Source organism: Algoriphagus alkaliphilus (genome assembly GCF_900103735.1).
Taxonomy (GTDB): domain Bacteria; phylum Bacteroidota; class Bacteroidia; order Cytophagales; family Cyclobacteriaceae; genus Algoriphagus; species Algoriphagus alkaliphilus.
Genome location: NZ_FMXE01000011.1, coordinates 54024 through 111156 on the forward strand (window position 1 = coordinate 54024; position 57133 = coordinate 111156).

Annotated in this window: 54 protein-coding genes, 1 tRNA gene and 1 pseudogene (1 of these 56 running past the window's edge); 27 read left to right on the forward strand and 29 right to left on the reverse strand. The window is 42.0% G+C overall.

Going from position 1 to position 57133, the window contains the following annotated elements; translation table 11 throughout:
• Window positions 1-139: 139 nt before the first annotated feature.
• Entirely contained in the window at window positions 140-748 is a 609-nt protein-coding gene (recR, locus tag BLQ81_RS09325) for a recombination mediator RecR (protein WP_092729684.1), read from the reverse strand.
• A gap of 11 nt (window positions 749-759) precedes the next feature.
• Window positions 760-1053 carry an ATP-dependent Clp protease adaptor ClpS gene (locus tag BLQ81_RS09330; RefSeq protein ID WP_092729685.1) on the reverse strand — a complete coding sequence of 98 codons (294 nt, stop codon included), beginning with the start codon at window positions 1051-1053 and terminating at the stop codon, window positions 760-762.
• A gap of 51 nt (window positions 1054-1104) precedes the next feature.
• Between BLQ81_RS09330 and BLQ81_RS09335 the strand changes: the two genes are divergently transcribed.
• The gene (locus tag BLQ81_RS09335) at window positions 1105-2550 is read left to right on the forward strand and encodes a sodium:solute symporter (RefSeq protein WP_092729754.1); all 1446 of its coding nucleotides are present in this window, start codon (window positions 1105-1107) and stop codon (window positions 2548-2550) included.
• Here the strand turns inward: BLQ81_RS09335 and BLQ81_RS09340 are convergent.
• A complete protein-coding gene (locus BLQ81_RS09340; protein WP_092729686.1) occupies window positions 2547-2885 on the reverse strand; it encodes an MGMT family protein in 339 nt (112 codons plus the stop codon). The two genes, BLQ81_RS09335 and BLQ81_RS09340, sit on opposite strands and share 4 nt — an antisense overlap.
• Window positions 2866-3759, reverse strand: a complete 894-nt coding sequence (locus BLQ81_RS09345) for a mechanosensitive ion channel family protein (protein WP_092729687.1) — start codon at window positions 3757-3759, stop codon at window positions 2866-2868. The genes BLQ81_RS09340 and BLQ81_RS09345 overlap by 20 nt, the downstream gene beginning before the upstream one ends.
• Window positions 3760-3818: 59 nt before the next feature.
• On the opposite strand from BLQ81_RS09345, the gene BLQ81_RS09350 reads away from it, so the two are divergent.
• Genes BLQ81_RS09350 through BLQ81_RS09360 form a run of 3 tightly spaced genes read left to right on the forward strand, consistent with a single transcriptional unit; the run spans window position 3819 to window position 5431 of the window.
• A complete protein-coding gene (locus BLQ81_RS09350) occupies window positions 3819-4496 on the forward strand; it encodes an SDR family NAD(P)-dependent oxidoreductase (RefSeq protein ID WP_092729688.1) in 678 nt (225 codons plus the stop codon).
• A 12-nt stretch (window positions 4497-4508) separates the two neighbouring features.
• Window positions 4509-4970: a nuclear transport factor 2 family protein gene (locus BLQ81_RS09355; RefSeq protein WP_092729689.1), complete on the forward strand. Its 462-nt coding sequence runs from the start codon at window positions 4509-4511 to the stop codon at window positions 4968-4970.
• Between the two features lie 5 nt (window positions 4971-4975).
• A complete protein-coding gene (locus BLQ81_RS09360) occupies window positions 4976-5431 on the forward strand; it encodes a hypothetical protein (RefSeq protein WP_092729690.1) in 456 nt (151 codons plus the stop codon).
• 6 nt (window positions 5432-5437) lie between these two features.
• Here BLQ81_RS09360 and BLQ81_RS09365 read toward each other — a convergent pair whose 3' ends face one another.
• Window positions 5438-5857: an META domain-containing protein gene (locus BLQ81_RS09365; RefSeq protein WP_092729691.1), complete on the reverse strand. Its 420-nt coding sequence runs from the start codon at window positions 5855-5857 to the stop codon at window positions 5438-5440.
• A 487-nt stretch (window positions 5858-6344) separates the two neighbouring features.
• On the opposite strand from BLQ81_RS09365, the gene thrA reads away from it, so the two are divergent.
• From thrA to thrC, 3 genes are all read left to right on the forward strand, one after another.
• The gene (gene thrA / locus BLQ81_RS09370; protein ID WP_092729692.1) at window positions 6345-8795 is read left to right on the forward strand and encodes a bifunctional aspartate kinase/homoserine dehydrogenase I; all 2451 of its coding nucleotides are present in this window, start codon (window positions 6345-6347) and stop codon (window positions 8793-8795) included.
• Window positions 8795-9724 (forward strand): homoserine kinase, encoded by a 930-nt coding sequence (locus BLQ81_RS09375; protein ID WP_092729693.1) that lies wholly within the window; start codon window positions 8795-8797, stop codon window positions 9722-9724. The genes thrA and BLQ81_RS09375 overlap by 1 nt, the downstream gene beginning before the upstream one ends.
• A gap of 91 nt (window positions 9725-9815) precedes the next feature.
• Complete coding sequence (gene thrC / locus BLQ81_RS09380) at window positions 9816-11120, forward strand: threonine synthase (protein ID WP_092729694.1); 1305 nt, start codon at window positions 9816-9818, stop codon at window positions 11118-11120.
• Here the strand turns inward: thrC and BLQ81_RS09385 are convergent.
• From BLQ81_RS09385 to BLQ81_RS09405, 4 genes are all read right to left on the reverse strand, one after another.
• The gene (locus BLQ81_RS09385; protein ID WP_092729695.1) at window positions 11086-12066 is read right to left on the reverse strand and encodes a hypothetical protein; all 981 of its coding nucleotides are present in this window, start codon (window positions 12064-12066) and stop codon (window positions 11086-11088) included. The two genes, thrC and BLQ81_RS09385, sit on opposite strands and share 35 nt — an antisense overlap.
• A 415-nt stretch (window positions 12067-12481) precedes the next feature.
• Window positions 12482-13435: a Fic family protein gene (locus BLQ81_RS09395; RefSeq protein ID WP_092729697.1), complete on the reverse strand. Its 954-nt coding sequence runs from the start codon at window positions 13433-13435 to the stop codon at window positions 12482-12484.
• A 73-nt stretch (window positions 13436-13508) separates the two neighbouring features.
• Window positions 13509-13913: a type II toxin-antitoxin system VapC family toxin gene (locus BLQ81_RS09400; RefSeq protein WP_092729698.1), complete on the reverse strand. Its 405-nt coding sequence runs from the start codon at window positions 13911-13913 to the stop codon at window positions 13509-13511.
• Window positions 13910-14161 carry a DUF6364 family protein gene (locus tag BLQ81_RS09405; protein WP_092729699.1) on the reverse strand — a complete coding sequence of 84 codons (252 nt, stop codon included), beginning with the start codon at window positions 14159-14161 and terminating at the stop codon, window positions 13910-13912. The genes BLQ81_RS09400 and BLQ81_RS09405 overlap by 4 nt, the downstream gene beginning before the upstream one ends.
• Before the next feature lie 298 nt (window positions 14162-14459).
• On the opposite strand from BLQ81_RS09405, the pseudogene BLQ81_RS22700 reads away from it, so the two are divergent.
• A pseudogene (locus BLQ81_RS22700) lies at window positions 14460-14591 on the forward strand (alpha-N-arabinofuranosidase); the annotation flags it as partial.
• A gap of 21 nt (window positions 14592-14612) precedes the next feature.
• On the opposite strand, the gene BLQ81_RS09415 reads toward BLQ81_RS22700, so the two are convergent.
• Entirely contained in the window at window positions 14613-15587 is a 975-nt protein-coding gene (locus tag BLQ81_RS09415) for a polyprenyl synthetase family protein (protein ID WP_092729755.1), read from the reverse strand.
• A gap of 157 nt (window positions 15588-15744) precedes the next feature.
• On the opposite strand from BLQ81_RS09415, the gene BLQ81_RS09420 reads away from it, so the two are divergent.
• The 3 genes from BLQ81_RS09420 to BLQ81_RS09430 all read left to right on the forward strand — a co-directional run bounded on the left by BLQ81_RS09420 (window position 15745) and on the right by BLQ81_RS09430 (window position 19038).
• Window positions 15745-16224 (forward strand): DUF4199 domain-containing protein, encoded by a 480-nt coding sequence (locus BLQ81_RS09420; protein ID WP_092729756.1) that lies wholly within the window; start codon window positions 15745-15747, stop codon window positions 16222-16224.
• Window positions 16225-16304: 80 nt separating this feature from the next.
• Window positions 16305-18002, forward strand: coding sequence for a 1-acyl-sn-glycerol-3-phosphate acyltransferase (locus BLQ81_RS09425; RefSeq protein WP_092729701.1), 1698 nt, complete (start codon window positions 16305-16307; stop codon window positions 18000-18002).
• Window positions 17980-19038 (forward strand): NAD(P)H-dependent glycerol-3-phosphate dehydrogenase, encoded by a 1059-nt coding sequence (locus tag BLQ81_RS09430; RefSeq protein WP_092729757.1) that lies wholly within the window; start codon window positions 17980-17982, stop codon window positions 19036-19038. Before BLQ81_RS09425 ends, BLQ81_RS09430 begins: the two co-directional genes overlap by 23 nt.
• A 112-nt stretch (window positions 19039-19150) precedes the next feature.
• Here the strand turns inward: BLQ81_RS09430 and BLQ81_RS09435 are convergent, their stop codons facing one another.
• The 3 genes from BLQ81_RS09435 to fbp all read right to left on the reverse strand — a co-directional run bounded on the left by BLQ81_RS09435 (window position 19151) and on the right by fbp (window position 22780).
• Window positions 19151-20317, reverse strand: a complete 1167-nt coding sequence (locus BLQ81_RS09435; RefSeq protein WP_092729702.1) for a PQQ-dependent sugar dehydrogenase — start codon at window positions 20315-20317, stop codon at window positions 19151-19153.
• 192 nt (window positions 20318-20509) lie between these two features.
• Entirely contained in the window at window positions 20510-21670 is a 1161-nt protein-coding gene (locus tag BLQ81_RS09440) for a PQQ-dependent sugar dehydrogenase (RefSeq protein ID WP_092729703.1), read from the reverse strand.
• Between the two features lie 63 nt (window positions 21671-21733).
• Window positions 21734-22780: a class 1 fructose-bisphosphatase gene (gene fbp, locus BLQ81_RS09445; RefSeq protein ID WP_092729704.1), complete on the reverse strand. Its 1047-nt coding sequence runs from the start codon at window positions 22778-22780 to the stop codon at window positions 21734-21736.
• A 56-nt stretch (window positions 22781-22836) separates the two neighbouring features.
• On the opposite strand from fbp, the gene BLQ81_RS09450 reads away from it, so the two are divergent.
• Together BLQ81_RS09450 and BLQ81_RS09455 are read left to right on the forward strand one after the other, a co-directional pair.
• Window positions 22837-24105 carry an aspartate kinase gene (locus BLQ81_RS09450; RefSeq protein WP_092729758.1) on the forward strand — a complete coding sequence of 423 codons (1269 nt, stop codon included), beginning with the start codon at window positions 22837-22839 and terminating at the stop codon, window positions 24103-24105.
• Window positions 24106-24194: 89 nt separating this feature from the next.
• On the forward strand, window positions 24195-25298 hold the full coding sequence (locus BLQ81_RS09455) for a Gfo/Idh/MocA family protein (RefSeq protein ID WP_092729705.1): 1104 nt from the start codon (window positions 24195-24197) through the stop codon (window positions 25296-25298).
• Here the strand turns inward: BLQ81_RS09455 and BLQ81_RS09460 are convergent.
• From BLQ81_RS09460 to BLQ81_RS09470, 3 genes are read right to left on the reverse strand one after another with little or no spacing between them, the layout of a single operon-like run.
• Window positions 25295-25801 (reverse strand): GNAT family N-acetyltransferase, encoded by a 507-nt coding sequence (locus BLQ81_RS09460; protein WP_092729706.1) that lies wholly within the window; start codon window positions 25799-25801, stop codon window positions 25295-25297. The genes BLQ81_RS09455 and BLQ81_RS09460 overlap by 4 nt on opposite strands.
• Window positions 25801-26673: a fructosamine kinase family protein gene (locus tag BLQ81_RS09465; RefSeq protein ID WP_092729707.1), complete on the reverse strand. Its 873-nt coding sequence runs from the start codon at window positions 26671-26673 to the stop codon at window positions 25801-25803. The genes BLQ81_RS09460 and BLQ81_RS09465 overlap by 1 nt, the downstream gene beginning before the upstream one ends.
• A complete protein-coding gene (locus BLQ81_RS09470; RefSeq protein WP_092729708.1) occupies window positions 26666-27151 on the reverse strand; it encodes a low molecular weight protein-tyrosine-phosphatase in 486 nt (161 codons plus the stop codon). Before BLQ81_RS09470 ends, BLQ81_RS09465 begins: the two co-directional genes overlap by 8 nt.
• Before the next feature lie 185 nt (window positions 27152-27336).
• On the opposite strand from BLQ81_RS09470, the gene BLQ81_RS09475 reads away from it, so the two are divergent.
• The 5 genes from BLQ81_RS09475 to BLQ81_RS09495 all read left to right on the forward strand — a co-directional run bounded on the left by BLQ81_RS09475 (window position 27337) and on the right by BLQ81_RS09495 (window position 32898).
• Entirely contained in the window at window positions 27337-28563 is a 1227-nt protein-coding gene (locus BLQ81_RS09475) for a 3-deoxy-D-manno-octulosonic acid transferase (RefSeq protein WP_092729709.1), read from the forward strand.
• Window positions 28564-28580: 17 nt separating this feature from the next.
• Window positions 28581-29504 (forward strand): ribosome small subunit-dependent GTPase A, encoded by a 924-nt coding sequence (gene rsgA / locus BLQ81_RS09480; protein ID WP_092729710.1) that lies wholly within the window; start codon window positions 28581-28583, stop codon window positions 29502-29504.
• A 54-nt stretch (window positions 29505-29558) separates the two neighbouring features.
• Complete coding sequence (locus BLQ81_RS09485; protein WP_092729711.1) at window positions 29559-30050, forward strand: phosphoribosyltransferase family protein; 492 nt, start codon at window positions 29559-29561, stop codon at window positions 30048-30050.
• A 4-nt stretch (window positions 30051-30054) separates the two neighbouring features.
• On the forward strand, window positions 30055-30876 hold the full coding sequence (gene panB, locus BLQ81_RS09490; protein WP_092729712.1) for a 3-methyl-2-oxobutanoate hydroxymethyltransferase: 822 nt from the start codon (window positions 30055-30057) through the stop codon (window positions 30874-30876).
• Window positions 30877-31002: 126 nt separating this feature from the next.
• On the forward strand, window positions 31003-32898 hold the full coding sequence (locus tag BLQ81_RS09495) for an outer membrane protein assembly factor BamB family protein (RefSeq protein ID WP_092729713.1): 1896 nt from the start codon (window positions 31003-31005) through the stop codon (window positions 32896-32898).
• 273 nt (window positions 32899-33171) lie between these two features.
• Here BLQ81_RS09495 and BLQ81_RS09500 read toward each other — a convergent pair whose 3' ends face one another.
• The 5 genes from BLQ81_RS09500 to BLQ81_RS09520 form a co-directional block, all read right to left on the reverse strand.
• Entirely contained in the window at window positions 33172-34380 is a 1209-nt protein-coding gene (locus BLQ81_RS09500; RefSeq protein ID WP_092729714.1) for a glycoside hydrolase family 57 protein, read from the reverse strand.
• Window positions 34377-35666, reverse strand: coding sequence for a glycosyltransferase family 4 protein (locus BLQ81_RS09505; protein WP_092729715.1), 1290 nt, complete (start codon window positions 35664-35666; stop codon window positions 34377-34379). Before BLQ81_RS09505 ends, BLQ81_RS09500 begins: the two co-directional genes overlap by 4 nt.
• Window positions 35667-35678: 12 nt before the next feature.
• Window positions 35679-37595: an amylo-alpha-1,6-glucosidase gene (locus BLQ81_RS09510; protein ID WP_092729716.1), complete on the reverse strand. Its 1917-nt coding sequence runs from the start codon at window positions 37593-37595 to the stop codon at window positions 35679-35681.
• Window positions 37596-37939: 344 nt separating this feature from the next.
• Window positions 37940-38015, reverse strand: a tRNA-His gene (locus tag BLQ81_RS09515).
• 77 nt (window positions 38016-38092) lie between these two features.
• Entirely contained in the window at window positions 38093-39436 is a 1344-nt protein-coding gene (locus BLQ81_RS09520) for a dihydroorotase (protein ID WP_092729759.1), read from the reverse strand.
• A gap of 47 nt (window positions 39437-39483) precedes the next feature.
• Here BLQ81_RS09520 and BLQ81_RS09525 point away from each other — a divergent pair, with 47 nt between their 5' ends.
• Window positions 39484-40842 carry a DEAD/DEAH box helicase gene (locus BLQ81_RS09525; RefSeq protein ID WP_092729717.1) on the forward strand — a complete coding sequence of 453 codons (1359 nt, stop codon included), beginning with the start codon at window positions 39484-39486 and terminating at the stop codon, window positions 40840-40842.
• Between the two features lie 28 nt (window positions 40843-40870).
• Here BLQ81_RS09525 and BLQ81_RS09530 read toward each other — a convergent pair whose 3' ends face one another.
• A complete protein-coding gene (locus BLQ81_RS09530) occupies window positions 40871-42367 on the reverse strand; it encodes a M28 family metallopeptidase (protein ID WP_092729718.1) in 1497 nt (498 codons plus the stop codon).
• A gap of 190 nt (window positions 42368-42557) precedes the next feature.
• Here BLQ81_RS09530 and gcvP point away from each other — a divergent pair, with 190 nt between their 5' ends.
• Window positions 42558-45452, forward strand: a complete 2895-nt coding sequence (gcvP, locus tag BLQ81_RS09535; protein WP_092729719.1) for an aminomethyl-transferring glycine dehydrogenase — start codon at window positions 42558-42560, stop codon at window positions 45450-45452.
• A 54-nt stretch (window positions 45453-45506) separates the two neighbouring features.
• On the opposite strand, the gene lipA is transcribed toward gcvP, so the two are convergent.
• Both lipA and BLQ81_RS09545 read right to left on the reverse strand, forming a co-directional pair.
• Window positions 45507-46385 (reverse strand): lipoyl synthase, encoded by an 879-nt coding sequence (lipA, locus tag BLQ81_RS09540; protein WP_092729720.1) that lies wholly within the window; start codon window positions 46383-46385, stop codon window positions 45507-45509.
• 55 nt (window positions 46386-46440) lie between these two features.
• Complete coding sequence (locus BLQ81_RS09545; protein WP_092729721.1) at window positions 46441-47169, reverse strand: hypothetical protein; 729 nt, start codon at window positions 47167-47169, stop codon at window positions 46441-46443.
• 70 nt (window positions 47170-47239) lie between these two features.
• On the opposite strand from BLQ81_RS09545, the gene BLQ81_RS09550 reads away from it, so the two are divergent.
• Both BLQ81_RS09550 and sdaAA read left to right on the forward strand, forming a co-directional pair.
• On the forward strand, window positions 47240-47644 hold the full coding sequence (locus BLQ81_RS09550) for an OsmC family protein (protein WP_092729722.1): 405 nt from the start codon (window positions 47240-47242) through the stop codon (window positions 47642-47644).
• Window positions 47645-47695: 51 nt separating this feature from the next.
• Window positions 47696-48604, forward strand: a complete 909-nt coding sequence (gene sdaAA / locus BLQ81_RS09555) for an L-serine ammonia-lyase, iron-sulfur-dependent, subunit alpha (protein WP_092729723.1) — start codon at window positions 47696-47698, stop codon at window positions 48602-48604.
• Here sdaAA and BLQ81_RS09560 read toward each other — a convergent pair.
• The 5 genes from BLQ81_RS09560 to BLQ81_RS09580 all read right to left on the reverse strand — a co-directional run bounded on the left by BLQ81_RS09560 (window position 48593) and on the right by BLQ81_RS09580 (window position 53542).
• Entirely contained in the window at window positions 48593-49051 is a 459-nt protein-coding gene (locus BLQ81_RS09560) for a hypothetical protein (protein ID WP_092729724.1), read from the reverse strand. The two genes, sdaAA and BLQ81_RS09560, sit on opposite strands and share 12 nt — an antisense overlap.
• A complete protein-coding gene (locus tag BLQ81_RS09565; RefSeq protein ID WP_175454203.1) occupies window positions 49048-49986 on the reverse strand; it encodes a calcium/sodium antiporter in 939 nt (312 codons plus the stop codon). Before BLQ81_RS09565 ends, BLQ81_RS09560 begins: the two co-directional genes overlap by 4 nt.
• Window positions 49987-49993: 7 nt before the next feature.
• Window positions 49994-50635 carry a uracil phosphoribosyltransferase gene (gene upp, locus BLQ81_RS09570; protein ID WP_092729725.1) on the reverse strand — a complete coding sequence of 214 codons (642 nt, stop codon included), beginning with the start codon at window positions 50633-50635 and terminating at the stop codon, window positions 49994-49996.
• 54 nt (window positions 50636-50689) lie between these two features.
• Window positions 50690-51985, reverse strand: coding sequence for an OmpA family protein (locus BLQ81_RS09575; protein ID WP_092729726.1), 1296 nt, complete (start codon window positions 51983-51985; stop codon window positions 50690-50692).
• A gap of 276 nt (window positions 51986-52261) precedes the next feature.
• Entirely contained in the window at window positions 52262-53542 is a 1281-nt protein-coding gene (locus tag BLQ81_RS09580) for an OmpA family protein (RefSeq protein ID WP_092729727.1), read from the reverse strand.
• 172 nt (window positions 53543-53714) lie between these two features.
• Between BLQ81_RS09580 and BLQ81_RS09585 the strand changes: the two genes are divergently transcribed.
• The 5 genes from BLQ81_RS09585 to BLQ81_RS09605 all read left to right on the forward strand — a co-directional run.
• Window positions 53715-54623 (forward strand): M20/M25/M40 family metallo-hydrolase, encoded by a 909-nt coding sequence (locus tag BLQ81_RS09585; RefSeq protein WP_092729728.1) that lies wholly within the window; start codon window positions 53715-53717, stop codon window positions 54621-54623.
• Between the two features lie 8 nt (window positions 54624-54631).
• Window positions 54632-55177: a hypoxanthine phosphoribosyltransferase gene (hpt, locus tag BLQ81_RS09590; RefSeq protein ID WP_092729729.1), complete on the forward strand. Its 546-nt coding sequence runs from the start codon at window positions 54632-54634 to the stop codon at window positions 55175-55177.
• Between the two features lie 8 nt (window positions 55178-55185).
• Window positions 55186-55758 (forward strand): adenylate kinase, encoded by a 573-nt coding sequence (locus tag BLQ81_RS09595; RefSeq protein ID WP_092729761.1) that lies wholly within the window; start codon window positions 55186-55188, stop codon window positions 55756-55758.
• Between the two features lie 76 nt (window positions 55759-55834).
• Entirely contained in the window at window positions 55835-56827 is a 993-nt protein-coding gene (gene obgE, locus BLQ81_RS09600; protein WP_092729730.1) for a GTPase ObgE, read from the forward strand.
• A 77-nt stretch (window positions 56828-56904) separates the two neighbouring features.
• A protein-coding gene (locus BLQ81_RS09605) for a nucleotide exchange factor GrpE (RefSeq protein ID WP_092729731.1) crosses the window boundary here: on the forward strand, window positions 56905-57133 show its 5' portion. The gene runs 329 nt beyond the window's last position; only the first 229 of its 558 coding nucleotides appear in the window; the start codon lies at window positions 56905-56907; its stop codon lies beyond the right edge, outside the window.

Sequence of the window (57133 nt, forward strand, 5' to 3'; positions counted from 1 at the left end):
TCTCGTATTCGAACCGCTAGCCTGTCCCGAAGAATTGCGGGAACCCTCCCGATTGCTATCGTGATGCTCTAGCCAACTGAGCTAATCCCCCTAACGGAGTGCAAATATAGAACGGTAATCCTTCCTCGCAAATAAATCTTTACTCGTTTCCGTAATTTATCCGAGTCAGGATACTTCTTCCTAGCGTAACTTCATCGGTAAACTCCAATTCCCCGCCAACAGGTATTCCTCTTGCGATGGTACTAACTTTCACACCGGTTTCTTTTAGCCGCTTACCCAAGTAAAATGAGGTGGTATCTCCCTCCATAGTGGCCGAAAGTGCCAAAATAATTTCTGAAACATCTCCAAGCATGACTCGCTCGATGAGGGTTTCAATTTTAAGTTCTTCCGGTCCGATTCCTTGAATTGGGGAGATCACTCCTCCCAATACATGATAAAGTCCCTGATATTGGTTGGTATTTTCGATGGCTAACACGTCTCGGATATCTTCCACAACGCATATGGTCGTCCGGTCTCTTCGATGGCTTTTGCAGATGCTGCATTCCACATCATCCGAGATATTATGGCAGGTTTTGCAATAGTGGATTTCCGACCTCATTTTGGTGATGGAGAGTGCCAAAGCTTCTGTCACCACTTCGTTTTGCTTGAGAAGATGTAAGGCAAGCCGAAGCGCTGTTTTTTTGCCAATACCGGGCAAGCGAGAGATCTCTGTTACCGCGTCTTCAATTAATTTGGAGGGGAAGTTCAAGGAATTTCAGTTTATGAGATAGCTGCTTGAATCCCAGCATCAAGAATAGCCTCACACATGGGCTTCAATTCTTCTTTCGACCCTTTTTTGACAGCGCACTTTCCTTTATAATGGATCACAAGGGTACATTGCTCAGCTTGCTCATGAGAATGTTTACATACTTTCATCAGAATATTGATGACATGCTCGAATGTATTGACATCATCATTGAAAACTACCAGATCCAATTCCTCCTGATCCAGCAATTCCTCCAATAGAATTTCCGACTCTTGGATGTAGGGAAGGGTGCTGCTTAAATGATTCATTTTGCAAAATTAAGAATAATAGACAACTTAGCGCGATACCTGAATTCCTTTATGAATCCCCATATTGTCCTGTTAGTCATTTCGGCCTATTTCCTTTTACTTTTTTTAATTTCTTGGTACACATCAAGGCAAGTCACAGCTGATTCTTTTTTCACAGGTGACAGACAGTCTCCGTGGTTTTTGGTTGCATTTGGCATGATTGGGGCTTCCCTTTCCGGGGTCACTTTTATATCAGTCCCCGGGGAGGTAGGAAATACTAACTTCTTTTACTTCCAGGTTGTTTTGGGATATACCTTGGGCTATTTCACCATAGCCAAAGTTTTACTCCCGCTTTACTATCGACTCAATCTAATCTCAATCTATTCCTATTTGGAAGAGCGATTCGGATTTTGGTCTTACAAGACTGGTGCCTTTTTCTTTATCCTTTCCAGAGCTTTAGGATCTTCTTTGCGCCTTTATTTGGTCGCAAGCGTCTTGCAGTTAATACTTTTCGATTCACTTGGAATTCCTTTTTGGGTTTCTGTTTTGATTACAGTGGGACTGATCTGGCTTTACACGTACCGTGGAGGAATTAAGACTGTGGTGTGGACTGACACACTACAGACCTTTTTTATGCTTGCGGCTGTGATCATTACCATTTTTTATATCGGGAATGAATTGGGGATAAAAAGCCTTGGAGACTATGTGTCTTCTGTAGCGAAGGATAGCCGTTCGGAGATATTCAACTGGGACTGGAAATCGGGCACCAATTTCTTCAAGCAATTTATTTCCGGTGCTTTCATCACCATCGTGATGACGGGACTCGATCAGGATATGATGCAGAAAAATCTGACTTGCAAGAATATCGGAGATGCACAGAAAAACATGCTTTGGTTTACTGTCATTTTGGTGATTGTCAACCTGCTTTTCCTTTCGCTGGGAGTCATGCTTTACATTTATGCAGAGACTAATGGGATTCCACTTCCTTCAAAGTCAGACGGACTTTTTCCCTTATTGGCAACACAGCATTTCTCGGCTTTCACGGGAATCGTATTTGTACTTGGGATTACTGCGGCGGCCTATTCCAGCGCCGATTCGACACTGACCGCCTTGACGACTTCATTTTGTATTGACTTTCTCCAGATCGACAGAAAATATGCACCCGAAAAAAGAGTCAGTATCCGCAAAAAAGTCCACATCCTTTTTACCGCACTGATGTTTTTTATGATTTTGGGCTTTTACTGGCTAAATGATCAAAGTGTGATCAATTCGGTATTTATCATTGCGGGATATACTTACGGGCCATTGCTCGGGCTGTACTCTTTTGGACTTTTCACCAAGCTGAAAATCAAAGACCGCTTTGTTCCCCACATCGCAGTGGCCGCTCCCATTATTACTTTTATCATCAGTCAAAATTCCGAAAAATGGCTTTGGGGCTACAAGTTTGGTTTTGAAGCGCTGATCTTAAATGGAGCCTTGATGTTTTTGGGACTATTTCTGTTGCGCAAAAAGGATTAAAGTCCAAGTTCCTTTTCAGGATCCCAAAAAACAGTTTCGAAATTTTTGATTTGGTCGTTTTCAACGCTGATCCCATCAGCCTCGAGTAATTCCTGCATCTGGGTGGAGGTTTCAAAATGATGTTTTCCCGTGAGTAATCCCTGTCGGTTGACTACGCGCTGTGCTGGCACATCAGTCATCGTATGCGCGGCATTCATGGCATAACCCACCATTCTCGCCCCACTTTTTAAGCCCAAATAATGCGCGATCGCTCCATAACTCGTGACACGCCCGCGGGGAATTTCCCGAACTACCTGATAGATCAAATCGAAATAGTTAATCTTGTCTGTGCCCATGGTTCCATTGGATCAAAGCCTGATTGATTTCTTTTTTCACAAGAATTTCTGTGGGTTTTTCCCCCGTTTTGATAGGGAATTGAAATCTTACCAGAAAAGTTTCGGCCTTTCTTTCGATCACATTCAATTGAGCACCTTCGGCAAAGACGATATCCGGATATTTTTTAAGCAGTTCGGAAAGACTTTCCTCCAATGCATTCAAATGGATTTCATTTTTTGAGGAGATCTCGATATCAAAAATCACCTGATGCGTATTGTTTTTGGAAAAATTGACCACATCAGTAGTCAAGGCCATGGTATTTGGAATTAGGATAATTTCTCCTGAGTCATTTTTCAAAACCAAATTTATCAGTGTGATGTCTCTTATGAAACCAATATGGCGTCCAATTTGGATTTTATCACCGATTTCCAGCTGATCGGAAAACATCATGATCAGCCCATTGACGATATTGGTAATGTATTCTTTGGTTAATATTGCAATCGCTGCCGCTACGATTGTAATGCTGGTCAAAAACTCCAAAGGCCTGATTCCAAAAACTAACATCAAACAAATCAACAGTGCAAAACTTAGAAGTATTCCTGCAATCCGGTCTATCCCCAGCATGAAATTGGGTTGCACTTTGTTGTCCTCCCGCTGTCGTAAATAAATTCTAAGGGTAATAATTCGCCCAAGGGAAATAATCAAATTGGCACTGAGGAGGAAAATTAGAACACGGATGATCCGGTTAATAATTTCATATTTTTCAAGAAAAGGACTCAAAAAGGTCTCCCCTTCGTAAAAAATTTCCAAAATAATCAGCAAAAGAAGCTTTATGGCAAAGTTTCTTTTCCGGATATTCTCTTTGACTTGGATGCTGCTTTTGAGATGATTCATGTTTCAATCGAAAAATAAAGCCTAATTTTAGCAATTATCGGAATGAAATCAGACCAAATATGAGCAGAAATATATTAATTACCGGTGCAGCGGGAGGTCTTGGTAGGGCTGTTGTAGATAAATTCAAGCGGGAAGGGTATCATGTCATTGCACTGTTGAGACCAGACCATGATGAGTTTGTAGAGGAAGCGGATGATAATTATGAAGTGGATGTCACTGAAGAAGCTGCAGTTTTAGAGTTTGTGAAAGAGTTTCAGATGCAGTATAACGATCTGGATGCGTTGGCGATGATCGTAGGAGGATTCTCAATGGGAGCTATTGATTCGACTTCTGAAAAAGACATTCAGGCTATGTTTCAGTTGAATTTTTTCAGCGCCTACAATATGGTGAGGGGTTTTCTTCCCTTTATGAAAAAACAGCAAAGAGGCACCTTCCTTTTTGTCGGTGCAAGACCGGCCTTGGAATTGCAAAGTGCCAAAGATACCATTGCCTATTCGTTAAGTAAAAAACTGGTATTGACGCTTGCCGAAATTCTTGCTGAGGAAGTGAAAGACACCCAAATCCGTAGCCATGTCTTTGTTCCAAGTATCATTGATACCGAAGCCAATCGTGAGTCCATGCCTGATGCAGATTTTTCGCTGTGGGTGAGTGCCAAAGAAATTGCTGAGGCGATGCACTACGCGGTAAATAATTCAGCGTTGAGAAATATGACTTTCAAACTTTACGGAGGCGGTTAAAGTATACATGCCATGACCAAAAAAATTCTTCTTGCAGGCCTTTTAGGACTGTTTTTCTCTATCCAAGCGTTCTCCCAGACAGAGGAGGAGCAGGTTGAAGCTGTGATAAAAAGTCTTTTTGACGGAATGAGATCAAAAAATGCGGATCAGGTGGCTGCCTCTTTTTCCAAAGATGCGCTGATGCAGACCGTCATCTCAAAACCCGAAGGAACTGAAGTGGGAAGTAATGCTGTAGCTGATTTTGTGAAACGAATCGCTACCACTCCGGCAGAAACCCAACTGGACGAACGAATACTTGACTATCAGATCAAAATTGACGGGGAGATGGCCGCTGCTTGGACTCCCTACCACTTTTACGTCAATGGGAATTTTAGCCATTGCGGCGTAAATTCCTTCCAGCTCGTGAAAATTGCCGGTAGCTGGAAAATTGTTTACATTATCGACACCCGAAGAAAAGAATCCTGCGAAGGCTAAATTTTATGAACGAATTCAAATCAAAAGTCTATCAGACAGCCCTGTCTCAATTGAAGCAAAAAGAAGCATTGCTAAGTCAGGAGCGGAAAAATATTATAGAGAGCATTCTGGAAGAAGAAAAAAACAGCGCTGGAGATAAATACGAGACTAGCCGTGAGACGATCACCCAGGATCTGAACACAATTGAGAAGCAGATAAAGCAGAGCAAAATGGACCTGGATGAGATCTACAGACTCCAGGCAATCAAAGACACACCTGTTTCGGTACAGGAAGGAGCATTAATCAAACTCGGAGCTGATTGGTTTTTGCTGGCTATCAGCATAGGACAGGTGAATGTGGACGATACTAAGGTTTTTTTGATGAGTAAAAACTCACCGCTTGGTGAGCTTTTGATTGGAAAGAAAAAGAAAGAACAGGTAAACTTTCGAGGGAAGTTGATGTCGATCGAGGAATTGGTCTGATCAGATTTAGTCTTTTTTGGGGATAAAGCTCATCAGTTCAATGGTACCGTCCATTAGGATGAGTCTACTCTTTTCTACCGAGAAATTCTTAACATTGTCCATAGCCGAAATAAACGCAGTATCAGTAGTGCCACTGCACGCTTTTTTTGTAATTGCACCGGGATCGAGTAATAGCCCCATCCCTTCCAGGGAGAACGTGCCCGAAAAATTGTTGCAGCCTGCAAATCCTGCCAGTCTTCCTTCTTCCAAAAATGAAATGAAAGGTGATCCCAGACTAAACTTGCTAAGGTCATGGTCTCCTTTGAAACTGGATAACACCCATGTTTTCCCGATGAGCAGATTGGGATTAGCCAGGTTGGAAGATCCGCTACAGCCAATGAATAGCAGGATCAAAATACCGAGTGAAAAGATGCGCACTTGTTTCATGAAACCTTAAAGTAGGAGTAGCCTTTAAGGTACTAAAATCTAGCTGAAATCGAGGCTGCCTGAGGAAGACAGGACCGGGATAGAGTATTTTGCCTCTGAAATACAACTTACAGATCCATTGAATAGGCTCAAATCTGTTATTTTAAATTCAAAAATACCCTTTGGTGAATTATCAAATGGTTAATATTTTGAATTTAATCCTGAGAAAAATTTAAAAAAATCTCCGATCTCTATGAGTTTGTTTGGTCAAACCGTTTTTTCGCTGTAAGATTGTCCAGTCAATCTTCCAGTCATGGTACTTGCAGCAAAATATTTTTCACATCCAAATGCGCTTCCAACCCTGGAAATGCACGCTGCTGTTTTTTTCACAATGAACACCGGAATGACCACCATGATTACGGGGTGACCCGTCGTCATCTTTAATTACTCGCCCTCAGAGGCCTCCTTGGCCAAATTTTAATTTCCAGCATTAATTTCATTATACTTTATGAAAATCATCAAGTTTGGAGGTTCATCCGTAGCGAACCCTGAAAACATCCGAAAGGTATTTGCAATCCTTCAAGACAAGCTCAAACAACATGAGATTGCAGTCGTTTTTTCCGCTTTTGGCGGAGTTACAGAAAGCCTTCTCACCATTGCAAGATTGTCCAGAGAGGGGGATCAGGCTTATAGAGATCTTTTACAAACCCTGGAGGAGAAGCATCTCGACATTGTACGACAGTTGATCGCAGTCCAAAATCAATCTACTGTAATGACGTATGTCAAAGTGCGCTTTAAGGAGTTGGAGGATCTTTTTCACGGGATTTATCTCATCAAGGAAAATTCCGCACGCACGCTGGACTATGTAGCGAGCTTTGGAGAGCGGCTTTCTGCGTTTATTTTGGCGGAAGCTATGGCTGGTAAAGGCATCAAGACGCAGTTTGTAGATGCGCGGGATGTCATCCGGACAAATGATCGTTTTGGTCAGGCCAGAGTCGACTATGAGGTGACCAATGCTCAGATCAAAGATTATTTTTCAAAAAATGACGGGGTAAAGGTCATTACAGGATTCATTGCGTCTACAGCCAAAGGTGAGACTACCACACTTGGAAGATCGGGATCGGATTACACGGCAGCGATTTTTGCTGCGGCCTTGGAAGCGCAGGATCTGGAGATCTGGACGGATGTCTCAGGGGTATTGACTGCCGACCCAAAGTTGGTTTACACCGCCTTCACCATTCCACAATTGAGTTATAATGAGGCGATGGAGCTTTCTCACTTTGGAGCGAAAGTTATTTTCCCTGCGACTATGCAGCCTGCGATGCGGAAAAGCATTCCAATCTATATCAAAAATACGTTTGAGCCTGAGAATGCAGGTACGCTCATCAATGGCGAAATCAGTCATGGTGCCTTGATCAAAGGAATCAGTTCCATGTCCAATATTTCAATCGTGACTGTCCAAGGGGCAGGATTGATGGAGGGTGGAGCTACAGTCAGCCGGGTGTTTAAGGCTCTTGCGGAAGCCAAGGTGAATATTTTATTGATTTCTCAGGCATCTTCCGAACATAGCATTTGTCTGGCGATCAAAACCCATGAAGCCTATCAGGGTAAAGAGGCAATCGAAAAAGAGTTTTTCTACGAAATCAAGTCCGGAGAGATGGATGAAGTATCGCTGCTTCATGGATTGGCAACGATAGCGGTGGTAGGAGAAAACATGAAACAAAATCCCGGTGCCTCCGGACGGATGTTCCGGGCTTTGGGAAGAAACAATATCAATGTGGCCGCAATTGCTCAGGGAAGTTCGGAGCTGAATATCTCTGCTGTCATTCCTCAGCCTGACTTGCAGAAGGCACTCAATGCGCTCCATGAGGCATTTTTTCTGTCAGAAAATAAAGTACTTCACGTCTTTTTGGTTGGGACAGGCCTTATCGGTCAAGCCCTGATTAAGATGATTAAGTCCCAGCAGAACAAATTGCTCCGAGCCAATGAATTGGACATTCAGATACACGGTTTGGCCAATAGCCGTTTTATGGCTTTTAACGAGGATGGATTTGATCTGAAAAATCCACATCAATTGAACGAATCCGATCAAAAAATGAATCTGGATAAGTTCATCCAAACGATGGAAGAAATGAATTTCTCCAACTCGGTATTTGTGGATTGCACGGCTAGTCTGGAAGTAGCTGATACCTATTCCCGAATACTGGAAGCAAAGGTTGGAATCGTCACGCCGAATAAAAAGGCCAATTCCGGTTCAATGGATCAGTATCGCGCATTAAAGCGAATTGCCAAACGGCGGGGAGTGAATTTCTTATACGAAACCAACGTAGCAGCCGGGCTGCCGGTGATCAATACGCTGCAGGATTTGATGCTTTCTGGCGATCGGGTAATTCGGATAGAAGCAGTATTGAGTGGCTCAATGAATTTTATTTTCTCTGAACTGGAAAACGGGGTCCCTTTTTCAGAAGTCGTAAAAATCGCAAAGGAAAAAGGCTATACCGAACCAGATCCCAGAGATGACCTCAGTGGAATGGATGTGGCTCGGAAAATCCTTATCCTCGGTCGTGAAGCAGAACAGGAGTTGGAATTTGATGACATTACCATTCAAAGTATGGTTCCGGCAGATTGTCGGACGAAATCTTCCGTGGATGAATTCTTCGAAAAGCTAAAAGGACACGATGTTGATTTCGCCAAGCTTCTAGCAGATGCCAAGGCAAAGGGAGAAAAGCTCCGCTTTATGGCAACATTGGAAGACGGAAAAGCCAAGGTAGGCTTGAAGTCATTGCCAGAGTCACATCCTTTTTCCAGTCTGAAGGGAAGTGACAACATGATTTTACTGACAACGGAACGCTATCACGATCGACCGATGATCATCCGTGGTCCGGGTGCTGGTGCGGACGTGACTGCCGCAGGTGTATTTGCAGATGTGATCCGAATCGGTAACTATACTCGGGAATAATGCAATCGGTCAAAGCTTTTGCTCCCGCCACTGTGGCCAATGTGTCCTGCGGATTCGATATTCTCGGATTTGCCATTGATGCGATGGGTGATGTAGTTGAAGTCCAACTCAAAGATGGGCCAGGACTGCGTGTTATTTCCATTGAAGGAGACGGAGGCAGGCTACCCTATGAGGTTGAAAAAAATACCTGTACCGTTGCGATTCAAGCGATGTTGGATGAATTGGGGCAGGAAGTGGGGATGAACATCATGCTGAAAAAAGGACTGCCTTTGGGCTCGGGAATGGGTTCCAGTGCAGCGAGTGCTGTTGCGGCTTTGGTGGCAGCAAATCATTTGCTTGGGGAGCCTTTTGAAAAAAAGAACTTGCTTCCTTTTGCGATAGTAGCTGAAAAAGCAGCTTGTGGTGCAGGTCATGCGGATAATGTCGCTCCGAGTTTGCTTGGTGGATTTGTCCTGATCCGGGATTACCATCCTTTGGATGTGATCAAACTACACGTGCCCCAAGGCTTGCACTGCACCTTGCTTCATCCGCATTTTGAATTGAAAACCTCCGATTCCCGGTCGGTTTTGAGAGATTCGGTGTCCTTGAAGCATTCCACAATACAATCGGGCAATGTGGCTGGACTGATTGCAGGATTGTTTCAGGAAGACTTTGACTTAATTGGCAGATCGCTTCGGGATGTAATTGCCGAACCTTATCGCGCTACTTTGATCCCCGGTTTTTACGAAGTGAAGGAAGCTGTGAAAGCTGCCGGAGCATTGGGAATGGGGATTTCGGGTTCGGGTCCCACACTATTCACACTTTCCAAAGGGGCAGAAGCCTCCGAATCCATCATCAAAGCCGCACAGGAAGTCTATGATGTCATCGGTCTTGGTGTCGATGCATATCATTCCGCTGTCAATATCCGGGGAGCTTATGTCCTCGAATAAAAGTAAAAAAGTCAACAGACCACCGTCCACAGTCGACCGCATGAAAAGGTAGAGTTATAAAAGCCGACGACAATGATAAAAGGAACATTCCATGAAGTATTTCAGTACCAATAATCCCAATCATAAAGTATCGCTCCCGGAAGCAGTCATCAAAGGACTTGCGCCTGATAACGGCTTGTACATGCCAGAGCGAATCCCCGTGTTGTCGGAAGAATTGATTGAGAAATTCTCTAAAATGAGTTTTCAGGAAATCGGTTACGCCGTGATTGGAGCTTTATTTTCTGAGGATTTGAGCGAAAGTCAGATCAGGGAATTGGTCGATCATACATTGACCTTTGATGCGCCGCTTGTGGAGGTTGAAGAAGATGTATTCAGTCTGGAGTTGTTTCATGGCCCAACCTTGGCGTTCAAAGACTTTGGGGCACGGTTTTGCTCCAAGTTGATGAGTATGTTGGTGAAGAAAAGTAGTCGCACCTTGCGGGTACTTGTTGCGACTTCTGGGGATACGGGAAGTGCGGTGGCCAATGGTTTTTTGGGAGTGGATGGGGTAGAAGTAATCATTCTATTTCCGAAAGGAAAAGTGAGTCAGCTTCAGGAAAAGCAGTTTACTACGCTAGGCCAAAATATCACGGCTTTGGAAGTGGATGGAGTTTTTGATGATTGTCAAACTCTGGTGAAGCAGGCTTTTTTGGATGCAGAACTGAATGAAAAGTTATTGTTGACCTCTGCCAATTCGATTAATATAGCACGTTGGATTCCGCAGTGTCTCTATTATTTCTATGCTTTTTCCAGGTTACCTAAGACTGGGAAGAAAGTAGTTTTTGCAGTCCCAAGTGGAAATTTTGGGAACTTAGGCGCTGGAATTTTAGCTCAGCGAATGGGTTTACCTATCGATCGCTTTGTGGCAGCTACGAATGTCAATAAGGTGATACCTGATTATTTAAACGGGGCATTTTTTCAGGCTCAGCCTTCGATTGCCACAGTTTCCAATTCCATGGACGTGGGTAATCCTAGCAATTTCCCAAGGTTGGTCTCCTTATACCACGGTGACGAAAAGCTCTTTCGGGAAAATGTCAAAGGGTACTTCTATGATGATGCTGAGACGGTGAAAGCCATCCAAGAAATTCAGGAAAAAGGCTACATCTTAGACCCTCATGGAGCAGTGGGCTATTTGGGTTTGAAAGACTTCATGACCGAAAATTCAGGCTATGTTGGAGTATTTCTTGAAACAGCTCACCCTGGAAAATTCCGGGATGTAGTGGAGGAAGCTTTAGGGGAAAAGCTGGAGCTGCCGGAGCGCTTGGCGGCTTTTCTGGAGGGTGAAAAAAAGGTAATTCCGATGGATAAAAGCTTTGAGGAGTTTAAGTGGTTTTTGGAGGGATTGAATCAGATTTGAATTTGATAGAGTCAAAAAATCTTTCTCCAACTTTTATTAAGGTGCTATCTTGCTCTTCGAAATAAGGGAAAACATATCGTGCTAAATAGAAATTGAATTGTGAATCTACAATAAGATTATTGTGTGTTTCTATTCTATTTATCGTGTCTTTTGAATAACCAAAAAGAATGGAATTGTTGGGTATTGAGTAAAAATCAATATTATTATATTTATTATTTTCCCTAAAAATTCTATTGGCAAAGTAGTCTACTAGGTATGCAGAATCAATTTCACTTGGGTTAAGCTTAAGGATTATGAATTCTAATTGATTTACAATAGCGCTTTTACCATACAAAGTATCATCAGAGAATTGCCAAACTTGAACTTTTGGTGGAGTGGGAAAAAATACAGAGACTTCATCATTAATATTGTAATGCCTTCCAAAATTATTTAAGGAATCAATTTTATATTCCCAATAGGCTTGCATTAATTTGTTTCTGCTGTGATTAGACTCCGAATCATATTTTCCTTGTAAGTAGTTTAGTTTTTCCTGATAAATACCTAGTTTGGTCAGGGATGTATTTCTATCGTAACCATAGAAATTTATTTTTTCATTAAGATCCTTTGCAATTGCTTTTGCTAGTTTAACATGGTACAGTTCATGAATAAATAATGATTTATCTGGGTTATTGAATTTTTCTCTAATCCAAGAGGAATGTCTGTCGATATAGGTCCGAACTTCTGGATCTTGGCTATTGAGCAAAGTTAGTCCAGTTTTTATTCCTGCATCATGTCGCGTCCAGATTTCAGCAACTCTCATAAAGTCTTCAGGTGCTAGATCTGTCGAATCTGTTATGATTTTATATCTGTAAAGAGCTTGCTCTTTTCTATCGTTTTTATATATAGAAAGAATTGATATATAAATTAATAATATTATCGCTGTTATAATTTTTATTTTACTTTTCATTTTTAACCAGTCTTAATAAAAAGTTGATTGAGATGCTGAATACAATCTCTGAGACGAATACACAAATAAATAGAAGAGTAATCAGGTTGTTTGCACTTCCGATTTTATAGAATATGTTATTGATTTTTAATATCGTGAAAAGCAATAAAAAAGTTATTAATATAAAGAGAAGGTCATGTGTAATTCTTCCGAGTGAGTTGTTTTTCTTCTGATGATCCTTCCAATAGATAATGTGCATGATGGAAATTGGAATAAAGAAAGTTAAAAGAATAGTAAAAAACAGATTGCTTTTGGTTACTTCTAGTTGAAGGCTAAAGATTATTGAAATCGAAATCAGACTTGCTATAAATGCACTGAGCATGTCTTTGTAGGAAAAATTTTTAAAATAGTAATTCATTTCCTTTTTATCTGAATTTTAAACTACTGAATACCTCGTCTGATTCCCAACTCCCTCAGCTTTAAGAATTCCATTTTCAACAGCCTTTTTCAAATCCCGACTGGCCGTTGCAGTCGAGATTGTCCAAAAAACTTCCATGTATTCCTTTCGAGTAAACTGATTTTTGCCAAAAGATAAAAAGTAAGTTATCCGATCTTCAGAATTCATTGGCTTACCGTGAATTTTTAACAGATTACACAAGGCCTCATCGATGATTTGTAGCATGTATTCAATAAATACTGTCGATTTGCCTGATTTATCGCTTTCGGCAAGGGCTAGATAGTAATCGTTTTGAGTTTTGCTGATGAGCGTTTCGAACGGCAGGGATTCAAAAATGGGGTATTTTTCTTTAAGGATCACAGTTTGCCAGAGTCTGCCCATCCGGCCATTTCCGTCGAGAAATGGATGGATAAATTCTAACTCGTAATGAAAAACGCAGCTTTTAATCAAATCGAGTTCATTGTTTTCTTTAAGATACCGGAATAGATCTTTCATTAACCCCGGGACATTTTCAGCAGGTGGTGCAAGATGTGCCACTTGAGATCCTTTTACCACCCCAACTCCCCGAGTTCTGTACTTTCCGGGATTTTCCATTAATCCAGTCATCAGGGTTTTATGTGCTGTGAGAAAAGTCTTTTCAGAACCCATTCTAAGCGTATCAATATTCTCATATACTGCAATCGCATTTTTGACCTCGAGAATATCTTTTTCGGGTCCGATCACGCGCCTGTTGTCCACTATGGCTGTGATTTGTTCTTCACTCAGCGTATTTCCTTCAATTTGAAGCGAAGATTGGATGGTTTTGATCTGATTTTGTTTTCGGAGTTGGGGAGAAGGTTTGCTTAGAAAAAGTGCATTTGCCTCGCCAATTCTCTCAGAAATAGAGCTTACCCATCTCAAGATCTCAGGGGTGATATCATAGGGAGGCTTCATTGATAGTATCATTTGATACTATCAAAGGTAGTGTCATGATGTTATTTTTCCCTTAAATCTTATGAAAAAATGGTTAGATCAGTTCCCAGGGCTCAAAAACAGGGATTTGACTTAATCCAAATTCTTTTTTGTTTCTGGTAATAATCCCTTGAATGCCTTCGATACTCGCTGCACAAAAATGCTGGACTCCGTCTTCCAAGTCTTTAAAATCCGAGGCTAAGGCTTGTTGGATATGGTCTTTTATAGTCGGTTGGATTTCTAGAAATTTAATGATCCTACTGATTTTTGAACGGGATTCACTTCCTCCTATTTCTTTGGAGAGAATGTAATAGCTGGTCAAAATTGAGTTGTCTGAAGTCCAAAGAATCCATTCTTTCTGGAGTGATTTATTGAGGATTTGCATAGCAAACTTTCCGAATGGCTCTCGATTGGCTAAAAAGTCAACAAGGATATTTGTATCCAAAAAGTAGTGGTTCATTTCAGGTATTTTTCGCTAAGAATTTTTCTGATTTGTTCCTTTTCATTGAAATCTGAGGGAAGTTTTATAGCTCCAAAAAGTCCTTGGAATTCTTTTGGTATTTCCAATTGCTCATCTTCAGCCTTTTTAATTTTAGTTGAAAGATAGTTTTCTATCATTTCTGAAAGGCTTTTTCCAGAGGAATTTGCGAGTTCCTTTGCCTTTTCAATGATTGATTTTTCGATGGTGAGTGTCAATTTTGTTTTCATAACACGTGTCATTATTCCGAAATATACGTGTATTTATTTTTCTGGTTTAAATTGATTTAAAGTTTCTTGATTTAGGAATTCTAAATACGATTTTCTCGACTCTCCTCACTATTTTCGGTCAGTCCCAAACTTAATTAACAATGACTCAATCGTTTTCGCATTCTTAGTGCTAGGTCTCGCCTTTTCTTGTTCCCAACCCAAAGATAAGGTTCAGACTGAGGCCGAACCTGAAACTTCAATATACCTTCATGCTCCTTTAGTACAGAACATCTACACGGCAGACCCTTCAGGACATGTTTTTGAGGGCAAGTGGTATCTCTTCTATCACGATACAGAGCTCTCTGGAAAAACCCCGCTTCGCAACATCAAAATGGCGGAACTGAAACATCTGCCGGATGGGAAAATAGAATCGATAAAATCATTGAAGTAAGTGGATGCTGGGATATCGGCCTTACTTTTTTCGCTCAATGGTATAGCTTACCAAATCGCGTAGGGAGGTTTTGTATTCGGAGTCGGAAAAATCATTTAGGATAGATAAAGCCTCCTGATAGAACCCATTCATTTTTTCTTTGGCGTAGTCCAATCCCCCGCTTTTTTTTACAAAGTCGATTACTTCATTTACCGCTTTTTTGTCTTCTGAGCGATTTCGGATCAGGTAAATGATCTTCTTTTTAGTCAACCAATCGGAGTTTCGCAACGCATAGATTAGCGGAAGAGTCATTTTCTTTTCTTTGATGTCGATGCCGACAGGCTTGCCGATTTCGTCTTCGCCAAAGTCAAACAAGTCGTCTTTGATCTGAAAGGCCATTCCGACTTTTTCGCCAAAAAGCCGCATTTTTTCGATGGCTGTGGCGTCATTGCCCACACTGGAAGCTCCTACGGAACAGCAGGAAGCTATCAAGCTTGCGGTCTTTTTCCGGATGATATCATAGTAAACTTCCTCATCCACGTCCAGTTTTCGCGCTTTGTAGCTTTGGAGGAGTTCACCTTCCGACATTTCTTTGACAGCGTTGGACACGATGCGAAGAAGATGAAAGTCCCCATGATCCACGCTCAACAATAGCCCACGCGAGAGTAGGTAGTCACCGACTAAAACTGCGATTTTGTTTTTCCAAAGGGCATTAATTGAAAAAAAGCCGCGTCTGTAGTTGGCATCATCGACAACGTCATCATGTACCAGTGTTGCTGTATGCAGCAATTCAATCAATGCCGCTCCACGATGTGTCGATTCGTTTATTTCACCGCATACCCCTGCTGTCAAAAAAACGAACATTGGTCGCATCTGCTTGCCTTTTCGCTTGACGATGTAATTGGTGATGTGGTCCAGAAGTTTGACCTTACTTTTCATGAAGTCCCTGAACTTATGCTCGAACTGGGCCATTTCGGCTTCGACGGGAACTTGTATTTGTTTGAGGTCTTTTTTCATCAGTGAATGATGTCGTAAAAATAATACCCTTTCGTTCTTGGGCAAGGGAATCTCTTCATACTGTTCATCAAACACTGTGAATTTGAGAATCGTTTTCGGTTTTTTTGTAATTTGTATCAATCACCCCTAATACTAAACCAAATACAGCCTGAACATGATGAAAAATATTAAAATTGAGATTAAATGGGGAATCCTCTTTGTCCTTGTTGGATTGATTTGGATGGTTTTCGAAAAAGCAATGGGATGGCATGATGTTCACATCGATAAACATGAAACTTACACGCTGTTTATGGCCCCGATTGCCATATCAATTTATGTTTTTGCCCTTCTGGACAAAAAACGAAATTTCTTCGGAGGAAAAATGTCCTATAAGCAGGGTTTTATTGCCGGATTGATAATTACGCTGGTTGTGTTCCTGCTCAGCCCACTAAGTCAATACATCACGAGCACATATATTACTCCGGATTATTTCAATAATGCTATCGATTATTCTGTTTCCTCCGGAAAAATGGAGCGGCAGGCAGCGGAAGATTATTTCAATCTTAAAAGTTACATGATGCAGGCAATGATAGGAGCTGCGATAATGGGATTGATAACTGCAGCGATTGTAGCATTTTTTGTCCGCACAAAATCCTGACTACTTGCCCTTTCTAATAGTATTCAGTTAGAAAGGGCAATTTAGCTATCTTTGGGACCTTTTCTAACCTACATTCCACCTTGGACGAGAAATACATAAAGCATCGGTATGCACCCATAATTCCCAGCAAGGATGAATGGCCGGTGGTGAAATTGGCCAGAGAGCGAAAAGAATTTGTAAAAAAAGTGGCAGATCTGGCCGAAGCTAGGGTTTTGGGATTGACAGGGAAAAATCCAGAGATCATAAAGGAAGAGTTGGAAACTACCCTTTACCGCGAAAAACTTAGGATTAAGCAAAACCCTTGGGCGGTCGATCCCGATGATGAGAATTCTTTTTGGAGCGAAGTGAAATCTTCCTTGCTCCAAATCAATACGGATTTATCTCTGGATAAAAGCAAAAGATTTCAAGCTTACCAAAAAGTACTTCATCGCATCACCTCCCGTTATGCGGAGGAGATCGCTTCTAATTTTAAAGCATCCCATTACAAATTTACCAGAAGTGTGGTGACTTATGGTTTTTCCCGTTTGCTCAATGCAGCACGGGTGAAAGGCATTAAGTCTATTTTCAGTAATCAATATACACTTCAGGATAAAATCCAGATTACGGGACAAACAGATCAGATACGGGATTTGGCAACAAAGGGGACGATCGTGATGGTTCCGACCCATTTTTCCAACCTCGATAGCATTTTGATTGGGTGGATCATCTCGGTATTAGGCATGCCGCCATTCATCTATGGTGCAGGCTTGAATCTTTTCAATATCTCCATTTTTGCCTATTTCATGAATGCCTTGGGCGCGTATAAGGTCGATCGAAGAAAGAAAAATCTGATGTATTTGGAGACGCTTAAGACCTACTCTAAGGAAGCCATTCAGTTTGGTTGTCATAGTTTGTTTTTCCCAGGCGGGACTCGATCCCGAAGTGGAATGATCGAATCCAGACTTAAATTGGGACTACTGAGTACTGCTATCGAAGCTCAACGGGCAAATTTTCAGAATGGATTCAATGATGGTTCAGGGAAAATTTTCATCGTTCCTGTGACGATCAATTACCATTTTGTGTTAGAGGCTCCGAGTTTGATCCGGGAGCACCTGAGCATCACAGGCCAGGAGCGATACTATAAAGAAAACGACGAATTCTCAACCTCTTATAAGATCTCCAAGTTTTTGCTGAAATTCTTCACCAAAGGATCTGACATCTCAGTTTCCATCGGTCGGGCGATGGATGTGCTTGGGAACTACGTGGATCAGGATGGGAAAAGCTTGGATAAGCGAGGGAGACAAATTGAAACCAGGGATTATTTTATTTCGGATGGAAAAATCACGGTAGATCAGCAACGGGAAGAAGAGTATACCCATATGTTGGGAAAGCGAATTGTGGAAGAGTTTCATAAAATCAACCGGGTATTCAGCTCCCATTTAGTCGCCTTTGTAGCATTCGAATCCATCAAAGCCAAGAATAACAAGCTGGATATTTTTGACCTAATCCGATTGCCCGAGGAGGATATTTCCATTCCCTATGAAGAATTTAAAACAGCTTGTCAGCTGGTAATGGATCGGGTTTTGGTGTTAAAATCTCAGGGAATGATTGACATTGCTCCACATATGAAAAGATCCATGGATGAGATCATTACTCATGGCATTGACAATGTGGGGATGTATCATGCCAAGCGTCCTTTGATTAGGGATAAGCAAGGTGATATCGTTACTGAAGACATGAGCTTGCTTTATTTTTATCACAATAGACTTCATGGATATGGCCTTGAGAAACTCTTCTAAAACCAAGAGAATTGGTGTTGTCGGCGTTGGGAGCTTTGGAACTGCCATTGCCAATATGCTTGCTGAAAAAAATGAAGTCATGGTCTACGCCCGGAAAGAAGAGGTCGTCGAAGAAATCAACACTGTCCACCGTACTTCCGGTCGGGAAATTCATCCGACTATCCGCGCTACTTTCAGTCCTGAGGAACTTTGTAAGTCGTGTAACATTCTTTTTTTCATGATCCCTTCGGCAGCCTTTCTGGAAGTTGTCAGGAATTTTGGACCATTTCTATATCCTTATCATTTGATTATTCATGGCACCAAAGGTCTTGCATTGAATCTTGGTAAAGGTGAAAGTCTGGATACAGTCCAAAAGCTGAAAAGAAGTCAAATTCTCACCATGAGTGAGGTGATCTTGCAAGAGACTGTAGCCGTCAGATTCGGTTGTCTTGCAGGCCCTAATATCTCAAAAGAACTGAGCGTGGGCTTTCCTGCAGCAACTGTTATTGCAAGTAAGTACAATGAAGTGATTTTGGAAGGGCAGCGATTACTTCGTTCTGAAAAATTCCAGGTATATGGTAATTCAGACATCATCGGAGTAGAACTAAGCGGGGTTTTGAAAAACATAATTGCCATTGCTGCCGGCGCTTTGGCGGGGTTGGGATTGGGTGAAAATGCAAAAGGATTGCTGGTCTCCCGAGGAATGGTGGAGATGGTACACTTGAGTAAAGCACTCGGTGGGAGTGTCCAATCAGTGATGGGATTGGCTGGAATCGGAGATTTGGTGACTACCTGCAATTCAGTTGATTCCCGGAATTTTACCGTAGGGTTTAGACTGGCAAAGGGTGAGTCGCTTGATCAGATTTTAGCTTCCATGGATGAAGTGGCAGAAGGAATTAACACAATTCGAGTGATGGATGCCTTTATAAAAACTGTGGGTATCCGTGCTCCAATTACCGAGAATCTTCACCGGGTGCTTTTCGAAGACTTGGCCATAGAGGATGCACTTCAATTTCTTATGAAGTATCCATTCAGCGTAGATGTGGACTTTGTGTAGGAAATAGCTTTAAAATTGAATTGGAAATACGCTGTCTGGCGCAAGAAGAAATCTAGCATGATCCCGTATGTACAGGGCCTCACATTGGGCTGATTGAAGCCCTCTTAGTCATTTATGACGCTGGTAAAAGTTTGATCAGTAATCCTGTCCCCTCGGTGATGGCATAGATGAAGCCATCCGGACTTTGAGAAACTTGTCTTACTCGACCGATGCCGGGCAGTAATTTTTCTTCGCCGGTTGCCTTTGTGCCATTCATTTCGACTCGGGAGATGTGTGTTCCCGCCAGTGCTGCCACCAAGATGTTGCCTTTCCAGGCAGGATATTTATCTGAGGTGACCAAGGTCATGCCACATGTAGCGATAGAAGGTACCCAATATTTCACCGGTTGTTCCATTCCTTCTTTTTCGGTGATATTGGTGATCGGAGTACCGTTGTAGTTTTGGCCATAGGTAATCACTGGCCAACCGTAATTTTTTCCTTTTTCGATCAGATTGAGTTCATCACCTCCCTTTGGGCCGTGCTCTACGGACCATATCCGATTGTTGGCTTGGTCGTAGATCATTCCCTGAGGATTTCTATTACCATAGGTCCAGATGGATGGTACTGCATTAGCGGTATTCACAAAGGGATTATCTGCCGGGATTCTACCGTCGTCGTGAATCCGATGAACTTTACCATGCGAATTGGTAAGGTTTTGTGCATTATTTTGACTTCCTCTTTCTCCGTTGGTGAAATAGAGGAATTTCTGATTGTCAAAAACGATCCGGCTTCCATAGTGAGTCCCTCCATTCCATGCCGGAGTTGTCACGATAAGATCTTCAAAAGATGCCACCGTATTTCCATTCAACTTGAATCGCGCAACAGTAGTGGCTCCACCACCAGGCACGGGTTTGGCATAAGCTATATAAATCCAACCGTTTTGGGCAAAGTCGGGATGTACTGTGATATCCAATAGGCCTGCTTGTCCATTAGCATAGACAGCCGGTAAGCCTTGGACTTTTTGACCGGTGTATTTGTCATCTTTGAAAATAAGGATTTCTCCTTTGCGCTCCGTAACCAGCATTTTCCCATCACCAATCCAAGTCATACCCCAAGGGTTCTGAAAAGCTGAATAAAGGGTATCTACCTTAACTGTTAATTTTTCGGTTTTAGTCGTGAACTTTATTTCAGTGATTGGCTCGTTTGGGGTTCCATCTTCATCTTTTGGAGTACAGGATTTGGCGAGGGTTGAAATTCCCAAAAAGAGCAGTAATGGTAGAAATCTTTGGATCAAATTCATATTCAATGCGGTAAAAGTTTAAGTCTTCTAAACGACGAAAAGTGTTATGTAGTTTTTTATGTTGAATTCCTTGGTATAAATGCTCAGATTCGAGGAATGAATGAACTATCTACGAAATTTAGTTTCGAAAAGATTAGACAAAAAAAGACTTCATGGTTTCACACAAAGTCTTTCTTCTGGTTTCTTTAAATATTATCTGATTGGCAAAAGCTTCACCATCAGCCCGGTCGCTTCGGTGATTGCATAGATATATCCATCAGGGCTTTCAGCCACCTGACGTACCCGTCCAATATCCTGAAGGAGTTTTTCTTCGCCCACATAGGTAGTTCCATTCAATTCAACACGTGCAATATGCTGTTTTGCAAGTGCCGCTACGAGAATGTTCCCTTTCCAAGTTGGGTATTTGTCCGAAGTGACTAGCGTCATGCCGCAAGTAGCGATAGAAGGAACCCAGTAATGCTTGGGTTGCTCCATTCCTTCTTTCTCGGTGATGTCAGTGATTGGCGTTCCATTGTAATTTTGACCGTATGTGATCACCGGCCAGCCATAGTTCTTTCCTTTTTCGATCAAGTTCAGTTCATCGCCTCCCATTGCGCCATGTTCTACTTCCCATATTCGGTTGTTTACTTTGTCATACACTAATCCCTGAGGATTTCGGTTGCCATAGGTCCAGATGGAGGCCACAGCGCCTACTGAATCAACGAATGGGTTGTCAGAAGGGATGGTTCCGTCATCTTTCACGCGATGAATTTTCCCATGTGCGTTAGTCAAATCCTGGGCATTCATCGGGATATTTCCTTTGTCTCCATTGGAGAAATAAAGGAAACCGTCATTGTCAAAGATGATTCTACTTCCAAAGTGGCGTCCACCTTTCCACGAAGGACCGGCCGTGATTAAGTCTTGCTGATTTACAGCTGTGTTTCCTTCCAGCTTGAATCGCATGATAGTAGTAGCTGCTGTGCTGTCTTCGAAGTGTTTTGCGTAAGCGATATAGATCCATCCGTTTTCGGCAAATTTTGGATGAAGTGCGATGTCCAGTAATCCAGCCTGATTGACATGATGTACGGCCGGAAGTCCCTGGATTTTTTCTCCGGTGTATTTGTCATCCTTGAATATTAGGATTTCACCTTTTCGCTCTGTGACCAGCATTCTTCCATCGGGAAGCCAAGTCATCCCCCAAGGGTTTTCAAGCTCGCTGTAAAGGGTATCCACTTTGATCAGCAACTTATCCGTTTGGGTAGCGAAGGTTTCGTCAATCGGTTCAACAGCGGGTTCTTTAGGTCCGCATGAGGTCCAAAGTGAAATCGCACCGGCCAAAATTGCAAGAGTAAGATAATGTTTGTTTGAAGACATAGTTTCAGGATTTTTCGACCTCTAAGGTAAAGCGAAAGATCCAGAATCAGAATAAAATCATGTTTAACGGCTTAAAGTGTTGATTTCCGATTCGGAAATTCGAAATAATTCCTCGGCTTCTTCCACCATGTGTTTCGAACCGATCAAAAGGGGAGTCCGCTGATGGAGTGATTCCGGCTGAATATCCAAAATTCGATTCTCTCCGTCACTTGCTTTTCCGCCTGCCTGCTCAATAATAAAAGCCAATGCATTTGCCTCATAGAGGAGCCGGAGCTTTCCGCTTGGGTTGTTAAAAGTTGCTGGATAGAGGTAGATGCCGCCTTTGAGTAAGTTGCGATGAAAATCCGCTACCAAACTCCCAATGTATCGGGATTGGTACTTTTTTTCTTTACAATCCTTCACAAAAGACTTGACTCCGGCTTCCCACTCCAGTTCCAATCCTTCATTAATGGAGTAAATCTTTCCTGTTTCGGGAGCCTTGATGCTGGGATGAGAAAGAAAAAATTCTCCTAAACTTGCCTCGTAAGTGAAGCCGTTCACTCCAAATCCTGTGGTATATACCAGCATGGTCGAAGAACCATAAAGCACATAGCCGGCAGCCACTTGTTGATTTCCCGGCTGCATGACGTCTTCTGTGGTGATCGGACTCCCAACTGGAGTTTTTCTTCTATAAATCGAAAATATAGTTCCTATGCTGATATTCACATCGATATTAGAACTGCCATCCAAGGGATCAATGGCGACCACATACTTACCTGAGTTGTTTTGTAGATCGATGACACAATCCTCCTCTTCCGAAACAATAGCGCAGACTTCGCCGCCTTTGCTGAGCGCCCGCATAAATCGAATGTTGGCGATCACGTCCAATTTTTGTTGCTCTTCTCCCTGGACGTTGGTTTGTCCGAAAGCACCGCCGATATTTGACAATCCGGCTCTGTTGGTTTCGCGATTTACTATCTTCGAAGCAAGTGCAATGTCTCTCAAAATTTGGGAGAGCTCTCCTGATGCAAAGGGGAAATCACTTTGCTTGAGTTTGATAAATCTGTCTAGGGTCACGCCTACTGAATAGGCTAAGTTTCCCTGATTTGGCTGATACGGGTCAGTTTTCATTATTTGAAAAATGCAATTATTGGGTTTATACTTCCGAAAAGTACGGATTATTTCTTATGACAAAAATTCAAATTTATAAATTTGGCGGTGCTTCTGTCAAAGATAGCCTTGCGGTTAATAACCTAGCTGAAATTCTTCGTAATCGATTGCGGAAAGATTTGATTATTGTCGTTTCTGCGATGGGGAAAACCACAAATGAACTTGAGGAGATCTTGTCAAAAAAGCTTCAAGGAGAAGATTTTTCCTGGAATAGTGCAAATTTGAAAAACTTTCACCATGCGATTTGTCAAGAACTTTTCCCAGCGGCTCATCCTATTTTTTACCAGCTTGACAATCTGTTTACTCAGCTTGACAATGCTTTGGAGAAGCCCTTAAGTAGACTGAATTACGACGAATACTATGACAGGATTGTGGGTTTTGGAGAGTTGGTTTCTTCCCGTATTGTGGCGGAATTTTTATGCCACCAAGAGTTGATCGTACTATGGAAGGATGCCAGAGAAGTGATTCATACTGATTCTTACTTTCGCTTTGCTAAAATTGACTGGGAAAAAACTAAAAAATCTGCCCAAAAAATATGGAAACCACTACTTGCGGGATTCCCGATTTTGACTCAAGGGTTTATTGGATCAGATTCCAAAGGAAAGCCTACCACCTTGGGGAGAGAGGGATCGGATTTTACAGCTGCAATCTTGGCGACCAGTTTGGATGCAAGTTCTGTTACGATTTGGAAGGATGTACCTGGAGTGCTGAATGCGGACCCAAAACTTTTTCCGAATACCAGGAAGTTTGAGGAATTGGGCTATCAGGAAGCAGCTGAAATGACCTATTTTGGAGCATCTGTAATTCATCCTAAAACGATTAAGCCTCTTGCCAACGCAAAAATTCCGCTTTATGTCAAATCGTTTCTTGATCCTGAGGCCGCTGGAACTAAAATTCATGAAAATGCGCCTGCTCATCAGGTACCGACAATCGTTCTCAAAAAGGACCAAGTCCTGGTCAGTTTCAAAGTGACTGATTTCACCTTTATAGAGGAAAAGCATATTCATCGTGTCTATGAGCAATTGCAAGAATTGAAGCTTCGGGTGAATATGCTCCAGCTTTCGGCAATCAGTATTTCTATCGTGATTGATGTTCAGCTTTTCAAATTGGAGCAATTACTTGAAAAGCTGAAATCTGAATTTGAAATTCGATACAATGAAGGATTGGAGCTCTTGACGATTCTGCATCATAAGCAGGATGAGGTCGGTGCCTACTTAGAAGGATATGAAGTCCTCTTGGAGCAAGCTTCTCGAAACACGTTCCAGGTAGTACGCAGAAAAATGTAATCCTTAAGTATCGATCTCTTGTTGTCTTAGCCTTTTCCCAAATGAAATTTCTATCTTGAGGAAATCAAACCCAAAACCTCTTAAACACTATGAACTCAAGAAGAATATTTCTTCGCAGAGCTGGGCTCTCTGGCTTGGCCTTAAGTCTCCCCTTATCACAAACACTAGCTGCTATGGAATCTCAAAAAGACGATAAAATTCTCCGAGTGGCCATCATGGGACTGGGTAGCTATGGTAGCAGAGTGGCTGAAGCGATGGTGAATTCCAAACGGGCAAAATTAGTCGGCCTGATCAGTGGCACACCCTCTAAAGTCGAGACTTGGAAGCAGAAATATGGCATCCCAGACAAAAATTGCTACAATTATGAGAATTTCGATCAGATCAAAAATAATCCAGACATCGATGCAGTCTATGTGATTACGCCTAACTCTTTGCATAAACCTTATTCCATTCGCGTAGCCAAGGCAGGTAAGCATGTGATCTGCGAAAAACCCATGGCCCTCAATGAGGCCGAAGGTCGGGAAATGGTAGCTGCGTGCAAGACTGCAGGAGTTCATTTGTTGGTTGGCTATCGAATGCACTTTGAGGCTAAAACCATGGAAGTGGTGCGTCAGCAGCGTGCCGGAGAATTTGGTAAAACTTTGTTTTTTCAGGGACTGAGCGGATTTATCATCGGTGATCCTACGCAATGGAGATTAAATTATGAGCTAGCCGGGGGAGGGTCGATGATGGATATTGGAATCTATTCCATCAACGGTGCGCGCTACATGCTGGGTGAGGAGCCGATCTGGGTGACTGCTCAGGAAGTAAAAACCGATCCGGTCAAATTCAAGGAAGGCGTGGATGAGACGATTACATTCCAGATGGGATTCCCCTCGGGAGCAGTGGCTTCCTGTCTTTCCACTTATGCGCTGAATAATCTGGATAAGTTTTACCTGAATGGGACCAAAGGTTTTGCCGAAATGCAGCCATCCACAGGTTACGGGCCAATCAAAGCCTGGACGAATAAAGGCCCAATCGAAGCCGAACATGTGACTCACCAGACCACTCAGATGGACGAAATGGCAGCGATCATTTTAGATGGGAAAAAGCCATTGATTCCCGTAGATGGAGAAGAGGGTTTGAAGGACTTGGTGATTGTAGATGCGATTTATGAGGCGGTGAAAACCGGGAAAAAGATTAGGCTTGCTTAAAGTTTCTGTTCCAAAGTCAATTGCATGAACACCAAAGTTTGCCATTTCCCAAACTTGAAACCTACTTCCGGCATCCGAGCGACCTCCTTGAATCCAAATCTTGCATGAAATCGATAGCTACCTGAATTTTCCGAATCCATTCCAGCGATCATCACGTGATAATCTTTGTCGCTTGCGATTTGAATCAACTGTCGCATCATTTCAGAGCCCAAGCTTTTGCCCTGGGCTTTTTTATTCAAATAAATGGAGTGCTCAATGGTTTTGTTGTATCCGGGTTTGGCGCGGAACTTTCCAAAAGTCGCATAGCCAACAACTTCTCCATTTACTTCGCCAACTAAAATTGGGAACCCCTCTTGGATTTTCACCCCAAAAAGACTGGTGATTTCTCCCAGCGATTTGGGTTCATAGTCATAGTTGTGTGCTGTATTCAGGATGGAATCGTTGATAATGTCCAGAAGTGCCGGCGCATCATTTTCCTGATAGATTCTGATCAAAAAAGACATTATTGGAAGTGCTTGATGATTTTTTCAATTCCCGGGAGATAAGCAACCCCAAAAAGGTTTAAATGAACCAGTAAGGGGTACAGATTGTAGATCCCGATTCGGCTTTCGAAATCAGGTTCCAAAGGGATAATTGATTCGTAGGCTTCATAAAACCGCGAGTCAAAACCTCCAAACAACTTCGAAAAGGCCAAATCCATTTCCCGATGTCCAAAGTAAACCGCCGGATCGATCAGACAAGGCTTTCCTTCCTGATCGCAAATCACATTTCCCGACCAAAGATCTCCATGAAGTAAGGAGGGCTTTTCTTTGGGGAGAATAGAATTCATTTTTGAGTAAATAGTTTGGAATTTTTTCAGAAAATCCAGTGGAATCAGCCTGTCAAAATATGCTTTTCCAAGCATGGGCTCTAATCTTTGTTTGATAAAAAAATCCGGCCAATTGTCATGATGATCGTTTTTTTGGTGCAATGATGCGATGAAATTGTCAGATTCTAACCCAAACTGTTTGCTGTGGGTCAGGTGTAATTGGGCAAGTCCCAATCCCAAATCTTCCCAATAATCCAACTGCGGCCTGGATGTTGGTATAAATTCTGAAAGCAGATAATTGTAATCTTCAACTTGGCCGTATCCATAGGTTTGAGGTACTTTTAGAAAGGTGGCCTTTCGTAACTTTTGAAGTCCTTCAGATTCCTTTGCAAAAATGTCTCGCTCGTGATTGAAATTAAGTTTGAGGAAAAAAGTGCCTTCTGAGGTGTCTAACTTAATCCCCTGATTTTGATTTCCGGCAGCAATTAAAACGGCGGAATTCAACTGGGCCATTGGGCCCAACGTTTCAAAAATTACTTTTTGGTAGATTTCATGCTGATCAAGCATAGATCTGGTGAACCTCTTTGATCTTGGTAAGAAACTCATCGATAGATTGATTCAGAATTTGATAAATCTCCTCAAACCCCTCTTCTCCACCATAATAAGGATCCGGGACAGACAATCCTTCCCAGCCTACTACAAAATCACGCATCAAGTAAATCGTCTTATCGGAGAAATTGTACCGGATCTTCAGGTTGTTGAGGTTACGCAGATTATTGTCATCCATGGCGATGATATAGTCAAAATCCCTAAAATCAGTTCGATTGACTTGTCTCCCTCTGTGATTGATTTTAAGACCTTTTTGTTGAGCACATTTAATCGACCGTTCGTCGGGGAGTTCTCCAATATGAAAGTCGGATGTCCCTGCGCTGTCAGACTGAAATTGATGTGATAATCCTAACGCTTGAGTCTTTTGGTTAAAAATAGCCTCAGCAAGCGGGGAACGACAAATATTGCCTAAACAGACGAATAGAACTTTGATCATTTTAATAAATCAACTTTTACCAAAGGTTGGATTTCTAAAAAAAGATAGTCTTGAAATTACTTATTTTAAGAGTAAATGCATAAGCGCAATTTCAATTTTATTCATTTTTTTTCATTCGTTCTTTAATCCATCCTTCCTTTTTAAGAAAAAATGAGGATTTGTAATTGAATGGTTATTTTTGAGGGATGAATTTGATTTACCGCTTCGTTTTATTTTTGGTCACGGGGATTTTGAATCTTTTCAGCCCATTTTCTGCAAAGCTGAATCATTTTTTGGAAGGAAGAAAATCTGTATCGGAAAAACTTAAAAAGTTTCGGGTCTCTTATTCTGGACCTATTGCCTGGTTTCATGTGGCTTCTTTGGGGGAATTCGAACAGGCCCGACCTGTAATCGGTAAATTAAAAATGAAACGGCCCGAACTGGCAATTGCTGTAAGTTTTTTCAGTCCTTCAGGTTTTGATCATGTGGTTAAAAAAATCCAACCGAATGTTGACTTCATCACCTATTTGCCGCTTGACCGAAAAAGTTTTGCGGAGCAATTTGTTGATCTTTTGAGGCCTGAACTCGTTTTTTTTGTCAAATACGATCTTTGGTTTCACCACATCCAGGCTTTGAAAAAAAGACAAATCCCAGTGTATTTGATTGCGGCAAGCTTAAGGGAGGATCAATCTTTTTTTGGAATTTTGGGAGCTTTTTTTCGGCAGAATCTCTTTGCAATGGACTGGATTTTTACTCAAAATGAAAAAAGTATCCAGCTATTAAGGTCGATTGGGTTCACTCATGCAAGTATTGCCGGGGATACCCGCTTTGACCGGGTCGCCGCTACCGCATCTTCTCCTAAATCTCTTCCAGACATTAATGCTTGGATAGCTGAGAAACCGGTCATAGTGATCGGATCGGCTTGGGAAGAGGATATGGATCTCCTGATTCCCCTGATTAATTCCCGCCCAAATTACAGGTGGATTATTGCCCCTCATGACTTGAGTGACGCGGTCATGGATCGTTGGGCAACTCGGATTCAGTTGGAGTCAAAAAAATATTCAGTTTGGAAATTATCTGATTCGAATGCTGTCCTTTTTATTGACAATATCGGGATGCTGTCTTCACTGTACCAATTTGCCAGAGTGGCCTATGTCGGTGGGGCGTTTGGAAAAGGGCTACATAACATTCTAGAGCCTCTGGGTTTTGAGGTTCCGGTAATTTTTGGGAAAGTTAAAAAAGCTTCGAAATTTCCAGAGGCTGGACAAAGCGAACTGGAAGGCTGTGGCTTTTCAGTGAGCAATGAAAAAGAGCTTTTTGAGCAATTTAAAATGTTGGAGGATCTCGATTTTTATGAAAAAGCAGTTTATTCAGCTCAAAAATGGGTAAAATCGAACCTTGGCGCGGCAGATCGGATTATTGAAAAAATTTAGCCTTTGATTTCAAAAATATGAGGGGAAGAGTTATCAAGTCGACAGGGAGCTGGTACATCGTCCAAGTGGAGGAAAAGGTGATCTCGGCTCGGTTGAAAGGTAAATTTAAGCAGGATGAACTCAAGTTGACCAATCCGATTGCGGTGGGTGATTGGGTCGAGTTGGAGCGCGAGGCAAACCAAGAGACTGCCGTGATTTCGGAGATTCTGCCCCGGGAAAATTATGTGATCCGGAAATCCACCCGGAAGCAGCATTTTTCACACATTATTGCCAGTAATCTGGACCAGGCGATTTTAGTCATCACGATGAAGAAGCCACGCACTTCTTTGGGCTTTATAGATCGGTTTTTGGTGAGTACGGAGAGCTTCCGAATTCCTGCGATCCTGGTGGTGAACAAAATGGATCAGTTGGAAGGGGAGGAGGAAGAGGAGTGGCTACAAGATATTCATGAGATCTATGAACCCTTGGGTTATCCTGTGCTCGAAGTTTCAGCTTTGAAAGAGGCGGGGTTGAAAGAAAAATTTTTACCCCTGATCCAAGGTAAATCAAGTTTGATTTCCGGTCATTCGGGAGTTGGAAAGTCGACACTTTTAAATGCTTTGGTACCCGAAGCAAAACAGAGCACCAAAGAAATTTCAGGATTCAGTGCCAAGGGGGTTCATACGACGACTTTTGCAGAACTTTTTGCCATACCTGAGGGAGGAGATTTGATTGATACACCCGGGATCAAGGAGTTCGGGATTTTGGATGTGGAAGACAATGAGCTTTCCCATTATTTTCCGGAGTTGCGGAAGTTTTTGGGACAATGTAAATACAACAATTGCACCCATATCAATGAGCCGGGATGTGTCGTGCTGAAAAAGCTTGACGAGGGATTCATTCATCCCTATCGCTACCAAAGCTATGTGAATATTCTGCATGAGGAGGATAGTCATCGTTGACAGGCTTTGAATCCATGGCAATTTGGCCTAATTTTCATTTTTCAAAATTATCCTATGAGCGAAGTACTCAACCATAAGCAAGTCGGGCAAAAAATCACCCGGATGGCCTTCGAGATTTATGAGCGCAATGTCAATTCGGCCGGAGTTGTATTTGCCGGGATTACAGGAATGGGCATGAGCATGGCAACCTTACTAGCTGAAGAGCTGAAGCGAATTTCACCAATCGATGTGGAAGTGGTAGAAGTCATTTTGGATAAAAAAGAAGTCTCTAAATCTGAGGTAGAGCTTTCTAAAAAGCTTGATTTGATAAATAAAACGATCATTTTGGTGGATGATGTCCTGAACACCGGAAAAACATTGGTTTATGCAATGAAGCCTTTTTTGGATCAGGAAATCCTCAAAATGGAAATTGCAGTCCTAGTCAACCGAAGTCACGGACTTTTCCCCTTGAGGCCTGACTATACCGGCTACGAACTTTCCACCACACTCAACGAGCACATCCTGGTAGATGTCTCAGGTAATCAACATTCTGTTCAGCTTCACTAATATCATGTCTGTACATTCCTCTGCGAATATCAAGAGAATCACCACCCATACACTTCAGGAAATGAAGCAAAGAGGTGAAAAAATCTCCATGCTCACGGCCTACGATTACTCCATGGCCAAAATTGTGGATGAGGCAGGAATTGACATCATTTTGGTGGGGGATTCTGCATCCAATGTAATGGCGGGACATGAGACCACACTGCCCATCACTTTGGATCAAATGATTTACCATGCTTCCGCGGTTGTGCGAGCGGTGAAGCGTGCTTTTGTGGTGGTGGATATTCCCTTTGGGAATTATCAGGGGAATAGCTCCGAAGCTTTGCGGTCTGCGATCCGAATCATGAAAGAATCCGGTGCACATTCTGTCAAAGTAGAAGGAGGATCCGAAATTAGGGAGTCTGTGTTGCGAATTCTTAGTGCCGGTGTACCGGTAATGGGGCATTTGGGCCTGACTCCGCAGTCGATATATAAGTTTGGTACTTATACCGTGCGAGCCAAGGAGGAAGCTGAAGCCCAAAAGCTTTTGGAGGATGCCAAGACCTTAGAGGAGTGCGGTTGTTATGCCCTGGTTTTGGAAAAAATCCCAGCCACTTTGGCGAAAAAAGTAGCTGAAACGGTAAGTATTCCTGTCATCGGAATTGGTGCAGGCGGAGATGTGGACGGACAGGTTTTGGTGATGCATGACATGCTGGGGATTACACAGGAATTCAAGCCTCGATTTCTGAGGCAATATGCCGATTTGCAAGGGGTGATGATGGATGCATTTAAGCGTTACATTTCGGACGTGAAAGCAAGAGACTTCCCGACCGAATCGGAGAGTTATTGATCGAAATATATAATCCTTATTAAAGCACGTCTCCGGAGGTGCTTTTTTTATGCCAATTAAATACGACAAATGGCGTATTTCCCACCGATAGGGTAGTCGATAGCTTTGGTTAAAATCCATATAATCATGAAAAAGCTAACACAAAACACCCCAAAATTTTTCCTGTTTATGCTATTGGCATGGGCGACAGGATTAGAAAGTTACGCACAGGAGCCAGCATGGAAACTAAGCCTGGAAAAAGGAGTCGAATGGACAAAGTATACCCCAAACAAGATTCTTTTGGTCGGAAGTTCCGATTGGGGGCTTCATGGAGTAGATGCTTCAAGTGGCCAACTCCTCTGGTCGAATGTTGACCTTTACAATTCCGCCAAAGCGCTCAAGGGGCCTGACGGTAAAAAGGTCGGGTACACAGCGGATTTGATTCAGGTTTTGGAAGATCCCAATGATCCCAAAGTCTCAGATTTTGCCATGGTCAAGTATACGGACAACATAATGGTGAAAAATTTTGTAGTGATCAACATTCGTACCGGCGAGTTGGTCATTAATCCTAAAATGGCTGGAATGCCAGTGGTGAAAATCATCGGGCCCGAACAGGCTACGTTCAATTATGACGGTTCGGGGTATATTTCTGAACTCAAGGGTGTGCTTCTTACGGCAAGTTTTGTGGACATGTACAAAGCCGGGAAGCCTTATGCCCAAATCACTAAATTCATTGATTTGGAAAGTGGAAAAGTGGCATGGGAAAGTGATCAATTTTCTTCGATTTTCCTTCCCATTGTGACAAGTGATAACAATCTCCTATTCATTGGTGAAAAAACTTCTGCTAAGATCAATGCAAAAACAGGAGAACCTGTTTGGACATTTGAGGTCGCAGACAAGAAAAATAATTTCGAGGCATTTGATGCCAATATCCGATTGACAGAAGGGTATTTTTATCAGAAAAAGGGGAATCAGGGGGTTGTGTCTGCTGTGGAGTTGACAAGTGGTAAGGTTCTGTGGGAGAAACCGCTATCTACCAAAGATGCACCGATGCTTAAAGCTGAGAATTTTGGCGTAATCGTCGCTGACGAAAAGAATTTCACCCTAATGGAGGCAGAATCTGGCAATACCAAATGGACAGCCAAAAAGCTTTCTGGGATAGTGGTGGATTTGGGTAGGGATCGTGGAATCGCTGTGGGTGAAAAAGGAAAGTATTTGACCGTCTTGGATAAGAACACAGGAGCTGAAAAGTGGTCCCAAAAAATCAAAGGAATCCAAATCGACCAAATGACAGGTGCAGGAATCATGTATCAGAATGAGGAAGGGAGTATCGGATTGATTGATTTTGACGGCAATCTCAAGTGGGGTAATAAAGACATGATCAAAGGTCCCGGTATACTCAGAGCCAAGTCGGCATTGGATTCAGAAATATTTTATGCAGATGGCAAAGTGTTTCATGTTAATCTAGTGAACGGAGAGAAAAAAGAGATCATCGGCAAAGTGGATTTCAATGAGAAGGAAACCCCGGATAACTTGGAGTTTACAGGGTCTAATTTTGTCTTGTCTTCCAGCCAAAACATGCTCGGGTTCGATGAAAGCGGTCGGGTGCAGTTTCAGCAGCATTGGGCTTCGCCAAAGATCAGCCTAGCAGGTAGAATTGCTATGCGCACAATGCAGGTGGCCATGGTAGCAATGGCAGCAGCCAATGCGTATGCAGAAGGTGCAAGTACCGGTCCGATGGGATATCAAAGCATGGCTAGCAGACAATACGGTATTCAGCGCGAATTTTTTGAAGACATGTCCGGGGCTTTTGGTCAAGTAGCCAATCAGCGTTTTAAAGCCTCCTCATCGAAAGGGATTTATTCCTTCGTTTTGACTGACGTAGGCGGAGGGGTCGGGCTGGTCAAGGTGGATAAAGTCAGTGGTAAGGAAACGGGAAAGATTGTCCTCAACGACAAAGAACCTGTTTACGACACAGATCCCGAAAATGGAATGATTTTTTATAAACCCACCAAAAAGGAGGTTTATGGATATGTATTCTGATTTGTGTGATTTAATTGTAAAACAAAAAAATCCCGTTTTTGGGATTTTTTTGTTTTTATTTTTTTGAAATTGAGGTTTTTGAAATTAAGATTTCATGTGTTTATAATTTGGTTTTTAATTGCCACATGGAATACCCCCAGATAATCATGCTCCTGGGTGTCGCTCTTTCGACATGGGTATTTCATCTGTTTATGATTTTTTTTCAGTTGTCAGATGGAATGCCCTGCCCCGATAGCTCGGGGCATTCCCCTATGTGATCCCGTACGTACGGGATCATGGGCATTTCATCTCCTCGGTTTTTTGCTTTACACGAAGCATAAAATCGCTCAAAACATTCATGTAGTTGATAAATGCATCATAAGGAGTGTCATAAGGACTGAAATACTCGTGAACGGATCCATCTGAAAAGAATTTGGTACACATGTAGTAAAAGTGATCCGATGTTTGCAGGTATCCCCAGTCCCGTTGAATTTCAGGATCGTCGATTTGCTTTACCGATTTTTCCATTTCATACAATCTGTCAAATGCCTCATCTTGAAGATCATTTCCTAGCCATGCAGTCAGATCCCGTTCTTCATCAGCCCAAGAAATCGGTACCGGAACATGAATTTTACTTACTGCGGGAACTGCAGCTGCTACCTCTGAAGGAGTGGAAAACGTGAAGCTGGAATGATTCAGCACGGCCTCCGGTAAATACCGCATGAATTCAAAAATTCCTGTTTCTGCCCATTGGTGTTCCCCAAAAGTCTCATAATCCATGAATAAATTGACCACTTGTTCTTCCTTTGGAATGGCATTGATCCAATTGATGAATTTGTCGGTGGTCAAAGGATAATCCGCCCAGGTTTTATTGCTGAATCTAAAAGCGATGTCATCGGAGAGCAGGAAGTTTTTGAGTAAGACTTTTAGTTTGGGCTCGATGGCATTGGAATAGACATAATTCGGACTCTTCCAGCCCAGAATGTGTTTAGCACCTTCGGTTAAAACTGCCTCATATCCTAGTTCAGCGACCATTGCTCCGATCTGATCTGAATAGATCAATTCGGTATTTCTAAAAACTTTAGGAGTGTATCCGTTGAAAAGTTCCTTGATTCGATCTTGGTGCTTTTTCACCAAACTTGTAAATTCTTCTTTACTTTTCAATGCAGCCAGGGCGTGCGTGTAGGTTTCATTGAGTAGTTCTACATGTCCTGTGGCCACGAGCTTTTGAAAACTCTCCAAAACTTCCGGCGCATAAGCTTCCATTTGGTCCAGGAAGGTTCCGGAAAGTGAAAATGCCACTTTGAATTTTCCATTGTACTTGTGGATGAGTTCCAGAAGTAACGCATTCATTGGCAAATAGCACTTTTGGGCTACTTTACGAATTACATTTCGATTTAGGTAGTCATCCCAATAATGGTGATCTTCTCCAATATCAAAAAACCGATAAGGTTTCAATCTAAAAGGCTGGTGCACCTGAAAATAAAAGCAGATGGTTCTCATGATCGTTCGGCTAAAGTTTTTTCGTAGACAGTAACTAGTTTGGCAGCCACATGCTCCCATTTCAATTTTTTCAATTCTTCACTTCCCAATTCCTTAAACATTTTGGATATCCCCTCATAGTGCAGCAGTGCAAAAATGGCATCAGCCATTGAATCCACATCCCAAAAATCCACCTTGATGGCATTTCTGAGTACTTCAGCAACACCGGATTGTTTGGAAATGATAACCGGTGTATTATGACGTACAGCTTCAAGTGGGGCAATACCGAAAGGTTCCGATACAGAAGGCATCACGTAGACGTCAGAAATCGCATACATGTGATCCACGTCATCACCTTTTAAAAATCCGGTAAAGTGGAACTTGGTTGCCATTCTCAATTCAGCCACCCGGTCAATCATTCGATTTAAAAGGTCTCCGTTGCCAGCCATTACAAATCTTACATTCGGATCGCGATCGATGACTATTTTTGCAGCTTCGACGAAGTATTCCGGGCCTTTTTGAAAGGTGATTCTTCCTAAGAATGTCACAATTTTTTCCGGGACTTTCTTCTCATATTCCGACTTGATGATACTGGCATCCAATACCGCATTGTGAAGGACCGTCACTTTGCCGGCAGGGATTCCGTATTTTCGAATGATGATGTTTTTGGTGAGCTGACTCACGGCTACGATGTGATCAGCGGCATGCATTCCAGCGCGTTCGATGTCGTAGACGGGCTGGTTTACAGTTTCTCCTGAGCGATCGTATTCTGTAGCGTGGACATGCACTACCAGTGGTTTTCCACTTATCTCTTTTGCGGCAATGCCCGCAGGGAATGCCAACCAATCATGTGCATGAATGATGTCGAAGTTATTTTTGTCACGGGCGATCTGAGCGGCAACGAGTGCATAACGGGAAACTTCCTCCATGAGGTTTTTTCCATATTTTCCACTAAACTCAAATTTATTGGAGAAAATACTTTCATCCACATCCGTCCGATCATGGATGGCGTAGTCAGTGAATTTTTTGAATTGTTCGGGTCCCAGGTACGGAACCAAAAAGCTGCTGACCTCGAGATAGGTTAGATTCTTCCAGAATTTCTTGAATCGTTTTTCACGGTAATCGATTGTCACCGCACTTGCATTGACAAAGTCCGCCAAGGGTTCCTCATCGCCCCAAAGTTTGGGCACCACAAATATCACTTCCTGATTGTGGTGGTTCATGCCTTTAACCAACCCATAACAGGCAGTGCCTAATCCCCCGGAAATATGAGGAGGGAATTCCCATCCAAACATTAAAACTTTCATAAAAAAGTCATTTTATATTCTGTTGACTAAGTCCATCATTCTGAGCAGTTCTGCCACACTCCACGCCTGGGAAACAGAGCCTTTAGGTCGATGAGGAGGATCACCGTCATAAATTTCTGCGACTGTTCCGATTCCATATTGGGTCATTACACCATCAAAACCCTTGATTATTTTTTGCACAAAGTTTTTAGCGGCCTTACCATGAAGTTTTAAGTATCCTTCGACAAAATGGCCTAAAAGCCAAGCCCATACGGTACCATTGTGGTAGGCATTGTCCCTACTGATTTGATTACCAAAGTAGTAGCCTTTGTACCCTGGGTCATCGGGAGAAAGTGAACGAAGTCCGCGAGTCGTCAATAGTTTAGATTTAACCATCTCTAGGATCATATCATTTTTTTCCTCGCTGAGCATCGTGTATGGTAGCGAGGTGGCAAAGAGCATATTGGGCCTGATAGACCAATCTTTTTCCGCTCCATCTACTACGTCCGCCAAATAGCCGTTGTCCCAATCCCAAAACTCCCGATCAAAGGAATCTCTGACCTGAGCTGCTAGAATGGCATATTGTTCCTCTCCGCTCAATTCATGGAAAAACAAAAGGGCGTTGTACCAAAGGGCTTGAATTTCCACAGGACATCCGATACGAGGGGTGACAGGACCATCTGGAGTGATCGCATCCATCCAAGTCAGGGCTACATCTTTCTGACCTCCCCAAATAAGGCCATTTTCCATCATATGGATGTCATAGGCAGTTCCTTTTTTATACCCTTCGATTATACCTCGAAGTTTTTCCAAGTAGCGATCCTTGATCGTCTTCTTGTCTCCGGTATAGACAATATATTGCTGGAGTGTCCAAAAAAACCACAGCGGAGCATCTATGGAAGTCATGTTGGTAAAATCGCCACTTCCGATATTGGGAAAAAGGGGGCCTTTGAGATCTCTGGACATGGTATCCATTATGTCAAGAAACGTCTCCGTATCACCATTTGATAGCGTTAATCCCGGAGCCGCTATGAAGGTGTCTCTTCCCCACCAGCCAAACCAAGGGTATCCGGCTATGATTCTTGTGTCGCCATCTCTTTTTCGGATAAATTGACCTGCGGAATTTTTGAGACAGTTTTCAAAATTATTTCTTGGGATTCTCCGGGAGATTTCTTTTTGGAAGGCATTTTCTCGGGTTTTTGGATCTGCCTCAGTCAGCCCTGCAGAAAAGATGACTGATTCGCCTTTTGTTATTTCAAACTCAAAATAGCCGGGTACAAATAGATCCTCCTGATAGTCATATCCTCGCTCCCTTTCTTGAATGTATTCAACGTTGTGGTACCAGTCAGGCTTGGAAACAAATTCATTTTTCTTGGAAATTTGGAGGAAAAGCGGGTCATACTCGGGGTATAATTGGAATTTTACACCACTAGGAGCCTTTGTAAATTCCTTATTGATAACCTCATTTTCCTTACATAAGCTATGGTATCCGCGGAAAGCCAAAAAGGGCTGAATTTGGATTTTTGTAGGCGAATGGGCATCCAAAAGTGTATATCGAATCATCACGCGATCCCGATTGGTATCCAGAATCAGTTCTTTCTGTAATACGACCCCACCCACTCGATAAGTCAGTTTGGGAATTGGCTCTGAATCAAAATCCTCAAGGTACTTATGTCCCCGTGGAAAATAGTTTCCGGGAAATTTGCTGATCCCAAGGTGAAAGCTTGCCCCATGCTGAATCACTGTCTCATGGACTGTTGAAAGCATGACGTGATTTTGTGAATCGATCTGTGGTTGTGGAACTACCAGCAAACCGTGGTACTTACGGGTGTTACATCCAATAATTGTAGTGCTGGTGTAGGTGCCGGATCGATTCGTCCGAATAATCTCTCGATCAAGAGAATAATTCAGATTGATTAATTGGGTTTTATCAAAGTGGATATAACTCATAGGAGGAAAATTGTAAGAATTTAAAAATAGAGTTTTGATTTGATAAGAAAAATTATGTAGAAAAAATAAAAGGTTATGTTTCCATAACCTTTCCTAATCCAAAATGAGAAGCGTTAAGAATGAATCAGTTCCCGCTGAATTTCTTCGAAATTTTTCAGTGATTCTTCAAACTTGATAAAATAATTGTGAACTAATCTTATGTTCACCGGTTTGACCACCGGAAATTTTGGTGAGGATTTGAACAATGTAAACATCTGAGCGTGGTTTAGTTTGGTTAAGGCTTGTCAAATCTTGTGCCAACTCGCACCCTTATATATAGCAAAACCCCTCTAAAAGAGGGGTTTGGGTGAAAGACCGGGTTCGAACCGGCGACCTCTGGATCCACAAACCAGCGCTCTAACCAGCTGAGCTACAATCACCATATTGACCATTTGTGTGTGGAATTCTCAAACGGTCTGCAAAAGTAATAATTTAGCTCACTTAGCGCAAGGCGAGATTTAAATATTTCTCAAAAAAGTAATTCTTTCTCCTTTCTTTTCTTCGTGAAACCTTCCCTCTTCGTACGCTAAATGTCCGGATAGGATCGTATGAGACACTTTTGATCGGAATGTATGGCCCTCAAAAGGCGACCAGCCGCATTTGGATAAAATATTTTCTTTAGACACTGTCCAAGGTGAATTCAAATCGAACAAAACCAAATCTGCAAAATACCCCTCTCGGATAAAGCCCCTTTCTTCGATTTGAAAAAGCGTCGCGACATTGTGAGACATCTTCTGGACGATTTTTTCAAGTGAAATTTTTCCCTGATGATAAAAATCCAGCATAGCCACTAAGCTATGTTGATTCAAAGGACCACCTGAGGGAGCTTTGGTATACATTTGTGATTTTTCTTCCAAGGTATGTGGTGCGTGATCAGTAGCTATTACGTCAATTCTGTCATCCAGCATCGCTTGAAATATTTGATCCCGGTCATTTGCCGATTTTATCGCCGGATTCCATTTGATCAGGTTTCCTTTGGTGGCATAGTCTTCCTCAGAAAACCACATGTGATGAATGCATGCCTCAGCAGTGACCCGCTTTTCTTCCAAAGGAATGGAATTGTCAAATAACTCCAATTCCTTGGCCGTGCTGATATGCAGGATGTGAAGCCTAGTTCCGTATTTCTTCGCCATAGCGACTGCCCGACTAGATGCGTCATAGCAAGCCTCTTCTGATCGGATTTTTGGATGAAATTTTACTGGGATGTCCTCCCCATAGATGGCTTTAAACTCCTCTAAATTAGCTTTTATGATATGGTCATTTTCAGAATGGATTGCCAAAAGTCCCTTGTAATTGCTGAAAATTCCTTGTAAAGATTCGATGTTGTCCACCACTATGTTAGCTGTCGAAGAGCCTTGAAAAGCTTTCAGCCCACAGACTTTGTGGAGGTCTAGTTTCAGGGTTTCATCCAAATTATCATTGGTCCCACCAAAAAAGAAAGAATAATTGGCAAGGGAAACTTCCTTTGCGCGGGGGTATTTTTCTTCCAACAATTGAATCGTTACAGCCTGTGGGACTGTGTTTGGCATTTCCATATAGGAGGTATCACCGCCTGCCACGCCTGCTTTGGCTTCGGTGTAGATTTCTCCCTTGTGCGTAAGCCCAGGTTCCCGAAAGTGAACTTGGTCATCGATTATACACGGGAAAAGATGTTTTCCTCTGCCGTCAATATGAATATCAGCAGTCTCCTTACTGAGGTCGGATCCGATTTTGGCAATTCGTCCATCCATTACCAAAACATCTCCCGGACTAATCCGGCCTTCATTGACTATATTTGCCCCGGTGATTAGAATACTTTTCATCTTTTCGTTCATTTTCGATTACCGATTTCTTTCCAAAAAAAACTAACATGAGTGATGAGGCCCTAGGTTTTGATGCATTTAAGCTAAATAAACAACTGCTCGAGGCTGTGGTAACTGCAGGCTATATCCTACCAACACCTATTCAGCAGAAAGCGATTCCCCTAGCCTTAGCTGGTCACGATGTGCTTGGAATTGCACAGACCGGTACAGGTAAGACTGCTGCCTATGTGCTTCCGCTTCTGATGAAAGTAAAATATGCCCAAGGTGTTCATCCCAGAGGGATAATCCTCGCGCCCACACGCGAGCTGGTGATGCAAATCGAAGAAGTAGCCAAGCAATTGGCTCAGAATACCGATCTACGAATCGTCAGCCTCTATGGAGGATTGGGTCCGAAAACCCAAATTGAAAACATTACGGCTGGTGTCGATATTATTATTTCTACACCTGGAAGATTCATGGATTTATATAGAAAGGGCACTATTTATACCAAAGACATCAAAACCATGGTTTTGGATGAAGCGGACAAAATCATGGACATGGGCTTTATGCCCCAGATTCGGTCTATTTTGGAAGTAATTCCGTCGAAACGGCAGAATCTGCTTTTCTCTGCGACCTTCAGTGCGCGAGTGGAAAATCTCGCTTCCGAGTTTCTCGAATTTCCTGAGCGGGTCGAAGTGACCCCGTCTGCGACTACAGCCGAAACCATCCTTCAAGTCAAATATCATGTGCCGAATATCAAAACCAAGATCAACCTCTTGGAGCATTTGCTTGCAAACGAAGAAATCAATCGGGCCATCATTTTTACCCGTAGCCGAAAAAATGCCGAATCAGTATTTAGCTTTTTGGAGCGAAAGCACATGGGCGAGATTCGTGTCATTCACGCCAACAAAGGCCAAAATACGCGGATCAACTCCATGGAGGATTTCAAAGGAGGCGAAGTCAGAATACTGGTAGCGACGGATGTGGCTTCACGCGGCCTGGATGTATCGATGGTTTCCCACGTGATCAATTTCGATGTCCCACTGATCTATGAAGATTACGTCCACAGAATTGGCCGCACAGGAAGGGCAGAGCAGGAAGGCAAAGCAATCACCTTTGTTAACCCGGCTGAAATCTATCATTTTGACCGGATCGAGGATATCATTCGGATGCGCGTGGATTTATTGCCAATCCCGGGAGTAGTGGATGTACCGGATACACCCTTTGAAGAAAAGCAGGGCTACGAGCGGGAATTGGATCGGCTTAAGCAACGCGATAATCTGGATTACAAAGGTGCATTCCATGAGAAAAAAGCTCCACCCAAAGTCAATATCGGTAAAGGGGAAAAGGTTCGCGCTAAGAAGCATGTGAAAAAGCCGAATCGAAATCAGATGAAGACAAAGAATCAAAAGAATAAAGGAAAATAAAAAATGGCCCCAATCGGGACCATTTTTATTATCTGTCAGTTCTGGTGTTTGAACCATCGACTGGAGTTCGTTGCTCTCGGTTGGCAAGATCCCAAGCCGTGTGGAAAATCAGCTGTGCACGCTTGGTCATCAATGGGAATTCGATTTTGTCAACCGTGTCCGTCACTTGATGGTAGTCGTCGTGTACCCCGTTGAAGAAGAAGATCACCGGGATATTGTGCTTTGCAAAGTTGTAATGATCCGAGCGGTAGTAGAACCGGTTTGGATCGTCTTCCGCATCATATCGGTAGTCTAGGATCAAATTGGTGTACGTGATGTTGTTGTACTCATTGATTTTCTTCAGATGAGAAGAAAGCATCTCTGAGCCAATCACGTAGACATAGTCCTTGTTTTCTTCTTTTTGGTATTCGTAGTCGATCCGACCGACCATGTCGATGTTGATGTTATTCACTGTGTTTTCCAATGGGAAAACAGGATAATCAACATAATACTCCGAGCCCAGAAGTCCCTTTTCTTCACCGGTTACATTGAGGAAAAGAATGCTTCTTCTTGGCTTCATCCCGTCTTTTGCAGCAAGAGCAAAGGCCTCAGCAATTTCCATCACAGAGACGGTTCCAGAACCGTCATCATCCGCACCATTGAATACTTCGCCCGTTGAGCTCACACCTACGTGATCGTAGTGCGAAGAGATTACCAATACTTCCTCTTTTTTATCAGTTCCCTCCAAATATCCCATTACATTCACTGCATCTACAGGCGTTTTGGTTTTTACGATTTGATAAGTTGCTTTTTGTGAAGCGATGGTTTCAGGAGTAGACTTGGCAGCTTCTTTCAAGGTTTCAACAGGAGTATTGAAAAGCTGTCCCATTTTGTCAGAGCTCACCATGAAGATCGGTCGCTGAACAGTTTCTTTATCAAAACCAATTCTTCCTCTGCCGGCTAAGGTCTTGTAGCGATTTGCAATTCTGTCAAAATTAGCTTGACCTTCCATCGTCACAATCACAATTCCGGCTGCACCTGCGTCCATTACTTTGGTTACTAGATCATTGCTTCTGACGCCCACAGCCCACAGGCCGACAAGCTTACCTTTGACGTTAACTTTTGCCAGATTTTCGTCTGTGACTAAGCCTAGGAACACCAAATCAGCTTTAGCAGCTTTGGCCATATTTCCATCACCAGTGAAGACGAAATCCTGATTTTCGACAAGTTTAGATTTTCCGATTTGTAGCGTGACTTTACTGAAATTTGCAGTTACCAAAGGCACAGTCTGGAAGTAGCTCCCATTTACAGGAGCCGTCAAACCGATGTTTTTATAAAAATCTGCCAAATATTGTGCAGCAAGTTTCCCTGTTTCAGAACCGGTGTCCCGTCCTTGCATTTCGTCGGAGGCGAGGTAGGTTAGGTGTTTGGTAAGGTCTTCTACGCTGATTGTATTGGCGTATTTCACCTGTGCAGGAGTTTGAGCAAGGGTTGGAAAAGCCAAGCCTAAGGCTATTGCTCCGCTTAATATTAATTTTTTATGCATACAGTTTGAAATTTAGGCTGCTAAACTAGACAAATTTTTAACCCTTGGAAAAACCGTTTGTCAAGAAGGGAGGTTTAGTGGTAAATTATTCTTCGTCCGCAAACCCTTTTCCTCTAAGAAATAGTACCTTTGCGATCGTAAAAACAGGATGGTTTCAAACCCAAATACATCATAATCCTAAGCGTTCTTTATGCAGATCAATCTTTCAAATGCTGTCAAATTCGAGAGCAGACACAATGGCCCGACAGAGGCGGAAATCGCGGAGATGTTGGAGAAAATCGGTGCCTCTTCTCTGGAGGAATTAATCAACCAAACTGTTCCCGAATCGATTCAGTTGACTAGGCCTTTGGACTTACCAAAAGCAAAATTGGAATCTGAATTTCTGGCAGACTTCAAGGTGCTCGCTTCCAAAAATAAAGTTTTCAAGTCGTTTATCGGATTGGGATACTATGACACCATCGTACCTGGAGTCATTTTAAGAAATGTTCTGGAGAATCCAGGATGGTACACCGCATACACACCATATCAGGCTGAGATCGCTCAGGGTCGATTGGAGGCATTGATCAATTTCCAGACGGTGGTGATGGAACTCACAGGAATGGAATTGGCAAACGCATCTCTTCTTGACGAAGGGACCGCTGCTGCTGAAGCGATGACGATGCTTCACGCGGTGAAGCCTAGGGAAAAGAAAAATGCCAACCGCTATTTTGTAGACGAGAAAGTATTTCCTCAGACCAAAGCACTTTTGGTGACCAGAGCGGAGCCGATTGGGATTGAGTTGGTATTTGGCCCTATTTCTTCCTTGGATTTAACAGATCCGGAATTGTATGGGGTGATGTTCCAATATCCAAATGGAGATGGGGCAATTTCCGATTATTCATCAATTGTAGCTGCCGCAAAAGAAAATAAAGTTTTGACAGCCTTTGCCTCTGATTTGCTAGCCTTGACACTTTTGACTTCTCCCGGAGAAATGGGAGCAGACGTAGTAGTCGGTTCTGCGCAGCGATTTGGAGTCCCTATGGGCTATGGTGGACCGCATGCCGGGTTTTTTGCTACAAAAGAGGAATTCAAGAGGCAAATACCGGGTAGAATCATTGGCGTGTCCATCGACCGTGCCGGAAACAAGGCTTATCGAATGGCACTTCAAACTCGTGAACAGCATATCAAGCGCGAAAAAGCGACCTCAAATATCTGTACAGCACAAGTACTCCTCAGTGTGATGGCCAGCTTCTATGCAGTCTATCACGGACCAAAAGGTCTGAAAAATATTGCTTTGCGTGCACATGGCTTGGCCAAGTTGACTGCCACTGCATTGAGCAAGGTTGGATTGAATGTAGCGGACCATGCCTTCTTCGATACCATTCAGATCAAAATGAATGAAGTTTCCAGAGAACGAGTTCGTGGACTGGCTTTGGGAGCAAATATAAATTTCAGATACGAAGCTGATTCCATTTTCATCTCCTTTGACGAAACGAAGTCACTAGAGGATGTAAAATCCATCGTGAATATTTTTGCCACAGAGGAAGGAAAGCATACGCTGACTTTGGATAAGCTAGTAGAAGGGCTTCAGTTGGAGTTGCCGGCAGCTTTAGCTAGGAAATCCGACTATCTGACGCACCCAGTATTTAATAATTATCACAGCGAGCACGAGATGCTTCGCTACATCAAGCGATTGGAAAATAAGGATCTTTCTCTTGTTCATTCCATGATTTCATTGGGCTCTTGTACCATGAAACTGAATGCAACGGCTGAAATGATTCCGGTGACTTGGCCTGAATTTAGTCAATTGCACCCGTTTGCTCCAATGGATCAGACTTTGGGGTATCAGGAGCTGTTCACCAACCTGAGAACTTGGCTGACTGAAATCACCGGTTTTGCGGACACTTCTTTGCAGCCTAACTCAGGTGCACAGGGTGAATATGCAGGCTTGATGGTAATTAGAGCGTTTCACATGAATCGTGGAGAAGGACACAGAGATGTGGCTTTGATCCCAACATCAGCGCATGGAACTAATCCTGCATCGGCCGTGATGGCAGGGATGAAAGTCGTTTTGGTGAAGTGTGACGAAAAAGGAAATATTGATATCGAGGACTTGAAATCAAAAGCTACAGAGCACAAGGACGATCTTTCTTGCCTGATGGTAACTTATCCATCGACACATGGAGTTTTTGAGGAAGCGATTCAGGAAATCTGTGCGACCATCCATCAGTATGGCGGGCAAGTTTATATGGATGGCGCAAATATGAACGCGCAGGTAGGCTTAACTTCTCCGGGTAGAATTGGAGCTGACGTTTGTCACTTGAATTTGCACAAGACCTTCTGTATTCCTCACGGTGGAGGTGGACCAGGTATGGGGCCAATCTGTGTCGCAAGTCATTTGGCACCCTTCCTTCCGGGAAATCCATTGGTGAAAACAGGTGGAGAACTTGCAGTTTCCTCTATTTCATCTGCCCCATACGGAAGTGCTAGTATTTTACCGATCTCTTACGCATACATCGCGATGATGGGTGGAGATGGATTGACAAATGCTACTAAAATGGCAATCTTAAACGCGAACTACATCAAAGAAAGACTAGCTGGACATTATCCGATTCTTTATACCGGTTCCAAAGGTCGCGCAGCGCACGAGATGATCGTGGATTGCAGAGCATTCAAAGAAGTCGGAGTAGAGGTGGAAGATATTGCCAAGCGATTGATGGATTATGGCTATCACGCACCGACAGTTTCTTTCCCTGTTGCAGGAACTTTGATGATCGAACCTACCGAATCTGAGACCAAAGCCGAATTGGATAAATTCTGTGATGCTTTATTATCTATTCGTGAAGAAATCCGCGAAATAGAGGAAGGAAAAGCTGACCGTGTCGAAAATGTGTTGAAAAATGCTCCGCATACGGCTAAAATGGTGCTTACAGGAGAATGGACGATGCCTTACTCCAGAGAAAAAGCGGTATTCCCGATAGCCTTTGTAAAGGAAGGAAAGTTCTGGCCAACAGTAAGAAGGATTGATTCTGCATATGGCGACAGGAATCTTGTCTGTAGCTGTATTCCTGTTGAAGAGTATGCAACTGAGACTGAACTAGCTTAAATAAAAAAGTTGAATGAAAACAAAAATGGCTGCCAATTGGCAGCCATTTTTGTTTTAAATGTTAACATGTCGCTCCGCATGATAGGAAGATCTAACTAAAGGTCCGGATTCCACATATTTTAGACCTCTTTTTAATCCTTCCTCCCGATATTCGGCAAAGAGATCAGGATGAATGAACTCTGCGACTTCTATGTGCATTTTAGTGGGTTGCAGGTATTGACCCAGAGTGAGAATATCACACCCATGTTGAACCAGATGGTCCATAGCAGTCAGGACTTCTTCTTTTTTTTCCCCAAGACCAAGCATGATCCCAGTTTTTGTCCGTTTTCCAAATTCTTTTGTCAACTTGATCTGTTCCAAGGAACGCTCATATTTTGCCTGTGGGCGAACTCTTCGATACAAACTTCCGACTGTTTCCATGTTGTGAGACACCACTTCTTGTCCTCCACTGATCATTCGATAAAGTGCATCCCAATTTGATTTCACATCAGGGATTAGCGTTTCGATGGTTGTTTCTGGCGAAAGTTCTTTGGTCTGAACTACGGTCTGATACCAGATTTCAGCACCCTTGTCTTTTAATTCATCCCGATTTACTGAGGTGATGACGGCATGTTTTACACCCATTAATTTGATCGCTTCGGCTACTCTTCTTGGCTCATCGGTATCATATTCAGGCGGTCTGCCCGTAGCAACAGCACAAAATGAACAAGAGCGCGTACAAACATTTCCCAAAATCATGAAAGTCGCTGTGCCTGCTCCCCAGCATTCTCCCATATTAGGGCAATTCCCACTTTCGCAGATGGTGTGAAGTTTATGTTCGTCGACTAATTTTCTGACTTTGGCGTATTCTTTTCCCACGGGAAGCTTCACCCGTAGCCAATCTGGCTTTTTGCGGCGGGTTGCTTCTTCTGAGATTACTGGCAATTCAATCATTACTTTCGGATTTGGTACAAAGGTAACTGTGAAGATTTCAAAAACCCAATTGGGTTTATTTTCGGAAACCGTAGAAAAAGGTAAAATAAGCAGACTGAAAGAATTGGTTGTTTTCTGCAGTAGGGATGAGAGGTATTTCTTTGTTATAGCCTTCTAGCATGTAACCGACTTCCAATCCGGTAGCGCTGCTTCTAAATACTCCAAACTCGAACATAAGTGCGGCTTTCAAGGTAGCCCCAACTGCAATTTCAGATTGTCCAATCCCTTGAAAAAGTCTTCCAGATCCCAAAATATTAAATCTGCTTTGATGGACTTCCGGATTATATTGTTCAGTGACAGTTTGGACTCTGCTGACTGCGTATTCAATAAAATAAGGAGCAATCAAGCCAATAGTAGGGCCCGCAGCAGCTAAAGCACTTACTTGAACGCCTTGGTTTGGTGCTTTTTTAAAAAGCACTATTTCACGCCCGTAATGAGGTCTTATCGCGTAGAGATAGTTTGATTTTCCGAAAATGTAGCTATTGCCTAGAACCGGATTGTATCTGGCTTCTTTTTGGCTTTTTACGTTAGACAATTCAATCCCCCAAAATGAAAATTGTGAATCGTCTATTCGAGTTCCTGCTTTGAAAACAATTCCTCCAATAAGGCCTCCATTTGTGTTTTTATTAACACCAAACAGGTATTCCTTATCATATTCATAATTTCCCACATCCTCTCTTTGAGGAAAAGCGGTCAGGGATATGAAGAAGAAAAATACGGGTAAGATTAATTTCAGCTTGCTCATTCGAGTGGGTCGAAAATATTGCTCTATTTTTGGTTATAAGTGTTTAACTGTATTTTAAAAGTAAGAGTTTATGCCCACTATTAAAAGTTCATATTTAGGGAATTTGAGAACCCAGTCGGAGCACCTTCAGTCCGGTACTCAGCTCCTTACCGATGCGCCTATCGATAACAACGGGAAAGGTGAAGCCTTTTCTCCGACTGATCTGGTTGCCAGTGCTTTGGGGAGTTGTATGGTGACAATTATGGGTATAGTAGCAGATAGGGAAGGTGTTTCTCTGAATGGTCTGACCTGGCAAGTAACGAAGATCATGCAAGCCTCTCCTCGAAAGATTCAAGAAATAGTTGTGGATTTTGAGTGGGACAATCCCATTGATGATTCTGTTTTTATACAAAAACTTAAGAATGCTGCGCGAACTTGTCCTGTAGCGCTTAGCCTTGATCCGGCCATTAAGCAGACAATAAACTTCAAGTTCTAAGCGAATCGAATTCTTTTTCGGTTCTTTGTAAGTCTATAAACCCAATTAATGATGTGTTATCTCTTTGAAAGTTTCAAAGGCTGGAAAGAATACTGTGAAAGCCAAAATGTCAGCTTAGTTCAATCAGTGATTGAATATGAGGTTGAACAAAAGAATTCTTCTGAAGAAAGAATTTGGACCGGACTCCAACACGCCTATTCAGTCATGAAAGACGCAGTTAAAACAGGACTGGAAGATGAAATGTCATCAAGATCAGGGATGATCAATAATGGAGCAAAAAAAGTATTCAATCATCCCCTAGCGGTACTTTCTCCCGAATTTCAAAAATTGATTTCCAGGGCTCTGGCAGCCAAAGAAGTTAATTCCTGTATGGGAAGAGTGGTTGCGGCGCCAACTGCAGGTGCTTCAGGCATACTTCCGGGAACACTTGTCACCTTACAGGAAATTCATGGCTTGAGTGACTCAAAAATATTGGAAGGGCTTTTGGTTGGTGCTGGAATTGCCTTGATCATCGAAGAAAAAGCGAGTCTTGCAGGAGCGGTAGGTGGCTGTCAGGCAGAAACTGGTTCAGCAGCAGCCATGGCGTCAGGAGGGATTGTTTACTGTTTGGGTGGGACAATTGATCATGTTTTTAATGCAGTTGCCATTACTATTCAGTGCATGCTCGGGTTAGTTTGTGATCCAGTTGCTGGTCTTGTGGAAGTGCCTTGCGTTGTAAGAAATGCAAGTGCAGCAGCGATAGCATTCAGTTCGGCGCAAATCGCTTTAGCCAATGTGAATGCTGTGATTCCGGTTGACGAATGCATTGAGGCTATGGGAGAGATTGGAGCATCAATGGAAAGCAGATATAAAGAAACAGCTATGGGTGGATTAGCTGCTACATTGACGGGTCAAGAAATATCCAAGCGGGTTTTGATTCAGGATATTGAGATCTTGCCTGACGAAAATTTACCCGAGTAATCGAATAAAAAATGGAATTTGAAGTATTTGCTCAATGGTAAGACTGAAAATAAATGCCCAAAATATTGCGCTCCACAGCATATGAAAGTAGATGTTTCGCTTTTTAGTCCCAAAAGAAACTAATATCAAAGTCCCACCTATTGGAGTTAATAATATCGGTGTTGCAAATGCAATACCGATTTCGCCATATTTTTTCCAAAGCGTCACAATTGATCTTGACCTTTTACTAAAAACGATCTTTTTCCTTTTGATTCGAAGAGCAAGAAATTTTTTAAATCTTGTTCCAATTAAGGTAAACAAGAAAACGCTGGTCATCATTCCTGAAACGCTCACCAGCATTATTTTCCAAAATCCATAACCTGCTGCTGAACCGAGGATTGGTCCTGCCACAAATTTAAATAGACAAAGAAAATATATGCCGAAGAATGTAATTAGAGATTCACTCATAAGAGAAAATACAAATATGCGAAATAGCTCAAAAGGAGTATTGATCCTTCAAATTGCGAAATTCGCATTTTTCTTCTCATCAAAAGAAAAAGAAGTAAAGAGATTCCAATCATCCACAGATAGTCGGATTGGATAAAAGCCTCGGAAATATTGATCGGATTTATAATCGCCGTGATTCCAATGATCGAAAGAATATTCATAATATTACTTCCAAGGATGTTTCCTAATGCAAGATCCGTTCGCTTTGATAAAGCTGCGATAATAGATGTGATGAGTTCTGGCAGACTAGTGCCAATAGCAACGATTGTCACCCCGATTACTCGTTCTGAAACTCCAAATTGTCTTGATATAAGTATAGCATTATCCACCAAGAGCTCTGAACCAAAGTATAAGCCGATGGTCCCTCCTACAAGTAGACCGATGGAAGCTGCCCAGGTGTAATTTCCCACAGGGCCAAATTCTTCAGGATTACTCTCTTGGCTTTTCTCAATTCCCTTCCCCAGATTCCTTAATAGGTAGGCATTGAAAGCTATGAAGGAAATAAACAGGGAAATTCCTTCCCAAACTGAAATAATGAGATCTAGGCTTAGGGTATAAAAAATTAAGGTAACTAATAGCATCATGCTATAGTCAAATCGAATGTGGGTTTGGCGAATAAGGATCGGGTAGAATAAACTGCTTAAACCTAAAACCAGTGCGATATTAGAAATATTTGAGCCTACGACATTCCCAATAGAAATGTCGCTATTACCCTTAAGTGAAGCATTTATACTAACCAAAAGCTCGGGAGCTGAGGTGCCAAAAGCAACCACAGTTAATCCAATTAAACCTGCACTCATCCCTAACTTTAAAGCAATGGAAGAGGCACCATCTACCAAAAGCTTCCCGCCAAGGAGGAGGATCAGTAATCCTATGGCTAGAAAAAAATAAATGATCATCGCCTTAGATTTTTTCTCCGAATGCAAGATCTCCGGCATCGCCAAGTCCTGGGACGATGTAGAACTTTTCATTCAGAGATAGATCCAAGGCTCCAAGCCATAATTTATAAGGAACTTTTACGTTTTCCTTTATGTACTTTACACCTTCTGGGGAGGCAATAATTGCCACAATATGAATAATCTCAGGAGTGCCATGGGTCAAAATTGTTTCGATGGAGCGAACAAAAGATTTACCTGTCGCCAGCATTGGGTCTGCTAAGATCACCGTTTTACCCTCAAGATTTGGGCTTGCGTGATAGCCTAAGTTTATTGCCACCTCATTCGATCCTTCCTCTCGAAAAGCCCCTATAAATCCACTTTCAGCTCTGTCGAAAAAATTTAAGAATCCTTGGTAAAAGGGGATCGAAGCCCGAAGAACTGCAAAGATGACAGGGTCAATACTTGGCGTTTTTATTTTTGTATTAGCCAATGGTGTCTGAATCTCCTTTTCTTGGTAGGGGAAGGATTTTGAAATTTCATAGGCCAAAATTTCTCCGATTCTTTCTAGATTTTTCCGAAATCTTAATCTATCTCTTTGAATCGTAATGTCACGAAGTTCAGCAATAAATTGATTTCCAATTGAGTTGATTTCTTCTAAAACAAACATGGTATTAGTATAAATACTTAGTCCGATTTATTTAAACCGGACTAAGTATTTGATTTATTGGATTTTAAAATTCGTTCTTCGTGCCAATTGACGAGCCTCAGGTGACGCTTTATCAACTGAAGTATCTTCCCCATAACCTTTGAATGAAAGTCTTGCAGCATCAACTCCTGAAGAAACTAACAAATCATATACTGCTTTTGCCCGCTTCTCTGAAAGCTTCATGTTATAATTTTCCGTTCCAAGTTCATCGGCATAACCTTCAATTTCCATACGAACCCCTGGATTTCTCTTCATGAAGTTGGACACATAGTGTGCGGCACTTATGGAATAACCTAATGGTTTTGATCTGTCAAATGCGAAGTAAACATTTACATACCCATCATTAATTGCTTTTTTCAGGAAGTCAACCTCATCTAAAATCTCTACTTCTGAGGGGCAGCCGTTAAGGGAAGATGGCCCTGGTTGAAATGGGCATTTATCAAGGTGATCAGGAGTCCCATCTCCATCTGAATCAAGTGTTATTCCTAAAGAATTAACCCTTGCTCCTGAGGGAGTATTTGGTTCCTTGTCCAAGTAATCAGGAATACCATCTCCATCAGAGTCTTTGAGCATATCTTTGATTTCAGTTATTGCTTCACTTAGTTCAGTTTTGGTAGCATACTTTTCATCAGCGAAGTACCAATCTGCATGTTTTTCAGCCTTTCCTAAATAAAAATTCAATCCAAGCGTACCTGTCCACCAAGTTCCTGTAGCGTGGACAAATGGATTACTTGGGGGATTTGGTTGGTCCAAAGCATTGTAATAATTCCCATCTAATGTATAAGTTTGTCTGCCATTGATATTTACAGAAATATCTCCAGTTAAAGCTACTCTATCAGATAGGTTAAATAATGAAGTTAAACCAGTAGTGATAATGTAGTAATATTCTGGCTCTAAAGAATATGTCGCAGGTTTTTTATAATCAATTCTACCCCCACCTGCGCCAAAATGGCCAAGTAAACCTAGCTTCTTAGAAAAAGATTCGAAGTTTAACATTTTTCCAAAGTTGCCAACCCCTTGAAGAGTTATGGTTTGATAGTTAGTTGTAAACTCCGGACTTTTTCCTTTGACTTCCCGGAAATTTCCCGTCCCTAAGTTTCCTTTAAACCCAACATACTCATTGATCATATATCGTGCTCCGATGTCAATATGTCCCAGATTTAAAGTGGGTGATAGATATCCTGGGGTTAGGGGCCCCATTGGTTTATTAAAGCCTCCATTTAATTCGATTGACCATCTGTTAAATTCATTTTGAGCGGAGACTTTCAATGCGGTTCCTAGTAGAAGGATTACGATAAGGTATTTTTTCATCCTAGAGAAATAGGGTTTAATGTTTGTACCAAGGTAAAGTTAAATAAGGCTGTGTGAAAAATTCCATAAAATTTTCATGAATCGGGGAAATTCACTTTTGGAAATAATTAGAAAATAAAACATTTCTTTGAAAAATCTGCATTCGACAGGTGAGTCTGGATGTTTTTCCAAGAAAACCTGCCTGCTTCAAAATGGATTTCTTTTAATGGAGCTTAGATTTAAAAAAAAGCCCGACTATTAAAATAATCGGGCTTTCAAAATTTTTGGAGTTAGTAATTATTTAACCTCAAAGCTTGTTCTTCTTGCCATTTGACGGGCATCTGCTGAAGCTTTGTCTACTGAAGTGTCTTCTCCGTATCCTTTGAAAGAAAGTCTTGATGCATTAATTCCTGAAGAAATTAGTAGATCATATACAGCTTTAGCCCTTGTTTCAGAAAGTTTCATGTTGTAATCTTCTGGGCCAATTTCATCTGCAAAACCTTTTATTTCCATATTTACACTAGGATTTCTCTTCATAAAATTAGAAACAAAATGTGCAGCACTTATAGAATAACCAAGTGGTTTTGAGCTGTCAAAAGCGAAGTATACGTTGACATATCCATCGTTAATGGCTTTCTTAAGGTAGTCAACCTCAGCTACAACTTCTACCTCTGCAGGACATCCGTTGGTCGAAGCAGGCCCTGGCTGGAAAGGACATTTGTCCAAATGATCAGGTGTACCATCACCATCAGAATCAAGCGTCATCCCAGATGAGTTTACTCTTGCTCCGGCTGGTGTATTAGGTTCTTTATCTAAATAATCGGGTACCCCATCGCCATCAGAATCTTTCAACATATCTTTAATGCCATTGATTTGTGTTGCAAGTTCTTCCTTAGTGGCGTACTTGTCAGCTGCAATATACCAATCAGCGTGCTGAGTTGCTTTGCCTAAGTAGAAATTAAGACCAATGGTACCAGTCCACCATGTCCCATTTGCACCGTAAAATCCGTTGCTAATATCAGGTCGAATCGCAGTAGCACCGTCAAAAGTAACTGTTTGACGACCATTTAGGATAGTTGAGATATCTGCAACCAATGCAACTCTTTCACTCAGTTTTACCTGAGGGGTTAATCCAAAAATCAATGTATAAACTTTGTCATTGAAATCATTAAACACATTCTCTTCAGGATTTACCATACCAATACCCGCTCCACCGTGGAGTAACAAGCCAAATGATCTACTGAAGGATTCAAAATTCATGATTCGGCCAATGTTAGCCACACCTTGAAGATTCAATCTATTATATTTTGTGTCAAATGATGGACTTTCACCGTCAACCTCTTTGAAGGAACCAAATCCGTAATCCAGTTTTGCGCCGAATTTCTCATTAAACATGTAACGAACGCCGAAATCGACGTGGCCTATGTTTAGAGTGGGAGATAGGAAGCCGCCAGTTAGAGGGGCCATAGGCTTATTAAAACCTCCGGTTGCCTCGAGTGACCATTTGTTAAATTCCTGGGCGTTGGCAGTTAAAACCAAGGCTCCAGCCATAAGGGATGAGAGGATAATTTTTTTCATGACAAAAAATTTTTGTTCAGATTTTGAGTGATTGATAGATGTAATTGCAAATTTATAAACTTTTTATTTACTGCAAATCTAGACGTTTTATTTTAATCACAATCTTTGACTTGAAATTTATGATAATTTTTAAATTCTTATCATAAAATTTGTTAACACATTCAATGCCAAAATGAAATTTCTGTTTGAATTATTGTCTAAATTTAGTGTTTCAGGAGATGAATCTGATATCTCAAATTTCATCCTTCAACATGCTATAGAACGATCAATCGGGTGGAAGGTTCGGCCTGAAATGTTTTTTGGCGAAGATTTTCATGATTGCATACTTTTAAAATTCGGAGTTCCAAGAACTGCCGTCTTTGCTCATATCGATACGGTTGGATTTATGACCCGGTATCAAAATCAGCTTATTCCAGTGGGTGGTCCAGAAATAATGGATGGAATACGGTTAAGGGGAAGAGATACTAAAGGAGAGGTGTTTTGTAGGTTAATTGGAACTGAAGACGCATGTTATCATGATTTCCCTAGAGGAATTGAGCCTGGTACACGCTTATCGTTTGATCAAAATGTCAGGGTTGACGATGAATTTATTCAAGCTGCTTATTTAGATAATCGTTTGGGTGTTTACAGTGCATTAAAATTATGTGAAACCATTGAAAATGGGTGGGTTGTATTTACAACTTATGAAGAGCACGGTGGTGGTAGTATACCTTTTTTAATCAAATTTATCCAAGAAAATGCACCGGTAAAGCAAGCACTGATATCTGATATTACTTGGATTTCTGAGGGAGTCGAGCACCACAAAGGAGCTGTGATTTCTGCTCGGGATAAATTTATCCCTCGAAAAAAATTTATCGAAAAGGTGGTCCAATTGGCCGAAAAAAGTGGTGTTCCTTATCAAATTGAGGTTGAAGCCTATGGTGGTAGTGATGGGCGAGAAATTCAATTCTCTCCTTATGCGATTGACTGGTGTTTTATTGGTGCAGCCGAGGATTTTGTTCATACTCCAAATGAAAAAGTTTCCTTATCTGATCTGGATTCAATGATCAGAATGTACCAATTTCTATTGAGCGAGCTTTAAATTTAAAAATGAAAAAAACGCAAATTAAAGATCTGACCTTCGAGCTGTTTATTCCCGAAAAAGAAATCAAAGATCGTTTATCTGAGTTGGCAAGAGAAATTTCTTTAGATTTTCAATCAGAAGAATTGGTTCTTTTAGGGGTGTTAAATGGTTCATTTATTGTAATGGCTGACTTAGCAAGGCTGATTGATCTTTCAATAAGTTGTGAATTTTTGAAGATTTCATCTTATTCAGGAACTTCAACTACAGGTGAAGTAAGGTCCCTCCTTGGGCTTGCTGCAGATTTGTCAGGAAAAAATGTATTGATTGTTGAGGATATTGTGGACACGGGGATTAGCATGGATTATCTGCTTTCTGAGCTGTCAAAGCATAAACCTAAGACTTTGACCATTTTTACACTTCTCTTTAAAAAAGATGCATTCAGGTTTAATTACAGTTTGGATTATGTGGGTTTTGAAATTCCCAATAAATTTGTCGTGGGCTTCGGTCTTGATTATGATGGATTAGGGCGTAATCTTCCTGATCTTTATCAACTAAGTACAACAAAAAAATGACTTCTGGAATGCGGAATATAGTGTTATTTGGTCCTCCGGGTGCGGGTAAAGGCACCCAAAGTGAAAAGCTGATTGAAAAATATGGGCTGACGCACCTCTCTACAGGTGACCTTTTTAGAAAACATTTGGGAGAAGGAACTGAACTCGGAACCCTTGCCAAAAAATACATGGATGAAGGGCATCTTGTTCCTGATCAGGTGGTGATCAGCATGGTCGAAGATAAAATCAGCAATTCTAAACATTGCGAAGGATTTATTTTTGATGGATTTCCTCGAACGACAGCACAGGCTGAGGCACTTGATAGAATGCTGAAAAATCATGGAATTGCAATTTCCGGGATGATTGCGCTAGATGTGCCACAGGAAATCCTAAAGGAAAGGATTAAGGAAAGAGGAAAAACTTCTAATCGTGCAGATGACCAAAACGAGGAAAAAATCAATACCAGAATAAAGGTCTATTTGGATGAAACTTTACCCGTCGCGAATTATTATGAAGAACAAGGCAAATTTAAGAAAATCAATGGAGTAGGTGAGATTGATGAAATCTTTAAAGAGATATCAGTCACAATTGATAGCTACTGATTCAACGCAAATTCTTAATTTTGCACAACAAAGACTTGGCTAAGCTTTCGGGCTTAGCCTTTTTCATTCTTAGAAAATGGCAGATTCCAACTTCATTGATTACGTAAAATTTTGCTCTCGCTCAGGCGCGGGGGGGGCAGGCTCTGTTCACTTCAGGCGTGAAAAGCACGTCCCAAAAGGAGGTCCAGACGGAGGTGATGGTGGTCGAGGGGGGAATATTATCCTCAGAGGAAATTCGCAACACTGGACCCTGCTTCACTTAAAATACAAAAAACACGTCATCGCAGATTCTGGAAAAGGTGGTGAAGGAGGAAAAAGAACTGGTGCAGATGGGAAAGATATTATTCTGGATGTTCCGCTTGGTACTGTAGCCAAAGATGCCGAAACAGGTGAGAAACGTTTTGAAATCACCGAAAATGGTCAGGAAATAATATTAACATCAGGAGGCCGTGGAGGATTGGGTAATGATCATTTCAAGACTGCAACCAATCAGGCACCGCACTACGCTCAACCGGGAGAGCCTGGAATTGAAGAATGGATTATTCTGGAATTAAAGCTTTTGGCGGACGTAGGATTGGTAGGTTTTCCAAATGCCGGAAAATCCACATTGCTTTCTTCAATTTCTGCTGCAAGGCCTGAGATTGGAGACTACCCCTTTACTACTTTAGTTCCCAATCTTGGAGTGGTAAGTTATAGAGATGATAAGTCATTTGTAATGGCAGATATTCCGGGTATCATCGAAGGAGCTGCAGAAGGAAAAGGATTGGGAATCAGATTTTTGAGACATATTGAGCGGAATTCTATTTTACTGTTCATGATTCCTGCCGATGCATCAAGCATTGAGGATCAATATCGGATTTTGCTTGGTGAACTTGGGAAATACAATCCTGAATTGTTAGACAAAAAACGGATTTTGGCTATTTCCAAAACCGATATGCTGGACAATGATTTGATGAAAGAGATGGAGGAAGAAATACCTAAAGATATTCCTTATGTGTTCATTTCTTCCGTGAGTCAATTCAACCTAGACAAACTCAAGGACCTGATCTGGCAGGCAATTCATTCTTGACGAGTGTCACTTTGTCAGAAAATTAGATCTGGCAAAGTCATTGTTAAATTCCCATTAACCAACTATTGGCTTTTGTTATGAAAAATAAAGAAGAATTGGATCAAGAATTAAATTATCAAGCGGAAGAGCAAATTATGGAAGAAACTCCCCAAAGTGAGATTGAAGCCCTCTCTGATACCGGAAACCAAGGTGCTAAGCTTGAATCTGAGATTACTGATCTGAAAGATAAATACCTGAGGCTCTATTCTGATTTCGAAAATTTCCGAAAACGAACCGCTAAAGAAAGAATTGATTTAATCAAAACTG

Coding starts and splice junctions, on each gene's coding strand:
- BLQ81_RS09340 (WP_092729686.1), bottom strand. CDS start 2,885: ATGGGCACAGACAAGATTAACTATTTCGATTTGATCTATCAGGTAGTT.
- BLQ81_RS09400 (WP_092729698.1), bottom strand. CDS start 13,913: ATGAACCACTACTTTTTGGATACAAATATCCTTGTTGACTTTTTAGCC.
- BLQ81_RS09395 (WP_092729697.1), bottom strand. CDS start 13,435: ATGAAGCCTCCCTATGATATCACCCCTGAGATCTTGAGATGGGTAAGC.
- BLQ81_RS09350 (WP_092729688.1), top strand. CDS start 3,819: ATGAGCAGAAATATATTAATTACCGGTGCAGCGGGAGGTCTTGGTAGG.
- obgE (WP_092729730.1), top strand. CDS start 55,835: ATGGCAGATTCCAACTTCATTGATTACGTAAAATTTTGCTCTCGCTCA.
- BLQ81_RS09595 (WP_092729761.1), top strand. CDS start 55,186: ATGCGGAATATAGTGTTATTTGGTCCTCCGGGTGCGGGTAAAGGCACC.
- BLQ81_RS09465 (WP_092729707.1), bottom strand. CDS start 26,673: ATGCTTGATCAGCATGAAATCTACCAAAAAGTAATTTTTGAAACGTTG.
- BLQ81_RS09470 (WP_092729708.1), bottom strand. CDS start 27,151: ATGATCAAAGTTCTATTCGTCTGTTTAGGCAATATTTGTCGTTCCCCG.
- BLQ81_RS09545 (WP_092729721.1), bottom strand. CDS start 47,169: ATGAGCAAGCTGAAATTAATCTTACCCGTATTTTTCTTCTTCATATCC.
- BLQ81_RS09345 (WP_092729687.1), bottom strand. CDS start 3,759: ATGAATCATCTCAAAAGCAGCATCCAAGTCAAAGAGAATATCCGGAAA.
- BLQ81_RS09575 (WP_092729726.1), bottom strand. CDS start 51,985: ATGAAAAAATACCTTATCGTAATCCTTCTACTAGGAACCGCATTGAAA.
- sdaAA (WP_092729723.1), top strand. CDS start 47,696: ATGTGTTATCTCTTTGAAAGTTTCAAAGGCTGGAAAGAATACTGTGAA.
- BLQ81_RS09585 (WP_092729728.1), top strand. CDS start 53,715: ATGAAATTTCTGTTTGAATTATTGTCTAAATTTAGTGTTTCAGGAGAT.
- BLQ81_RS09550 (WP_092729722.1), top strand. CDS start 47,240: ATGCCCACTATTAAAAGTTCATATTTAGGGAATTTGAGAACCCAGTCG.
- BLQ81_RS09355 (WP_092729689.1), top strand. CDS start 4,509: ATGACCAAAAAAATTCTTCTTGCAGGCCTTTTAGGACTGTTTTTCTCT.
- lipA (WP_092729720.1), bottom strand. CDS start 46,385: ATGATTGAATTGCCAGTAATCTCAGAAGAAGCAACCCGCCGCAAAAAG.
- BLQ81_RS09405 (WP_092729699.1), bottom strand. CDS start 14,161: ATGAAAACAAAATTGACACTCACCATCGAAAAATCAATCATTGAAAAG.
- rsgA (WP_092729710.1), top strand. CDS start 28,581: ATGAGGGGAAGAGTTATCAAGTCGACAGGGAGCTGGTACATCGTCCAA.
- BLQ81_RS09500 (WP_092729714.1), bottom strand. CDS start 34,380: ATGAGAACCATCTGCTTTTATTTTCAGGTGCACCAGCCTTTTAGATTG.
- BLQ81_RS09430 (WP_092729757.1), top strand. CDS start 17,980: ATGGCCTTGAGAAACTCTTCTAAAACCAAGAGAATTGGTGTTGTCGGC.
- gcvP (WP_092729719.1), top strand. CDS start 42,558: ATGCAGATCAATCTTTCAAATGCTGTCAAATTCGAGAGCAGACACAAT.
- BLQ81_RS09530 (WP_092729718.1), bottom strand. CDS start 42,367: ATGCATAAAAAATTAATATTAAGCGGAGCAATAGCCTTAGGCTTGGCT.
- BLQ81_RS09580 (WP_092729727.1), bottom strand. CDS start 53,542: ATGAAAAAAATTATCCTCTCATCCCTTATGGCTGGAGCCTTGGTTTTA.
- BLQ81_RS09520 (WP_092729759.1), bottom strand. CDS start 39,436: ATGAAAAGTATTCTAATCACCGGGGCAAATATAGTCAATGAAGGCCGG.
- BLQ81_RS09335 (WP_092729754.1), top strand. CDS start 1,105: ATGAATCCCCATATTGTCCTGTTAGTCATTTCGGCCTATTTCCTTTTA.
- BLQ81_RS09510 (WP_092729716.1), bottom strand. CDS start 37,595: ATGAGTTATATCCACTTTGATAAAACCCAATTAATCAATCTGAATTAT.
- BLQ81_RS09525 (WP_092729717.1), top strand. CDS start 39,484: ATGAGTGATGAGGCCCTAGGTTTTGATGCATTTAAGCTAAATAAACAA.
- BLQ81_RS09435 (WP_092729702.1), bottom strand. CDS start 20,317: ATGAATTTGATCCAAAGATTTCTACCATTACTGCTCTTTTTGGGAATT.
- thrC (WP_092729694.1), top strand. CDS start 9,816: ATGAAGTATTTCAGTACCAATAATCCCAATCATAAAGTATCGCTCCCG.
- BLQ81_RS09420 (WP_092729756.1), top strand. CDS start 15,745: ATGAAAAATATTAAAATTGAGATTAAATGGGGAATCCTCTTTGTCCTT.
- BLQ81_RS09505 (WP_092729715.1), bottom strand. CDS start 35,666: ATGAAAGTTTTAATGTTTGGATGGGAATTCCCTCCTCATATTTCCGGG.
- BLQ81_RS09460 (WP_092729706.1), bottom strand. CDS start 25,801: ATGTCTTTTTTGATCAGAATCTATCAGGAAAATGATGCGCCGGCACTT.
- BLQ81_RS09375 (WP_092729693.1), top strand. CDS start 8,795: ATGCAATCGGTCAAAGCTTTTGCTCCCGCCACTGTGGCCAATGTGTCC.
- BLQ81_RS09495 (WP_092729713.1), top strand. CDS start 31,003: ATGAAAAAGCTAACACAAAACACCCCAAAATTTTTCCTGTTTATGCTA.
- BLQ81_RS09330 (WP_092729685.1), bottom strand. CDS start 1,053: ATGAATCATTTAAGCAGCACCCTTCCCTACATCCAAGAGTCGGAAATT.
- BLQ81_RS09475 (WP_092729709.1), top strand. CDS start 27,337: ATGAATTTGATTTACCGCTTCGTTTTATTTTTGGTCACGGGGATTTTG.
- hpt (WP_092729729.1), top strand. CDS start 54,632: ATGAAAAAAACGCAAATTAAAGATCTGACCTTCGAGCTGTTTATTCCC.
- BLQ81_RS09560 (WP_092729724.1), bottom strand. CDS start 49,051: ATGAGTGAATCTCTAATTACATTCTTCGGCATATATTTTCTTTGTCTA.
- fbp (WP_092729704.1), bottom strand. CDS start 22,780: ATGAAAACTGACCCGTATCAGCCAAATCAGGGAAACTTAGCCTATTCA.
- BLQ81_RS09385 (WP_092729695.1), bottom strand. CDS start 12,066: ATGAAAAGTAAAATAAAAATTATAACAGCGATAATATTATTAATTTAT.
- BLQ81_RS09440 (WP_092729703.1), bottom strand. CDS start 21,670: ATGTCTTCAAACAAACATTATCTTACTCTTGCAATTTTGGCCGGTGCG.
- upp (WP_092729725.1), bottom strand. CDS start 50,635: ATGTTTGTTTTAGAAGAAATCAACTCAATTGGAAATCAATTTATTGCT.
- BLQ81_RS09450 (WP_092729758.1), top strand. CDS start 22,837: ATGACAAAAATTCAAATTTATAAATTTGGCGGTGCTTCTGTCAAAGAT.
- BLQ81_RS09455 (WP_092729705.1), top strand. CDS start 24,195: ATGAACTCAAGAAGAATATTTCTTCGCAGAGCTGGGCTCTCTGGCTTG.
- BLQ81_RS09485 (WP_092729711.1), top strand. CDS start 29,559: ATGAGCGAAGTACTCAACCATAAGCAAGTCGGGCAAAAAATCACCCGG.
- BLQ81_RS09415 (WP_092729755.1), bottom strand. CDS start 15,587: ATGAAAAAAGACCTCAAACAAATACAAGTTCCCGTCGAAGCCGAAATG.
- panB (WP_092729712.1), top strand. CDS start 30,055: ATGTCTGTACATTCCTCTGCGAATATCAAGAGAATCACCACCCATACA.
- thrA (WP_092729692.1), top strand. CDS start 6,345: ATGAAAATCATCAAGTTTGGAGGTTCATCCGTAGCGAACCCTGAAAAC.
- BLQ81_RS09360 (WP_092729690.1), top strand. CDS start 4,976: ATGAACGAATTCAAATCAAAAGTCTATCAGACAGCCCTGTCTCAATTG.
- BLQ81_RS09365 (WP_092729691.1), bottom strand. CDS start 5,857: ATGAAACAAGTGCGCATCTTTTCACTCGGTATTTTGATCCTGCTATTC.